The following is a 46,979-nucleotide window of genomic DNA, read 5'->3' on the forward strand; positions in this document are numbered from 1 at the left end:
GGCCGCCGCCGCCTGCGCGGATTGCGTTCGCGCCGGGCAGCGCCGACCTGCCCGCCGGCGCCGGCGCGGCGCTCAAACCCTTTTGCGCCACCCAGAGGGAACTCTTCGTCATCACCCGCGCCCCCGCCGATCCCGGCGACCCCTCCGCCGCCATGCGCCTCGCCATGGCGCGGGCCTTCGCCATCCGCGACGCGCTGACCGCCTGCGGGGTGAAGCCGCAATATATCCTGCCCCGCGCCGCCGGACCCAAGCCGGGCGCCGATAACAACACGGCCTTGATCGGAACGGAGGCGAAGCCATGACCCGCCCCACCCTCTACCTCATCCGCATGATCCTGTTCTGCGTGGTGGTCTATGGCGGCGCCATCCTGCTCGCCCCCACCCTGGCGCGCTTCTACATGGCCAACCCGGTGATCAACTCGGTGATCTTCGTCGTCGAGATCTTCGGCGTGGTGTGGAATTTCCGCCAGGTGCAGCGCCTCTACCCGGAGGCCGCCTGGGTGGAGACGTTCCGCCGCAACCGCCAGAGGCTGGTGGAGGCCCCGGCCCCCGCCCTGCTCGGCCCCATGGCGCGCATGCTGCACGGCCGCGCCGATGGCGAGCGGCGCATCACCCTCTCCGGCCAGGCCATGCGCACCATCCTCGACGGCGTGGCGACGCGGCTCGACGAATCCCGCGAGCTTTCCCGCTACACCACCGGCGTGATGATCTTTCTCGGCCTGCTCGGCACCTTCTGGGGGCTGCTGCATACCGTCTCCTCCGTCGCGGAGGTCATCAATGGCATGAGCCTCGCCAGCGGCGGCGATGTCAACGCGATGTTCGCCCAGCTCAAGGCCGGGCTCGCCAAGCCCCTGGCGGGCATGGGCACGGCGTTCTCCTCCTCGATGTTCGGCCTCTCCGGCGCGCTGATCCTCGGCTTTCTCGACCTCACCGCCGGGCAGGCGATGAACCGGTTCTTCAACGAGCTGGAGGAATGGCTGGCCTCCCTCACCCGGCTGGGCACCGGCGCGCTGGCCGGGGATGGCGAGGCGGGGCTGCCCGCCTATGTCCAGGCCCTGCTGGAGCAGACCGCGGAGAATATGGAGCAATTGCAGCGGGCGCTGGCGCGCGGCGAGGAGAACCGCACCCAGAGCCATAACGCCCTGCGCGCCCTGGCCGAGCGCATGGCGGATCTGGGCGACACGCTGCGCCTGCAACAGCAATCGATGGACAAGATCGCCACGATCCAGCAAAGCCTGGCGCCGGTTCTGGAGCGCTTGGCGGAGGCGCGGGCCGGGGGCGATGAAATCTCCCGCGCGCATCTGCGCAATATCGAGCTTCTGCTCAACCGCTTCCTCACCGAATCCGAGCAGAACCGCGCCCAGGCGCTCGCCGAGTTGCGCGGCGACCTTAAAATCCTCACCCGGGCGATCACCGCCCGGCTCGGCGAGCCGCGCCCATGAGCCCGCGCCGGCGCGGCGGGGGCAATAACGGGCTGGAGGCCTGGCCCGGCTATGTGGATGCGCTCTCCACCTTGCTCATGGTCACCATCTTCGTGCTGCTGGTCTTCGTGCTGGCGGAGGCGTTTCTCTCCTCCGCTCTGCAGGGCTCGGACAACACGATCAGCCGGCTGAAGGCGCAGATCGCCGAACTGACCGAGAGCCTGTCGATGGAGACCTCCAAAACCGCGACCCTGAGCGAGGAGCTGAGCGCGCTCAACGCGCAGCTCGCCGCCGCCCAGGCCGCCAACGCCGCGCTCACCCAGCAGGTGGCAAGCGGCAACGCCACCATCACCAGCCTGCAAAACGCGCAGAAATCCCTACAGGCCCAGCTTTCCGACGCCCAGGCCCAGGCGGCCTCCGCCAATGGCCGCATCGCCGCCTTGCAGGCGCAGATGCAGGCGGTGGGCGGCGGCGCGGCGCTGGAGGAAAAACTAAGCGCGGCGCAGAAGCAGAACCAGGAGGACGCGGCGCAGATCGCCCTGCTCAACCAGCAGCTGGCGGCGCTGCGCGCCCAGCTCGCCGCCTTGCAGGTGGCGCTCGACGCCGCGCAGAGCGCCGACGCCAAGGACAAGGTGCAGATCGCCGATCTCGGCCAGAAACTCAACGAGGCGCTGGCCCGCAAGGTTTCCGAGTTGCAGCAATATCAGAGCGTGTTCTTCCGCACGCTGAGCCAGGCTCTGCAAGGCGAGAAAAACATCCGGGTGGTGGGGGACCGCTTCGTCTTCGAGAGCGACGTGCTCTTTCCGGTGGACCAGGCGAGCATCACCCCGGCGGGCAAGGCGGAGATCGCCCAGGTGGCGAAGGCGGTGAAGGAGATCGCCCGGAAAATTCCGCCCAATGTCAACTGGGTGCTGTCCGTGGATGGTTACGCGGATTCGCAGCCGATCAAGGGCGGGCCGTATAAATCCAATTTCGACCTCTCCACCGCCCGGGCCCTGGCGGTGCTTGACCTGCTGATCGCCGACGGGGTGCCGCCGGAGCGGCTGGTGGTGGCGGGCATGGGCTCGAACAACCCCATCGCGCCCGGCAACACCCCAGCGGATTACGCCCAGAACCGGCGCATCGAATTCCGCCTGACGGCGCCATGAGCGCGGCGGACCCGGCGGCGGCCAAGACGGCGCTGCGCGGGCGGATGCGCGCCCTGCGCGCCGGGCTGGACGCGGCGCGGGGGCGCGACCTGGCCCGGCACGTTCTGGCGAGCGGCCTCATTCCGGCGGGCGCGGTGGTGGCTGGGTTTCTGCCCATGCGCGGCGAGATCGACATTCTGCCGCTGCTGGAGGCGCTGCGCGCGCGCGGCCACCGCCTCGCTTTGCCGGAAACCCCGCCGCCCGGCGCGCCGTTGACTTTTCATGCCTGGACGCCGGGCGCGCCGCTGCGCCCGGGCCGCTACGGCACCCGCCACCCGGAAGGCGAGGCGCTGACCCCGGAGGTGCTGCTGGTGCCGCTGCTCGCCTTCGACGCGCGGGGCCACCGGCTCGGCTATGGCGGCGGCTATTACGACCGCAGCCTGGCCGCACTGCCCCGCGCCTTGGCAATCGGCTGCGCCTATGCGGCGCAAGAGGTGGCGGAACTGCCCGCCGAACCCACCGATATGCCTCTGGACGCGGTCGCCACCGAAACCGGGATCAAGCGGTTCCACCGCCAGGGCTGAGACGCCTCATTGCCCCGGCACCGCCACCCAGCGCGGACCGGCATTGCCGCCGCCCGCCGGGCCGGAGACGAGAAAGACCGGGGGAGCGCCCTGGAGGGTTTTGATCTGGCGGCCGACATCGGCGGCGTTGGCGACGCTGACGCCGTTGACCTGCTCGATCACCTCTCCCGCCGCCAGCCCCGCCTTGGCCGCCGGGCCGCTGGCCGCGACGATGAGCGCGCCGTTCGCTCCCGGCTTGGCCGCCAGTTTCAGCCCGTAGGCGGGCAGCGACACGGTGGTGTCCATATTGCCGCCGGGAGCGATGGTCTCGTTGAGCGGCGGCGGCGGCGCGGTGATGGTGAGGTTCGCCTGCCGGGCCGCGCCATCGCGCATATAGCTGAGGGAGACGGTCTGGCCGGTCTGATATTCGGCGGTGCCGATATAAAGCGCGCGGGGGTCCTCCACCGGCACGCCACCCAGCGCGGTGATGACATCACCGGGGCGCAGCCTGCCCGCGGCGGGCGAATCGGGCGCGACGGCGCCGACCAGGGCGCCATCCGTGCCGCGGAGCTTCAGCACGGTTTGGATGGCGGGGGTCACCTCCTCCGTGGCGACGCCGAGCCAGCCCCGGCTCATCTTGCCGGAATGGGCGAGCGCCTCCGCCACCGGCGCGGCCATGGAGGAGGGTATGGCGAAGCCGATGCCATCGGACGCGCCCGAGGGGGAATAGATGGCGGCGTTCACGCCGATGACCTGGCCTTGCAGATTGAACAGCGGACCGCCGGAATTGCCTTTGTTGATCGCCGCGTCGGTCTGGATGAAATCGTCGAATTTGGTGTCGCCGATCTGGCGGTGCAGGGCGCTGACGATGCCCGCCGTGTTCGAGCCCGGCATGCCGAACGGGTTGCCGATGGCCAGCACCCAATCCGCCACACGCAGCTTGGAGGAATCCCCGAAGCTCACGGCGGGGACGGGATGGCCCGCATTGATCTTCAGCACCGCCAGATCAGCATCGTCATCATGCCCGGCGAGAATGGCGGGAAAGACCGAGCCATCCGCGAAGGTGACGGTGATGTTGCTGGCCCCCGCCACCACGTGATTATTGGTGAGGATATAGCCGGCGGAGTCAAAGACGAAGCCGGTGCCGAGCGATTCGATGGTCTTGGGGGGCGGCACCACCGAGCCGGAGGTGTTGTCCGCCCCGTCGCTGGCGGGCTGGCTGGCATTGCCCTGATCGCCGCCGCCGTCACCCCCTCCGCTATCGTCATTGCCGTCATCCTGGGATGAATTGGCGTTGACCGGCGCCATGGAGGCGATGCTGACCACGGCGGGATTGACCCTGGCGGCGAGATCCGCGAGCGGGGGCGGCAGATCCGCGGCGCGGGCGGCGGAGGCGGCGAGCAGAAACAGCAAGGGGAGTGGACGTCTTATAATCCTCATATGGCGAGAGTGGCGGGGCGGCGCGCTCTTCGCAAGGGGGTGGGCTTGGCCTATGTCTCCAACCATGACCGAAGCTGATATCCGCGCCGCCCTCGCCGCGTTCAATCTGGGAGACAGGGTGGAAGGCGTGCACGCCCGGGACGGGCTGGCGCAGGTGAGCCTGCGCGCCAGCCGCGAGGAAGCCGCCGGGCTGGAGCCGCTGCGCCGGGAGATCGAGGCCCGGCTGAGAACCCTCCCCGGCGTGACCGCCGCCACGGTGGTGCTCACCGCCCCGGCCCAGGCCGCGCCCGCCGCGGCGGAGGCGCCGCTGCTGCCAGGGGTGAAGCATGTGCTGGCCGTGGCCTCCGGCAAGGGCGGGGTGGGCAAGTCCACCGTCTCGGTCAATCTGGCGGTGGCGCTGGCCGGGCTGGGGTTGAAGACCGGCCTGCTGGACGCCGATATTTACGGACCCTCCTTGCCGACCATGCTCGGCATCGCGGAGCGGCCCGTCATCACCGGCAACCGTATCCAGACGCTCGACGCCTTTGGCGTGAAATCCATGTCGATGGGCTATCTGGTGCCCGAGAGCAGGGCGCTGATCTGGCGCGGGCCGATGGTGATGGGCGCGCTCACCCAGATGCTGGGCCAGGTGGAGTGGGGGGAGCTCGACATCATGGTGGTGGATCTGCCCCCCGGCACCGGCGACGCGCAGCTGACCCTGGTGCAGAAGGCCAGGCCCGCCGGGGCGGTGATCGTCTCGACGCCCCAGGATCTGGCGCTGGCGGATGCGCGGCGGGCCATCCAGATGTTCGGGCAGGCGGGGGTGAGGCTGGTCGGGCTGATCGAGAACATGTCCTGGTTCTGCTGCCCGGCCTGCGGCCACCGCGCCGAGATTTTCGGCCATGGCGGGGCGCGGGCCGAGGCGGAGAAGCTGGGCGTGCCATTTCTGGGCGAAATTCCCCTGGATATGGCGGTGCGGGCGGCGGGCGATGCGGGCCGCCCGGTGGCCGCCCTGCCGGAATCAGGGCCGGTGGCGGCGGGGTTTCACGCCGTGGCGGCGGAGGTGGCGCGCGCGCTCGGCCTGGCATGAGCGAGATCGGCTTCTACCACCTCACCCGCACGGGGCTGGACAAGGCGCTGCCCGCCTTGCTGGGCCGCACGCTGGCGGCGGGCGAGAAGGCGCTGGTCGTCTGCCCGGACGCGGCGCTGCTGGCCTGGCTGGACGAGGCGCTTTGGACCTGTCCCAGCCCCGACTGGCTGCCGCACGGCACCGCCCGCACGCCGCACCCGGAATGGCAGCCGATCTATTTGACCATCGGCGCGGAAAATCCCGCCGGGGCGCGGTTTCTCTTCCGCGCCGCCGGCGCGGCGATGGCCCCGGAGGGGTTCGCCCGCGTGTTCGACCTCTTCGACGGCAATGACGAGGCGGCGGTGGCCGCCGCCCGGCAGCGCTGGCGCGAGGCCAAGGCCGCCGGACATGCCCTCACCTACTGGAAGCAGGCGGAGACGGGCTGGGTAAAGGCGGGTTGACCGGCTGCTCGTCCGGATAAATGCCTAAACCGGATCCCAGGAGAACACCTCCCCGCTGCGCTCGAGCGGCGCCATGGCCGGGCGCAAGGCCGGAAGGGCATGCTCGGCGATGAGTTCCGGCGTCCAGCCCTCGCCGCGGTGAATGGAGCGCACCGGGCGGATCGTTCCCATCAGGAAAATCTCGTTGAGGCGGGTGCCAAAGACCTGGCCGGTGACGTCCTTGGCCGCGTCGGAGGCGAGGAACACCGCCATCGGCGCGTTTTTATCCGGCGTCATCTGCTGGATCTTTTTCACCCGCGCCTGCTGCTCCGGCGTGTTGGTGGGGATGGAATCGGTCATCCGGCTCCAGGCGAAGGGGGCGATGCAGTTAGAGCGCACGTTATAGCGCTTCATGTCGAGCGCGATGGATTTCGAGAGGGCGACGATGCCGAGCTTGGCGGCGGAATAATTCGCCTGGCCAAAATTGCCGATCAGCCCGGAGGTGCTGGTCATGTGCACATAGGCGCCGGATTCCTGGCGGCGGAAATGCTCGGCGGCGGCGCGGCTGACGAAGAAGCTGCCGTTGAGGTGGACGCCGATGACCGCGAGCCAATCCTCCGGAGACATTTTATGAAAGATGACGTCGCGCAGGATGCCCGCGTTATTGACGACGACATCGATGCGCCCGAAGGAATCCAGCGCCGCCTGAACGATCTTCTGGGCGGAGCTCCACTCGCTCACGCTCTCGGCGCAAACGGCGGCGCGGCCCCCGAGTTTTTCGATCATCTGCTTGGTTTCCTCCGCCGGGGTGGCGGATTTGCCCTCGCCGGTTACCGAGGCGCCGATATCGGCGACGAGCACGGCGGCCCCCGCCTTGGCCATCGCCAAGGAGATCGCCCGGCCGATGCCGCCACCCGCGCCAGTGACAACGGCAACCTTCCCTTCCAACATTGGCTTTGACATATGCTGTTCTCCTTATGAGTGAAGATGGAGCGGCCGCCGCCTCAGCCGCGCAAGCTTTCCTTGGTGGCGGCGAGGGGCCGCGCGGCGGCGAAGATTTCCGCCGCCTGGTTCAGCCGCTCGAAGCCAAGGGTCATGGCGGCGAGTTTCTCCGCCCGTTCCGGGCCGATGACGGCGGCGGCCAGGCTGTCGAATTTGGCGCGCAGCTCCTCATCGGTGAGGAAATTGCCCGGCCCGCCCTTGGGGACGAGCAGCTTTTTCACATAGGTCTGGCCCCTCGCCACCACGGTGAGCTTGCCCGCCATATTGGTGGGGAATTCCGCCTCGATCTCCGGGTCGTTCTCGCAGCGGACCCGCTGCATGAGCGCGCGGATCTGAGGGTCCGCCAGGCCCTGATAGCTGTCCCAATCCATCGCGCCGGTGGCGAGGGCGGTGGCGATGACGAAGGGCGCGCTGAACTGGGCGTCGACGATGTTGGCGGGGTTGCGCTTCTTCTCCTCCGGCTCGCCGATCAGCAGCATCCCCGCGCGGCAGAGGCCGAGGGTGACGGATTCGATCTCCTCCGGCTTCCAGCCATATTCGGCGCGCAGGCTGAGCGCGGCGTCGATGCCGGCATGGCCCCAGCGGCAGGAGGGGTAGGGTTTCACGCCGGTGAGCATCAGCTCCCAGACCTCGCCCAGCCCCTGCACCACGCGCTGCGGGTCCGGCGCCGGGGCATAGGCGCGGAGAAAGCCGAGCCGCCCTTCCAGCGGCGCGGCGGCGCCCTTGAAGCCTTCCCGCCCCAGCGTGGCGGCGATGAACCCCGCCATGCTCGCCCAACCCACCTGGAAGCGCTTGGTCCAGGCGCCATTGGCGAGGAATTGGAGGCTGCCCGAGGCTTGGCTCAGCACGATGCCGAAGGTGGAGGCGGTGGCCTCCGCATCGAGGCCGAGCACCCGCGCCGCCGCCGCCGCCGCGCCGAAGGCGCCGCAAGTGGCGGAGGGGTGAAAACCGCGCTCATAATGCGCGCCGGGCGGCAGGGCGAGGGCGATGCGCAGGCAGGCCTCGTACCCGGCGATGATGCCCACCAGCGTCTCCGCGCCGGAGGCGCCGACCAGCCCCGCCGCGCCGAGAGCGGCCGGCACGATGGGCGCCGCGGCATGGACGATGGCCGCGGCGTGGGTGTCGTCGAAATCCAGGGAATGGGCGAGCATGCCGCCCAGCAGCACCGCCCCCGCCGGAGCGTAATGGGCGCTGTCGCCGAACAAGGCGGCATGGCCATGATCCAGCCCGGCGGCCCGCACCATCGCCAGCATGGCGGGGGTGCTCTCCGAATCGTGCCGGGCGCGGATGATATTGGCGATGCAATCCAGCATCAGGCGGCAGGCGCGGGCCCGCACCTCGGCGGGGATGGCCGCCTTGTCCAGCCCGGCCACGAAATGGGCGAGCTGCTCCGTCACTTCATCCATCATCTCAGTCTCCTTCCTCACCATTGGGCCGTGGCCTCCATCGTGCGCGCGGCGCCGGTTTCCACCCGCAGCGCCAGCCCCTCCGCCGCGTCCTCGGCGCAGAGCCGGAAGGGCATGAAGTCGAAAAGCGGGTTGAGGCCGCGAAAGCTGAAGGCGCGCGGCGGCGCGCCGCGGCAGGCGGCGGCGAATTCCAGCAGTAGCGTGGCTTGCAGCGGGCCATGCACGATGAGCCCCGGATAGCCCTCCACCCCGGTAACATAAGGCCAGTCGTAATGGATGCGATGGCCGTTGAAGGTGAGCGCCGAATAGCGGAACAATAGCGGCGGCGTGGCCTGCCGCTCCCGATGGGCGATGACGCCCGGCGCGACCGGCGGCAGGGGCACCGGCCGGGCGGCGGGGGGCGGGCCGGGCGGCGGCGCGGGGCGGTAGACGATATCCTGCCGCTCGGTGATGGCGAGCCCGCGCGGGGTATGGATTTCATGCTCGACGGTAACGAAACAGAGCAGGCCGCTGCGCCCCTCCTTGGCGGTGACGTCGGCGATGCGCGAGCGGCGCTCCACCTCGTTGCCCACGCGCAGCCGGTCCATGAACCGCAGCGCGCTGCCCGCCCACATGCGCCGGGGCAGCGGCACCGGCGGCAGAAACCCGCCCCGGCGCGGGTGGCCGTCTTCCCCCAGCGCCGCGCTGGGCGCCGCCGGCGGGGCGAGGCACCAATGGATGGCCAGCGGTGCCGGCTCGCCCGGGGCGGGGGGCGCGCCCTCATGGTCGAGCGTGGCGTGCGCCTCCCGCGCCAGGCGCGGGGTGACGAGGTCGGTCACGGCCTCCGTGCGGCCGATCCATTGCCGCAATGCCGCCATATCGAGCGCGGTCTCATTCATGGGCATTCTCCGCGAGGCTCATCGCGGCCGGGCCGCCTCTCACGGCACATCCGCGAGAAACGCCTTGACCGTTTCCAGCACCGCCTCCGTCCGCTCCCGGTGCGGGACATGGCCGCAATCCTCGATGATGACCATCCGGGCCGGGCCGGCCGTGCCGGTGGAGATACGGCGCGCATGCTCGGTGGCGCCGTACTCGTCATGATCGCCATGCAGGGCGAGGACCGGGATTTCGATCTTCGCCAACTCCCCGGCCAGGGTCCAATTCTCGAAGGGGGGCGAAAGCCAGGTATCGATCCATGAACTCAGCACCCAACCCGCCTTCTCACCATGATAGCGCTTGAGCCGGGCGAATTGCTCGGGATCGCGAAACAATTCGCGCGCCCGGTGGAGGCCGCCGAAAATTTCCTTATCAGTAAAGGACTGGGCCGCCTCGGTGATCAGCGCCGCGCAATCCTCCTTATAGCGGGCGGCCATCATGATCGCCATGCCGCCGCCAACGCTGTGGCCGAAAGGGATGAAGCGGCCAAAGCCCATCTGCTCTTGCAGAAGGGGAAGGTTGATCTCCGCCTCGTCGCCAATGAAGCTGAACGGGATCGTGCCGGGATAAGGGGTGGAGCGGCCAAATCCCAGCCGGTCATAGGCGAGCACGCGCCGGCCTGTTCCGCGCGCCAATTGCTCGGGAAATTCCCGCCATAATTCGACCGAGCCGAGCGAATCGTGGAGAAGAAGAATCGGGACCCTGGACCCCGCCTTTGCCTCCTCCGGCCGCCAGGACCGGGCAAAGAGCGTTCCCTGGGGAATGGCGACGTTGTAATCCCGAATGTCCATATTGCTCATTTCACTCCAACACGGCTCCGCCCCGCCCGGCGGCTGGCCCGATGCGGGTCAGCTATTTCGCGTATTTGCGGAATTCCGGCTTGCGCTTCTCCTTCAGCGCGGTGACACCCTCGCGCGATTCCTCGGTATCATAATATAATTTCAGCGCCAGCAGGCCCATGCCGGCGATTCCGCCCTGATGGGCCGTGTCCATGTTGAAGCTGCGCTTGGCGATGGCGAGCGCGGTGGGCGAGCGCTCGCAGAGTTCCTCACCCCATTTCTGCACCTCGGCGTCGAGCTGCTCATGCGGCACGCAGAGATTGGCGAGGCCCATGGCCTCGGCCTCCTTGCCGGAATAGCGCCGGCACATATACCAGATCTCCCGCGCCTTTTTCTCTCCCACCACGCGGGCGAGAAAGGCGGTGCCATAGCCCGGATCGACCGAGCCCATCTTGGGCCCCACCTGGCCGAAAATCGCCTTCTCCGAGCAGATCGTCAGGTCGCAGATCGTCGCCAGCACGTTGCCGCCGCCGATCGCATAGCCCTGCACCCGGGCGATGACCGGCTTCGGCGCGTCGCGGATGGCGGCGTGCAGCTCCTCCACCGGCAGGCCGACGATCCCCCGCCCGTCATAATTGCCATCATGGGCGGATTGATCCCCGCCGGTGCAGAAGGCCTTGTCGCCAGCGCCGGCCAGCACGATCGCGCCGACGGATTTATCATATGCCGCCTTGTTGAGCGCCTGGATCAGATCCTCGCAGGTCCGCCCGCGAAACGCGTTCATCTTGTCGGGGCGGTTGATGATGATCCACGCCACGCCATTCCGAACCTCGTAAATAACGTCCTCGAATTGCATTGTTTCCTCCTCCGCCCGTTCCCGGTCCTGTAAATATATTGTCGGGTGGGATAGCCCCTCCCCTGGCGGGGCGCAAGCGCTCAGCGGCGCGCCCTCCCGGCGATTAGGAAATATCTTGACATGGATGTTTCGTCTGAATAAAAACAGCCAGTCCAAAATAAAAGGGTGGAACGTGAAAGAGGCAATTTTAAACAGGGTAGCTAAAATCCGGCGCTGATCCACAGCCCCAGCTAGCGCAAAACATAAGGAGCCAATTGCGGCAACACGCCAGCAGGAAGGCTTTGGTTTCGTTCAAAATACTAAACTCATCCAAAAAGCTAGTAGGATCGTTCAATATATGTTCGATCCGGAACAAAAAATGGGAGAAAAAATGCTCAAGAATGTGAAGCCGACCGTCTGGGGCTTGGCCGCGATCGCCGCCAGCGCTCTTGTTTCTGTTCCAGCCGCCCAGGCCGCGGAGCTTTGGGTGCCTGAACTGCCGAGCATCCAGGTTGGCCTGCCGGCTGGCGCGTTGCCCCCGCCGGGCGTGTATGGCCAGCTCGATAACTACTTCGCCCAATTCGTGGATTATTCCGGCCACGGCAACAAGCTCCCGGATGCGGCGATCGATGCCCTGGTCGAGATACCCACCATCTTATGGGTGCCCGGCATCACGGTTCTGGGTGCGAATTACGCGGCTGCCATCGCGATTCCCTTCGTCTATGACAGCTACCAGGCCCTTCAGCACGTTACCCCCGGCCCCGGTAATTTAGGCCTGTTCAATACCGCGCTGGTTCCCGCGATATTGTCCTGGATGCTGCCGCAACATTTCTTCGTCCGCGCCAGCACCGTCTTCTTTTTGAACGACGCCACCAATACGATGGCCGATCTCGTAAAGGGCAATTTGAAAAATGGCGGCGCGCCGACTGGCAACGGCTATTCGACCTTTCTGCCTGATATAGGCATCAGCTGGCTGAATAATGGCTGGGACCTCAGCGCCGATCTTCGTTTCTCCGTTCCTCTCGGCTCGACCACCGCGCCCGGCTATAATTACCGCACGGGCAATATTTTCTTGGGGGATTATACGGTGGAAAAAACCGTGGGGGCTTGGACCCTTGGCTTCGGCGCCTCGCAGATCACCCAGATCCAGAAGGATACGTTCAACGGCAATACGGTTCCAGCCTCGCTTTATCGCAACTGGTCGATCGGCCCGGTCGTGGGATATCAATTCAAAGGCGGTATGGAAGTCACCGCATTATGGGCGCATAGCGTGATGACGACAGGCGGCGTGGGTGGTGACGCGTTCGATCTACGGTTGACAACCGCGTTCTAGAAAAAATATGGTTCGGTTTCGCACAGGAGTCCCTCCTGTGCGCTTTGCTTCGGATAATACGCGTAAAAAAAGAGTTAACAGGAGAGAGCATATATATGAATTGGAAGATTTGGCTAGGCGGTCTCGCCTTGGCGGCAATGGGCGCTGCGATTTCAACGCCCACGGCCCGCGCTGGAGAATTATGGGATCCGGAGCTTCCCGGTATTCTGGAAGGCTTGCCCGCCGGCGCGCTGCCGCCACCCGGCGTGTATGGCCAGCTGGACAATTATTTTGCCCAATTTGTGCAGTATGATGGATGGGGCAATAAAATTCAAAACTCCTCGATAGACGCGCTGATCGAGGTTCCCACCGTTCTCTGGGTTCCCGGCATCACGATTCTGGGCGCGAATTATGCCGCCGCGATAGCGGTGCCTTTTGATTATAATAGTTTTCAGCCGTTTCAGGATGAATATGGCGGACCCGGCAATCTGGGCCTCTTCAACACCGCCCTGGTCCCCGCCATGCTGTCCTGGACGCTGCCGAATCACTTCTTCGTGCGCACCAGCGTGACGTTCTTCATCAATGACGGCACGAACACGATGGCCGATGTGATCAAAGGCAATCTGAAAAACGGCGGCGCGCCGAGCTCCAATGATTATTCCACCTTCATGCCGGGTATTGGCGTGAGCTGGCTAAACAATGGCTGGAATCTCAGCGCCGATTTCCGCTTTGCCGCGCCGCTCGGCTCCACCACCGCGCCAAACTATCATTACCGCACCGGCGATGTCGTCATGGTCGATTATACAATCGCCAAAACGGTCAAACGCTGGACCTTCGGTTTCGGCGCCTCCCAGCTCGTGCAACTCCAGAAGGATACCTTCAACGGCATGCATCCGGCTGGATCGATCTGGCGTAATTACTCCATAGGACCCATGGCCGGATACCAATTCCCTGGCGGTATCGAGGCGATGGTCGTCTGGACCCATAGCGTTTATACGACTGCCCAGGTGGGTGGCGATACTGTTGATCTGCGCTTGTCGACGCGCTTCTAACTAAAGCCTGCGTAGTGGCGCCGCCTGGGCTCTTCATTTTCCTTCTTGGAAGGAAGATGCGGCCCCGGCGGCGCCTTTTTTGTGGTGACCTTCCAACATTGCCGCGGAAACGGTGCGCCTTTTGAATTGCGGCCTTGGATCCAGAGATACCGCCGATGAACCGGTTTAAAGTGGCAAACAGCTTTTTTTTCCGCCTCTATCAATGCACCAATATGATGCATAAGACCGGCACCCGCGCGGTCCAGGAGGAAGGGCTGACAACCCAGCAATGGGCGGTGATGGGCGCGCTCTCACGCCCCGGCGCGAAGGGCGGCATGGGGGTCACGGAACTCGCCCGGTATCTCCTCGTCAGCCGCCAGAATCTTTCCGGCGTGCTCAAGCGCATGGAGGCCGCCGGTTATCTCCAGATTCGCGCCGCCGTGCAGGATAGGCGCTCGCGCATCGTCAAAATCACCAGCCATGGCCGCGATCTTTGGACCAACCAAATCCGCCGCAAGATCGAGCTTTATTACGATGAGGTTCTGGAGGGATTGTCCGGCGCGGAGATCACCGAGGCTTTGCGATTCATGCAAAAACTTCTTGAAAATATGAAACGAATCGACCAGCCGGAAGAGCTGGAGGAGAAAGCCTAGCCTGGGAGTGTCCTTGCGATGGCTCGGGCGATGCGGCGCGAATGGCAGCCCAGCGCGCAAGACGTTTATGAAATCATTAATCTGGGGCGGGAGAATCACCCCCGGCGCAGTAGAAACAGTCCCTGCTCGCCGAACAGATTGGCAAGCCGGCGGGAGCGCCGCCAGGGCGTGCGCAAGCCCTCCTCATCCGCCGCCAGCCAATCCTCGACCACATAGCCATCCATGGCGCAGAGGGCGAAAAAATCGCTGATGGTGCAGGGGTGGATGTTCGGCGTCTCGTACCACATCCGGTTCCAGCCCGCCGTCATCGGCATGCGCCCGCGCGCGAGCAGTTGCAGCCGCAGGCTCCAATGGCCGAAATTGGGGAAGGAGACGATGGCGCGGGTGGAGATGCGCAGCATCTGGCGCAGCACCTCGCGCGGCTTTTCCACCGCCTGCAAGGTGCGGGAAAGGATGACATAGTCGAACGCGTCGTCAGGATAGGTGACGAGTTCGGTATCGGCGTCGCCCTGCATCACCGGCAGGCCGTGGGCGATGGCGCGCTGCACCTCGCGCATGTCGATCTCGATGCCGCGCGCGTCGCATCGCTTGTCGCGGGTGAGATGCTCGATCAGCTGCCCCTCGGCGCAGCCAATATCGAGCACGCGCGCGCCGGGCTTCACCATGCCCGCGATCAAAGCGAGATCGACGCGGATTTTCTTGACAGCGCTCATGCCAGCCGGGCCTGCTCCGCGCAGCCGGTGAGAAACCCGTGCAACGTGGCGTGGAAATCCGGCTCGTCGAGCAGGAAGGCGTCATGCCCCTTATCAGACTGGACCTCGACGAAGGAGACGTTCGCCGCCGCGTGGTTGAGGGCGCGGGCGATGGCGCGGCTCTGCGCGGTGGGAAAGAGCCAGTCCGAGGAGAAGGAGACGAGAAGAAAACGCGCCCGCGCGCCCCTGAACGCCGCCGCCAGATCGCCCTCATGCTCGCCCGCGAGGTCGAACAGATCCATCGCCCGGGTGATGGTGAGATAGGAATTGGCGTCGAAGCGCTGGACGAAGCTCGACCCCTGATATTGTAAATAGCTCTCCACCGCGAATTGTTCGCCAAGCGCCGAGAGTCCCTCGGCGTTTTGCAGCTTGCGGCCGAATTTGCGGGTGAGCGCCTCCTCCGAGACATAGGTGATATGCGCGGTCATCCGCGCTACGGCCAGCCCGCGCTCGGGCCGCACGCCCTGCGCCCAATAATGGCCGCCGCGGAAATGGGGGTCGGCGGCGATGGCCTGCCGCCCGATCTCATGAAAGGCGATGTTCTGGGCGGAATGATAGGCGGCGGCGGCGATGGGCACGGCGGCGAAGAGCATCTCCGGAAATTGCACCGCCCAGGAGAGCGCCTGCATGCCGCCCATGGAGCCGCCGATGACGGCGAACAGGCGGGAGATGCCGAGATGCTCGACCAGCCGCTTCTGGGCGCGCACCATGTCGTGAATGGTAATGACCGGAAACTCCACCCCCCAGAGCGCGCCCGGCCGCCGCGGATGGGGCGAGCGCGGCCCGGTGGAGCCCATGCAGCCGCCCAGCACATTGGCGCAGATGACGAAATAGCGGCCCGTATCCACCGCCGCGCCCGGCCCCACCACCCGTTCCCACCAGCCGGGCCGCCCGGTCTCCGGGTTGGGCTCGGCCACGTACTGGTCGCCGGTGAGGGCATGGCAGACGAGAATGGCGTTGCTCTTTTCCGCGTTGAGAACGCCATAGGTCCGGTAGGCGATGGTGATGCCGGGCAGCGCCAGCCCGCAATCCAGCGGCAGCGGTTCCGGAAAGGTCACGCTCTGATGCGGAAATTCCGTGGGGAGCTGGTCCATGCCGGGTTCGCATAGCCCCGGCGGCGGGCCGGGCGCAATCCCTTTCGCCCGCATGGACGCAACGCCGCCGATACGGCTTGGCGGCGGCGGCGCGCTTGCGGTATCTACGCGGAGTAATGAACGAACTCGCTCCCCCCGCCACGCGCCTGGCCGAATTGCGCGCAGAACTCGATGCGCTCGATGATCAGCTGCATGATCTGCTGATGGAGCGCGCCAAGGTGGTGGAGCGGGTGGCGGCGGAAGGCGGCAAAACCGGCACCAAGATCCGCCCGGGACGCGAGGCCATCATTCTGCGCCGCCTGCTGGCGCGGCATCGCGGCGCCTGGCCCGCCCAGTCCATCGTCCGCATCTGGCGGGAGATCTTCGGCGCGGCGCTCATCATCGAGGGCGGCCAGACGATGGCGGTGTGCGATGGGGAGGGCGGCGAGACCCGCCTCGCCCTGGCCCGCGAGCATTTCGGTCCCTTGACCCCGGTGCGCCGCCACCACAACCCGGCCCAGACCCTCGCCGACCTCACCCGCGAGGGCGGCGCCCAGCTCGCCATTCTCCCCCCGCTGGGCGAGGGAGATGACACGAGCGGCGGCTGGTGGCCGATGCTGGCGGCCGGCATGCCCGCCCGCCTCCAGATCATCGCCCGCATCCCCTTCTGGACCCGCCGGGCCGAGGGCCTTCCCCAGGGTGAGGCCTATGTGGTCGCCGCCATCGCCCCGGATGCGAGCGGCGCGGATCGCGGCTTCATTCTGCTCAGCTTCTCCGGCGAAACCTCCCGCGCCCGCATGATCGAGCTTACCACCGCCGCCGGTTTCACGCCGGGGCCGTTATGGGTAAAGCGCCTGCCGGGGGATTCCCGCCTGCTGGCGCTGGTGGAGGTGGAGGGGCTGGTGGCGGATGACGATCCGCGCCTCGCCGCCATCGCCGGGCTGGACGCGCCGCCCCTGGCGGTCGGCGGCTATGCCGTGCCGCTCAGCGAGACGCTTTGAGATGAAGGCGCTGAGAGGGGAGGAGGCGGACGGCCCCGCCGCGCGCCCGGAGGTTTTCTCCGTCGCGCCCTATGTCGGCGGGGAATCGGCGCTGCCCGGCTTCGCCCGCCCCATCAAGCTCTCCTCCAACGAGGGCGCGTTTGGCCCGCCGCCTGGCGCGGTCCAGGCCGCCGCCCAGGCCGCCGCCGCCATGCACCGCTACCCGGATGGCGGCGCGCGGCGGCTGCGCGACGCCATCGGCGCCAGCTTCGGGCTGGACCCGGCGCGCATCGTCTGCGGCAATGGCTCGGATGAGATACTCTCCTTACTCATCCAATCCTATGGCGGGCCGGGCACCGAGCTGATCATGAGCGAGCACGGCTTCTCCATTTACGAAATCGCGGGGCGGCTGGCGGGCTGCGCCGTGCGCAAGGCCCCGGAGACCAACCTCACCACCGATGTGGACGCCATGCTGGCCCTCGTCACCCCGCGCACGCGCATGGTCTTCATCGCCAACCCCAACAACCCCACCGGCACCCTCCTCCCCCAAAGCGAGGTGGAGCGGCTGCGCGCGGCGCTGCCCGCCGGGGTGCTGCTGGTGCTGGACGCCGCCTATGCGGAATATGTCGGGCGGGCGGATTACGATCCCGGCGCAAGGCTGGTGGAGGCGGGCGGCAACACGGTGATGACCCGCACCTTTTCCAAGATCTTCGGCCTGGGCGGGGCGCGCCTCGGCTGGGGTTACGCGCCCGCCGCCATCGCGGATGTGCTCAACCGCGTCCGCCCGCCCTTCAATGTCAGCCATCTCGCGGCGGCGGCGGGCATCGCCGCGCTGGCCGAGCCGGGCTGGCTGGAAAAGAGCCGCGCCCATAACCACGCCGAGCGCGCCCGCCTCGCCGCGCGCCTCACCCAATCCGGGCTGCGGGTCATTCCGTCCGAGGCGAATTTCCTGCTCGCGGATTTCACCACCCCCGCCCGCGCCGGAGCGGCGGATGCCTTTCTGCGCCAGCGGGGCATCATCGTCCGGCAGGTCAGATCCTATGGCCTGCCGCATTGCCTGCGCATCACCATCGGCACCACGGAGGAATGCAACCTGGTCGCCACGGCGCTGGCCGAGTTCTGTCATGGCTGAGCCGCTTTTCCACCGGCTGGCGCTGATCGGCATCGGCCATATCGGCGCCTCGATCGCCTTGGCGCTGCGGCAGCGCCCCGGCCTGGCCGGGCGCATCGTCGTCTGCGACGCCAACCCCGCCCATCTCGAGCGGGCGCGGGAGCTGGGGCTGGGCGATGAATACATCGCCGATCCCGCCCGGGCGGTGGAGGGCGCGGATGGCGTGATCCTCTGCACCCCGGTCGGCAGCTTCGCCAGCCTGGCGCAAGCCATCGGCCCGCATCTGGCGCCGAGTTGCGTGCTCTCCGATGTCGGCTCGACCAAGCGCTCCGTCATCCGCGACGTCTCCCCCTTCGTGCCGGAGGGCGTGGCCTTCGTGCCCGCGCACCCCATGGCGGGCACGGAGTTTTCCGGCCCCGATGCGGGGCTGGCGCATCTCTTCGAGGGGCGCTGGTGCCTGCTCACCCCGCCGGAAGGCACGGATGAGGCGGCGATGCGCAAGATCGAGGCGTTCTGGCAGGGGCTGGGGGCGCGCACCGTGCGCATGGACCCCGCCCATCACGACCGCGTGCTCGCCATCGTCTCGCACCTGCCCCATCTCATCGCCTTCATCATTTGCGGCACGGCGGATGACCTCGCGGATGAGACCCGCGAGGAGGTGCTGCAATTCGCCGCTTCGGGCTTCCGGGATTTCACGCGCATCGCCGCCTCGGACCCGGTGATGTGGCGCGACGTCTTTCTCAACAACAAGGACGCGCTCCTGGAAATGTTCTCCCGCTTCTCGGAGGACGCGCAGGCCATGGCCCGCGCCGTGCGCTGGGGCGACACCGAGTATATCGAGGACAAGATCAAGCGCGGCAGAAAGATCCGCCAGCGCCTCATCGACATCAAACAAGCCTGAGGACATTGGACATGATCGTGGATATCCGCACCTACACCTTCCAGGCCGGCAAGATGCAGCCCTGGCTCAAGGTCTATGAGGAATTCGCCTGGCCATTGCAGCAGAAATATCTCGGCGATTGCCTGGGCTTCTACACCACCATCGACGGCACGCTGAACCGGGTCGTGCATATCTGGCGCTATGAAAGCCAGGCCGACCGCGAAGCCCGGCGCGGCGCGATGATGCAGGACCCCGGCTGGGCGGTCTTTCAGGAGCAGGTGGCGCGGCTGGAGGGCATTCTCTCGCAAACCAACGTCATCGCCCGCGCCGCGCCCTTTTATACGGCCCGCTGACCCATGCAGAGCACCGCCGTCATCCTCGCCGCCGGCCTGGGCACGCGGATGAAATCCGCCCTGCCCAAGGCCGCGCATAAAATCGCGGGGCGGGAGATGCTGGTGCATCTCATCCGGGCGGCGGAACCGCTCTTCGACCGGATCGTGGTGGTGGTGGGGCCGGAGATGGCGGCGCTGGAGCGGCTGGCCGCGCCGCACGAGGTGGCGGTGCAGCGGGAGCGGCTTGGCACCGCCCATGCCGCCCGCCAGGCGGAGCCCTTTTTTGGCGAGGGGCCGGTGGCGGTCTTTTACGCCGATAATCCGCTGGTCTCGCCGGAGACCATGCGCGCCCTGCTGGCCCGGCTGCGCCAGGGCGATGCCGGGCTGGTGCTGCTCGGCATGCGCCCGCCGGAGCCGGGCCGCTATGGCCGGCTCGTCGTGGAGGATGGCTACGTCACCCGCATCGTCGAATACGCGGACGCGACGGAGGCGGAGCGCGCCATCGGCTTTTGCAATGCCGGGGGCATGGCCGCACTCGGCCCGGACATGCGGGACTGGCTAAGCGAGGTCGGCAACGCCAACGCCAAGGGCGAGTTCTACCTCACCGACATCGTCGCCATCGCCCGCGGGGCGGGGGTCAACGTGGCGGCGCTGGAGGCGCCCTACGAGGAATGCCTGGGCGTCAACTCCCGCGCCGAGCTGGCGGCGGCGGAGGCCGCCTTTCAAACCCGCGCCCGCGCCCGGCTGATGGCGGAGGGGGTGACGCTGCAAGCGCCGGAGACGGTGTTTCTCGCCGCCGATACCGAAATCGGCGCCGATACCGAGATCGGCCCGCATGTGGTGTTCGGCCCCGGCGCGCGCATCGGGGCCGGGGTCGAGATCAAATCCTTCTCGCATCTGGAGGGCTGCGTGGTGCGGGCGGGCGCCGTCATCGGCCCCTATGCGCGGCTGCGCCCGGGCGCCGAGGTCGGCGAGGCCGCCCATGTCGGCAATTTCGTCGAGCTGAAGGCGGCGAGGCTGGGCAGCGGCGCCAAGGCCAACCATCTCGCCTATCTTGGCGATGCCGAGATCGGTGCCGGCGCCAATATCGGCGCGGGCACCATCACCTGCAATTACGATGGCCGCGCCAAGCACAAAACCCGGATCGGCGCGCGGGCCTTCATCGGCTCCAACACGGCTCTCGTCGCCCCGGTGACGGTGGGGGATGGCGCTCTGGTCGCCGCCGGCTCGGTCATCACCGCGGACGTGCCAGCGGAGACGCTGGCGCTGGGCCGCGCCCGCCAGGTCCTCAAACCGCGCAAGCGCTGATCAGCCGAGGCCCAGGGCCCGGAACACCCTGCCGCTCGCGGGGATCAGCCTCATCACCGCCTGCCGCTCCAGCACGAGGAGGCCGAGCGCGAGCAGCACCGCCAGCAGCACCAGCCAGAAAGCCGGGACGGGCCGGGCGGGCGGGCGGGAGGTCTCCTGCGCCAGCCTCATCGTCTTGTCAGGGCCGGATGGCGCCTCCGCGGCCGCGGGCGCATAGGCCCAGCCATGCCCGCACGCGCCGCAGCGCAGGCGGCGGGGGCGGCTAAGCTCCGTTGCCGGAACCTCATAGAGCGCGTGGCAATTCGGGCAGGTGATCCGCATCGCCGCCAGCCATGGCAGTTTTGCCCTCCGCGCGCAACGCGGGCGAAAATAAATTCCCGCCGTCTTGCGAAGCCCCGCCTTATCGCGGCAGTACTGCCGCATGAGGAGCCACGCCTGATGGTCCGCTTCGACGATGTCTGGCTGCGCTACCGCCACGCCGCCCCGGGCGAGGCGGCGGAGGCGCTGCGCGGCGTCAGTTTCGAGATCGAGGATGGCGGCTTCCGCTGGCTCACCGGCCCCTCCGGCGCGGGCAAGACGAGCCTGCTCAAGCTCATCTATCTGGCCGAGCATCCGGCGCGGGGGCGCATCGAGATTCTCGGCACGCGGGCGGCGCGGCTCACCCGGCGGGAGGCGGCGATGCTGCGCCGGCGCATCGGCGTCGTGTATCAGGATTTCCGGCTGCTGCCGCAGCTGGACGCCTATGACAACGTCGCCTTGCCGATGCGCCTCGCCCGCCGCGGCGAGGCGCAGATCGAGGCGGATGTCACCGAGATCCTGCGCTGGGTCGGGCTGGCCCATCGCATGGACGCCCACCCGGACGAGCTTTCCGGGGGCGAGCAGCAGCGCATCGCCATCGCCCGCGCCGTGGTCGGGCGGCCCCGCCTGCTGGTGGCGGACGAGCCGACCGGCAATCTCGACGACGAGCAGGCGGAACGGCTGATGGTGCTGATCACGGCGCTGAACAGCCTCGGCACCACTGTCATCGTCGCGACGCATAACAACGCGCTGGTCGAGCGCCACCCATTTCCCCGGCTGGGGCTGGAGCGGGGGCGGCTGGTGCGGGATGGCTAGGCGGCGGGGGGATCTGCTCGGCGTGCGCGCCGCCCTCTCCCGCCGGCTGCTGCCGGTGCTGGTGGGGGCGATGAGTTTTCTCGCTGCCCTCGCCCTCGCCGGGGCGCTGGCCTGCGCCGGGCTGGCGGCGAGCTGGCGGGGAGAGGCCGCCTCGGCCCTGATGATCCAGGTGCCGCAGCCGGACGATCCGGACGCGGCGCATGACGCCACCCGGCTGGCGGCGGTGCAGCGCGCCCTCGCCGGCGATCCGGCGGTGCGCGGCCCGGCGGTGATGAGCGCGGCGGAGGTCAACCGGCTCGTCGCCCCCTGGCTGGGCGGGGACGCGGCGGCGCTGGGCCTCACTTTGCCCGCCGTCATCAATGCGGAATGGGCGGGGCCGGGCACGCCGGACGCGCTGGCGGCGCGGCTGCAAACGCTCAGCCCCGGCACGCTGGTGAAAACCGGGGCGCTCTGGGCGCAGCGCGTCGCGGCCCTCACCGCCAGCCTGCAGGGCTGCGCCCTGGCGGTGCTCGCCATCGTCGCCCTGGTGGCGGCGGCGGTGGTGGCGGTGGCCACCCGCGCCGGGCTGGCGCAGCTGCGCGAGACCATCGAGACGGTGCACGGCCTGGGCGCTCTGGACGCGGACATCGCCGGGCGCTTCGCCGCCCGCGCCACCTGGCTGGCCCTGGTGGGCTCGGTGGGCGGCATGGCGCTGGCCCTGCCTGTGCTGGCCTGGCTCGTCTGGCTGGCCAGCCCCTTCACCGGCCCGGCGCGGCCCGGCGCGTTCGTCCACCTGCCTCCCGCCCTGCTCGCCTTGGCGCCGCTGCTGCCTGGCGGCGCCGCCTTCATCGGCTGGGGCACCGCGCAGCTCACCGTGCGCGGCTGGCTGCGGCGCCTGCCCTGATGGCCCGCCGCCCGCGCCGCCGCCGCTTTTCTCCCGCCCGGCTCCTCCTCCGTCTGGCTCTGACGGCGGGCGGCTTGTGGGCGGCGGGGTTTCTCGTCTACCTCGCCGACGTGTTCACCGCCGCGCCCCCCAACCCCGTGCCGCCCGCGGATGGCATCGTCGTCCTCACCGGCGGGGATGACCGGATCGGCGCCGCGCTCTCCCTTCTCGCCGCGCATGAGGCGCCGCTATTGCTGATCTCCGGCGCCGGCCGCGGCACCTATCTCGGGGATTTCACCCGCGACGGCAGCGCCGCCGCCACCGAATACGCCAACGCCATCACCCTCGGCCACCGCGCGGCCACCACCCACGCCAATGGCGCCGAGACCGCCGCCTGGGCCAGGGCGCACCATATGCGCTCGCTCATCATCGTCACCGCCGATTACCACATGCCGCGCGCCCTGGTGGAGATCCACCGCGCCCTGCCCGAGGTCCGGCTCATCGCCTATCCGGTGCGCCCGCCGGCGATGCGCGCGGGGCCGAGTGGGCCGACCCTGCGGCTCCTCGCCGGGGAGTACAGCAAATATCTGGTCGTGCGCGCCGGGCTCGGCCGGCTGTTCAGCGCCAGCGAGAACGGGGATTATTAAGGCCATGCGCTGGCCGCGCGCCCTCGCCTTTAACGCCGTGCTCTGGGGGGCGGGGGCGGCGCTCAGCCTCTGGTGCCTGGTCGGGGGGCGGTTCCTGCCGGATGGCATCTTGCGCGCCGCCCGGCTCTGGGCCCGGCTCAGCCTCGGCGCGCTGCGGCTGTTCTGCGGCATCACCGTCGAGGCCAGGGGGCTGGAACGGCTGCCGCGCGGCGGCTGCGTCATCGCCGCCCAGCATCAATCCGCCATGGACATTCTCATCTGGATCGCCCTGCTGCCCCGCCCCTCCTTCATCTTCAAGAGGGAGTTGAAGCGCATTCCCCTTTTCGGGGCGCTGCTGGAACCGGCGGGGATGATCCCGGTGGATCGCGGCGGCGGACGGCGGGCGCTGCGGGAGATGCTGACGCGCGCCGGGGCGGCGGTGGCGGCGGGGCGGCAGGTCGTCATCTTTCCGGAGGGCACGCGCCGCCTCCCCGGCATACGCGGCGAATTGCGCCAGGGCATCGCCGCCCTGGCTCAGGAGATCGAGGCGCCCGTTCTGCCCGCCACCACCGATACCGGGCTGCGCTGGGGGCGGCGGGCCTTCGGCCAGCAGCCGGGGGTAGCCCATGTCGCCCTCCACGCCCCGCTGCCCGCCGGGCTGGGGCGGGAGCCGCTGATCGCCCGGCTCGCCGGGCTTTATTACGGCGAGTCAGGCGACCCGGCGGGCCGCGAAAAAAGTGAGGGCGAGTAGACCCGCGTCCACCAGAAACGCGCCGCCCAGGCCGAACCGCCCGGCGACCAGGCCGTTCATCACCGGGCCGGTGAGGAAGCCGGCATAGCCGATCCCCACCACCACCGGCATGGAGTGGTGGGTCCGCATTCCCGGCACGCGGGCGGCGGCGCTGAAGATCAGCGGGGCGAGATTGCCGGTGCCGAACCCGACCAGCCCGAAGCCGAGAATCCCCGCGAGGCCGGAGGGGAGGCAGACCACCATGAGAAACCCCGCCACGGCGAGCGCGACGCCCAGGCGCATCAGCGCCGGCTGGCCGAGCCGCATCGCCAGCCTGTCCCCGGTCAGCCGCGCCAGGGACATCGCCACCGCGAAGGCGGCGTAGCCCAGCGTCGCGGTCTGAAGGTCGAGATGGCGGGAGAAGCGCAGATAGATGGTGCTCCAATCCGTGCCCGCCCCCTCGGTCATGAAGGCGGCGAAGCAGCACAGCCCTAGGATCAGCGCGTGCCGGTTGGGCCAGGTGAACTGGCGGCTGGCGGCGGGCGGCGCCTCGCCGCTGCGGGGGACCAGCCGGAAGCTCTGGGAGGCGCAAAGCAGCACGGCGGCCGCATCGGCCACGCAAACCAGAAACAGCGGCGCGCCGAGCTTGATGAGCAAACTATCCGCGAGGGCGACCGCCAGTGTGCCGATGCTGTAGCAGGCATGGAAGCCGGACATCTGCAACCGGCCCGACATCTCCTCCACCCGCGCCCCCTGGGCGTTCATGGCGATGTCGAGCAGGCCGAAATTCACGCCATACAGAAATAAAAGCAGGGTGAACCCCGTCGCGGAGGGCACGACCGCCAGCGCGGGCAGCAGCAATGCCATCACCACCCCGCTGGCGGCGATGCAGGCGCGGCTGCCCAAGCGCCCCACCGCCAGCCCGGCCAGGGGCATCACGCTCACCCCGCCCAGCCCGCCCGCGAGGAGAATGAGGCCAAGGGTCGGGTCGTCGAGATGAAAACGTATCTTGGTGAAGGGAATGACGATCGCCCAGACCGCGATGCCAATGCCGGCCATGCCGAACACCAGCCGCATGGTCCATAATCTTCCGCGCATTTCAGTCACTTATAGCTCCATCACCGGGGCGGCAAGGCGAAGCGCGCAAGAAAAAAGGGGCTTTCGCCCCTTTTATCCGCCCGGAGGCTGGCGTTACATCACCCGCCGTCCGGCGATGGCGTGGTAGATGACCAGAACCACCACGGCTCCGACCACCGCGACAAAAAGCGACCATAGGTTGAAGCCCGTCACCGGTACCGCCCCCAGCGCCGAGAAAATCCAGCCGCCCACCAGCGCGCCGACAATGCCGAGAATCATGTCGAGCAATGGCCCCTTGCCCCCATTATCGACGATCTGGCTGGCGATCCAGCCGGCGATCAGGCCGAGCACGATCCACCCGATGATTGACATAGTTCTGCCTCCGTAAATGTTTCCTGAAATGGACATGGGGGAGGCTGTCCGGCCCGGCAAGCCGTCTCACCGGAAGTTCATCCAGCGTTCATGTTCAATTTCAACTGCCGCGCCTCCAAACCCTGCCAGGCGATCAGCACCGGCACGGCGATGACGAAATCGCGCGCCCGGCGCAGGAGGGAGAGGGAGAGGGAGATATCGGGAGGAATGCCGAACAGCCCGCCCAGCAGCGTATAGGCGGCCTCCTGCACGCCCACCCGGCCGGGAATGAAGAAGGCGAGCGCCATGATCGCGTGGAGCATGGCCTCCACGCAAACCGCGTCGATCCAGGAAATCCGCACGCCGAGGGCCTGGAAGCCGATATAGGAGGCGGTGCCGGTGCCGAACCAGCAGAGCAGATGGACGAAGGCCGCCCAGGCGAGACGGTGATGCTGCGTATAGAGATCGTCGAGCGATTTTTGCAGCCGCCGCACATGCTCGACCGCGCCGCCCTTTGCCGCCCGCCTGGCGATGCGCATGGCCAGGCGGCGGAACAGCCGCGCCCCCGCGCCGCGCTGCGCCACCACCAGCCCCACCGCCAGCGCCACCGCCACGGCCAGGCCGATCGTCACCGGTTTCAGCAGGTCGGAGCCCGGCACCGCGCGGGAGAGGATGGCCAGCCCGGCGCCGATGAACACCAGCTGGGCGAGAAATTCCGTGGTCAGATCCGCCAGGGTGGAGGCGGTGGCGTCCGCCGGCGCCACGCCGCCCAGCGTCATCACCCTCGCCCCCAGCACATAGCCTCCCACCTGCGAGAAGGGGAGAAACTCGCCCGTCGCGTCGCGCACCGCCCGGCCCCAGACGCACAGCCAGAACGAGCCTTTCTGCCGCGAGCGCAGCAGAATCCGCCACGCCGCGCCCAGCCCCAGGAGAATGACGAACTGGGCGGCGAGATATTCCGCCGCGCCCCAGGCGTTGACCGCCGCGAGGGCGCGAAGCACGTCCCCCGCGCCCAGATAGATGACGAGCCCGGTGATGACCGCCAGCCCGGCCAAGGTGAGAATGGCGGAAATGAGCTTGCTTCTCGACAATGAAATCTATCGCCCCAGGAGACGGGTTTTCAACCGCAGCACGGCGAGGCCGATACGCCCCAAAAACGGCATGGTCGTCGGGCGCCGCAACCGTTCGTCATAGCCGGCCATGCGTCTTTTATCCTCTTCCAGGCAAATCTCCAAAAGCAGGGGGAGATTCATCTCCTGGCTGATCGCCGCCGAGCCGGTCATGGTGAAATTGGCGTCCGCGCCCTCCAGCCCGTCCACCTCCTTGGCGATGCCAAGCCGCTCCCACAGCAGAAACCCCCAGACGCGCCAGACCTTCAGCTCGAAGCCGAGGCGCCGCCACCAGCCGAGATTCGCCCGCCGCCACGCCAGCCAGTTGGCAAAAAACAAAATATGCCGCGCCTCCTCCTGCACCACGGGCTCGAAGGTCTCCACCAGCTTGGCGGGAAAATAGCCGGAGCGCTTGGCCATCTCGAACAGCCCATAGGCGAAGAAGCTGTCGATGCATTCGGAAAATCCGGTGACGAGCCAGGCCCATTCGGCGTCATTGGGCAGGGCGTAATAGGGTTCGGGCTTCATCGGGATGCCATAGGCCGCCACCAGCCGGGAGAGCACCTCCTTATGCCGCGCCTCCTCCCCCGCCATATGCAGAAGCGCCTCCCGCAGCTCCTGCTCCGGCACGGTCTGGGCATAGAAGGTGAGGCGCGCCGCGGCCTTGATCTCGGTCTGCACCGCGATATCCCAGATCGGCAGTGAGACGATCCGCCGCAGCGCCTCCGGGGAAAGCGGCGGCCAGTCCAGCACGGCCGGCTTATAGGGGTTGTAGGTGGCGGCGAGGAGGGAGGTGAACATGCGGTAATGTCCGGCGGAGCCGATTTCCACCGGGCCGGGTTCCGGGAATGTCCAATGCCGGGCCTGGTAATCCGCGGAAGCGATCTCGGCTTCGCTGCTCGCGGTCTCGGTGGGAACGGCGCGAATCTCGCTCATCTTCATCCTCGCTGTTGCGCCCAAAGCGGCAATGGGTTCTACAGCCTAGGACAAGGCGGGTACATGCCCGGCGGCGAATGGCGGCTAGAAACGGGACGGCGATAATTGGCGCAGGACGATCTCATCTTGATTACCGGGGCGACCGGTTTTGTCGGCGCGGCGGTGGCGCGCGCGGCCCAGGCGGCGGGCTGGCGCCTGCGCCTCACCGCCCGGCCCGGCTCCAACCGCGCCAATCTCGCCGGGCTCGGCGCGGAGGTCGTGTATCTCGACCTCAACGATCCCGGCGGTTTTCCCGCCGCGCTGTCCGGCTGCCGCTATCTGCTCCATGTCGCGGCGGATTACCGGCTCTGGGTGCCGGATGTGGCGGCGATGCGCCGGGTCAATATCGACGGCACGCTCGCCTTGCTGCGCGCCGCGCGGCAGGCCGGGGTGGAGCGCTCGGTCTATACCAGCTCGGTCGCCGCGCTCGGCCTCACCGGGGATGGCAGCCCGGCGGACGAGACGACGCCGATCAGGCCCGAGCATCATGTCGGCGCCTATAAGCAGAGCAAATACGACGCGGAGCAGGCGGTGCGCGCCCTGGCGGCGGAGCAGGACATCGTCATCGTCAACCCCGCCGCCCCGGTCGGCCCCGGCGACATCAAGCCCACCCCCACCGGCCAGATGATCCTCGACGCCGCCCGCGGCCGCATGCCCGCCTATGTGGATACCGGGCTGAACGTGGTGCATGTGGACGATGTCGCCGCCGGGCATTTCCTGGCGCTGGCCAAGGGCCGGCGGGGCGAGAGCTACATTCTCGGCAGCGAGAATCTCATGCTGCGCGACCTGCTCGCTTTGGTGGCGGCGCAGAGCGGGCGCCGGCCGCCCCGGCTCCGCCTGCCAGTGGCGGGGCTGATGCCCATCGCCTGGGCGATGGAGCGCATCGCCGAGCGCACCGGCAAGCCGCCCTTGATGACCCCCGACGTGCTCAACATGGCGCGCAAGAAAATGTTCTATTCCTCCGCCAAGGCGGAGGCGGAGCTGGGCTACGCCCCCCGCCCCGCCTTGGCCGCGGTGGCGGACGCGCTCACCTGGTTCCGCAAGGAGGGGAGGCTGGCATGATCCTCGCCCTGGCCTTCGCCATCTGGCTGTATCTCGCCTTTTTCCACGGGCGGTTCTGGGACTCCGCGCCGGAGCTCGCCCCCGCCGCGCCGCTGCTCGCGCCGGAGGTGGATATCATCGTGCCGGCGCGCGACGAGGCGCAGACCATCGGCCCGGTCATCGCCTCGCTGGTCTCCCAGGCCTATCCGGGGCCGTTCCGCGTCATCCTGGTGGACGACAATTCGACAGACGGCACGGCGGCGGCGGCGGGCGCGCATGAGCGGCTCACCATCCTCACCGGCCAGCCCAAACCGGCGGGCTGGTCCGGCAAGCTATGGGCGCTGGCCCAGGGCGTGGCCGCCAGCACCGCGCCGGTGCTGCTCTTCACGGATGCCGACATCACCCACGATCCCCGCCATCTCGCCACCCTCGCCGCCCGGCTGGAGGAGGGGCGGCTGCAAATGGTCTCCGAGATGGTGCGGCTCAACTGCGTCTCGACGCCGGAAAAATTCCTCATCCCCGCCTTCGTCTATTTCTTTCAGATGCTCTACCCCTTCGCGCGGGTGAACGACCCGCGCTCGCGCGTGGCGGCGGCGGCGGGCGGCACGGTGCTCATCCGCCGCGCGGCGCTGGAGAGCATCGGCGGGCTGGAACGGATCAAGGGCGAGCTGATCGACGATGTCTCCCTGGCGCGGCAGATCAAGCGGACCGGGCCGGTCTATCTCGGCCATTCCGGCCTCGCCACCTCCATCCGCCCCTATCCGCGCGCGCGCGACATCTGGGACATGATCGCCCGCACCGCCTTCACCCAGCTGCGCCATTCGGCGCTCATCCTCACCGCCACCATCATCGGCATGGCCCTGGTCTGGCTGGTCTTTCCCTGGGCGGCGCTGGGCACGGGTCCAAGCTGGCGGGCCGCGCTGGGGGTGGCCATCTGGGCCATCGCCGCCCTCACCTATTTTCCCACGCTGGACCGCTATCGCGTCCACCGCGCCCACGCCATCGCCCTGCCCGCCATCGCCCTGTTCTATATGGCGGCCACCATCGGCTCGGCGGTCAATCACTGGCGCGGCGCCGGGGCGCGGTGGAAGAATCGCGCCTATGCCGGGGAGGGATCATGATCGCCAACGACAACGCCGCCCGCCCCCGCCCCGCCGCCGCGCGGCCGGGCAGCGTCGAATCCTGGTCCGGCAAGGATAAGGGGGATGAGAATTTCCCCGTCGCCTCGCTGCTCATCGCCAAGCCGTTGCGGGCACAGATCCATGCCTATTACGCCTTCGCCCGCAACGCGGACGACATCGCGGACAGCCCCGCCTTGCCCCCCGCCGAGAAGCTGGCCCGGCTCGACGCGATGGAGGCGGTGCTGACCGGCGCGCGGCGCGAGGGCAGCCCCAGCGCCGCCCGCCTGCGCGCCGTGCTCGCGGCATCCGGCGTCAGCGACGTCCATGCCCGCGAGCTGCTGGTGGCCTTCCGCCAGGACGCGACCAAGACCCGCTACGCGAGCTGGGCGGAGCTGATGGAATATTGCCGCTACTCCGCCGCGCCGGTGGGACGCTACGTGCTGGATGTGCATGGCGAATCCCGCGCCGCCTGGCCCGCCTCCGACGCTCTCTGCGCCGCCTTGCAGGTGCTCAACCATTTGCAGGATTGCGCGAAGGATCTGCGCGATCTCGACCGCTGCTACATCCCGCAGGACTGGCTGGCCGAGCAGGGCCTGACCACCGACGACCTCGCCCGCCCGGAGACCGTGCCCGCCCTGCGCGCGGTGTTCGACCGCATGCTGGACGCGACCGCCGCCCTCAACGCCCAGGCGGCCGCCCTGCCGGCGGCGGTCAAATCCCGGCGGTTGCGGGCGGAAACCGCCATCATCGGCGCCCTGGCCCGGCGGCTCGCCACCCGGCTGCGCCATGGCGACCCGCTGGCGGCGCGGGTCAAGCTCTCCCGGCTGGACATGGCGCTGGCCACGCTCAAAGGGCTGAGATACGCGGCATGACCCCGCAAGACGCCGCCTATGTCACCGCCCTGGTCAAGGCCTCCGGCACCTCCTTCTATCACGGCATGAAGATCCTGCCCCCCGCGCGGCGGAACGCGATGTACGCCGTCTATGCCTTCTGCCGGGTGGTGGACGACATCGCCGACGAGGAAGGCCGGGATTTCGCCGCCAAGCAGGCGGGGCTGGAGGCGTGGCGCCGGCGCATCGCCGCGCTTTACGCGGGCGGCGGCGCGGCGGAGCCCATCACCCGCGCCCTGGCCGCCGCCATCCGCGACTATCATTTGCGGCGCGAGGATTTTCTCGCCGTCATCGACGGCATGGAGATGGATGCGGGCGCGCCCGTCATCGCCCCCTCCCTGGCGGAGCTCGATTTATATTGCGACCGTGTCGCCGCCGCCGTCGGCCGGCTCTCGGTGCGGATCTTCGGCGACGCCTCGCCCGCGGCGGATGAGGTGGCCCACGCGCTCGGGCGCGGGTTGCAGCTCACCAACATATTGCGCGACGTGCCGGAGGACGCCCAGCGCGGACGCATCTACCTCCCCGCCGAATATCTGGCCGAGGCCAAGGTGGCGCCGGACCCCGCCACCCTCCTCGCCGCGCCCGGCCTGGCCCGGGCGGGGGCGCGCCTCGCCGATCTCGCCGAAGCCTATTTCGACCAGGCCAACGCGGCGATGGACCGTTGCGAGCCCGGCGCCATGCGTCCGGCCCGGCTGATGGAGGCGAGCTACCGCCCCCTGCTCGCCATTCTCCGCCGCCGCCGGTTCGATTACGCCGGGGCGCGGGTCGCGCTGCCCAAATGGCGCAAATTCGTACTGGCCGCGCGGCTGCTGGCGGGCTGAGCCGGCATGGAGGTGCATGTCATCGGCGCCGGGCTGGCCGGGCTGGCCGCCGCCTGCCGCCTGGCCGAGCTGGGCCACGCCGTCATTCTCTCGGAGGCCGCGCCCCAGGCGGGCGGGCGGGCGCGCTCCTATCTCGACCGCAGGCTCGGCTGCCGGATCGATAACGGCAACCATCTCCTGCTCTCCGGCAACCGCGCGGCGCTCGGCTTTCTGCGCCGGGTGGGCGCGGAGTCCAGCCTCACCGGCCCGGCCGCCCCGGTCTTTCCCTTCCGCGATCTCGCTTCCGGCGCGGCCTGGAGCCTGCGCCTCAATTCCGGCCGCCTGCCCTGGTGGATATTCTCGCCCCGCCGCCGCGTGCCCGGCACCCGGCCCCGGGATTATCTCGCTTTGGCGCGGCTGCGCCGGGCGGGGGTGGATGACCGGGTCGCGGCCCTGATCGGCGATGCCGGCCCGCTCTACGCCCGGCTGCTGGAGCCGCTGGCCATCGCCGCGCTCAACACCCTCCCGGCGGAGGCCTCGGCGCAACCCCTGGGCGCAGTGGTGCGCGAGACGCTGGAGAAAGGCGGCCACGCCGCCCTGCCGCGCTGGGCGGCCCTGGGCCTCTCCGAGAGTTTCGTGGACCCGGCCCTCGCCTGGCTGCGCGCCCGGGGCGCGGAAATCCGCCTGGGCGAGCGGGTGACGGAGCTGCGCCCCGGCCAGCCCGCCATTCTCGCGGTGCCGCCCTGGGCGGCAAAGGAGCTGATGCCAGAACTCACCGTGCCGGACGCGTTCGAATCCATCTGCAACCTGCATTTCAAGGCCCGGCTCGATCCCGGCGAGGCCGGGTTTTATGGCCTGCTCGGCGGCATGGCGGAATGGGTGTTTCCGCGCGGGGAGGTGGTCTCGGTCACCATCTCGGCGGCCAACCGCTATCTGGCGCTCAGCCCCGAGGAGATCGCGGCGCGGGTCTGGGCGGAGCTGGTGCGCGGCTTCGGTCTGGATGCGGCGCTCCCACCCGCGCGGGTATTGTGGGAGAAGCGCGCCACCTTCGCCTGCACCCCGGCGCAGCTGCGCCGGCGGCCGGGGCCGCGCAGCCCCCGCCCTGGCATCGCCCTCGCCGGGGATTGGACGGATACCGGCCTGCCCGCCACCATCGAGGGCGCCATCCGCTCGGGCGAGGCGGCGGTGATGGCCCTGCTCGGCGGCGGCCCGGCTCTGGCGAAATGACCCAAACTCTGCCAAATCCCGCAAGATGAACGCGATTCTGGACCATTCCCTCCTCCGCGCCCGCGCCTCGCTGCGCGCCGAGCAGCGCGCCGACGGGCATTTCTGCTACGAGCTGGAGGCCGACGCCACCATTCCGGCGGAATATGTGCTGCTGGAGCATTATCTCGACCGCATCGATGACGGGCTGGAGCGCAAGATCGGCGTGTATCTGCGCCGCATCCAGGGCGATTACGAGAGCTGCCCCGGCGGCTGGCCGCTCTTCCACGGCGGCAAGATGGATCTCTCCTGCTCGGTGAAGGCCTATTTCGCCCTCAAGGCCATCGGCGATTCGCCGGCGGCGCCGCATATGCGCCGCGCCCGGGAGGCGATTCTCGCCATGGGCGGGGCGGAGCGGAGCAATGTCTTCACCCGCTTCCAGATGGCGCTGTTCGGCGCCGTGCCCTGGCGGGCCTGCCCGGTCATCCCCATCGAGGCGGTGCTGATGCCGGATTGGTTCCCCTTCACCATGCGCAAGGTCTCCTACTGGTCGCGCACGGTGATGGTGCCGCTGATGTATCTCGCCGCCGTCAAACCCCGGGCGCGCAACCCGCGCGGGGTGGGAATCGACGAATTATTCCTCACTCCGCCCGGGCAGGTGACCGACTGGATCAGGGGCCCGTATAAATCCGCCTGGGGGCCGGTATTCAAACTGCTGGACGACGCGCTGCGCCTGGCCGAGCCCCATTTCCCGCGCGGCAGCCGCGCCCGCGCCCAGCAAAAGGCGCGGGATTGGGTGCTGGCGCGGCTCAATGGGGAGGATGGGCTGGGCGCCATCTACCCCGCCATGGCCAACGCGACGATGATGTTCGACCATCTCGGCGAGAGAGAGGCTTTCGAGACGGCCTGGGGCTCGGTGCGCAAGCTCCTGGTCGTGCGGGAGGATGAAGCCTATTGCCAGCCCTGCCTTTCCCCGGTGTGGGACACCGCCCTGGCCGGGCACGCCCTGGCGGAGGCGGGCGAGGCCGAGGCGGCGCGGGCGGCCTGCGACTGGCTGATCCCCCGCCAGGTGCTGGACGTGGCCGGGGACTGGGCGGACAACACCCCGGATACCCGCCCCGGCGGCTGGGCCTTCCAGTACAATAACGCCCATTACCCGGATGTGGACGACACCGCCGTGGCGGGGATGCTGCTGCACCGGCTGGGCGGCGCGGACTACGCGGAGGCGATCTCCCGCGCGCGGGAATGGGTCATCGGCATGCAATCCGATAACGGGGCCTGGGGCGCGTTCGACATCAACAACGACCGCCAATATCTCAATCACATCCCCTTCGCCGATCACGGCGCGCTGCTCGACCCGCCCACCGAGGACGTCTCCGCCCGCTGCATCTCCTTCCTCGCCCAGCTCGGGCATGAGGAAGACAAGCCCGCCATCGCCCGCGGCATCGAGTATCTCCGCCGCACCCAGAAGCCGGACGGGTCCTGGTTCGGGCGCTGGGGCACCAATTTCATCTATGGCACCTGGTCGGTGCTCTGCGCCCTCAACGCGGCGGGGCTTACCCGGGACGACCCGATGATGGCGCGCGCCGCCGCCTGGCTGATCTCCAAGCAGCGGGAGGATGGCGGCTGGGGCGAGGATTGCGAGACCTATGCGAACGCGCCCCCCGGCGAGTTCCACGGCCAGGCGGCGCAAAGCCTGCCGAGCCAGACCGCCTGGGCGCTGCTGGGGCTGATGGCGGCGGGGCTGGCCGACCACCCGGCGGTGCGGCGCGGGGTCGCGTATCTGCAAGCCGCCCAGGGCGCGGATGGCGGCTGGAGGGAGGCGCCCTACAACGCGGTGGGCTTTCCCCGCGTCTTCTATCTCAAATATCACGGCTATCCGCGCTTCTTCCCGCTGCTGGCGCTCAGCCGCTACCAGCATTTGCTCGCCAGCAACGACCGGCTGGTGAAATACGGGTTCTAGCCGGTGCGGGGCGCGCTCGTCACCGGCGGCGGCCGCAGGCTGGGGGCGGTCATCGCCCGCCATCTCGGCGGCAAGGGCTGGCATGTCTTCGTGCATCATCACCAATCCGCGGCGGGCGCGCGCGAGGTGGCGGCGCAGATCATCGCGGCGGGCGGGCGGGCCACCCCCGTCCAGGCCGACCTCGCCGACGCCCAGGCGGTGGAGCGTCTTTTCGCGGCTTGCGAGGCCGCCTGCCCGCTCGGCCTGCTGGTCAACAACGCCTCGGGCTTCAGCTACGACACGGCCGCCAGCGTCTCGGCGGAGAGGCTGGAGGCGCATATGCGCGTCAATCTCTTCGCCCCGGCGCTGCTCACCCGCAACCTCCACGCCGCGCTCACCGCGCGCGGGGAGCGGGGCGTGGCGATCAGCCTCGTCGATAACAAGGTGTTCGGCCTCAATCCGGATTATTTCTCCTACACCCTCTCCAAGGTGGCCTTGCAGGGCATGATCCAGATGCAGGCGATGGCGCTGGCGCCGACGCTGCGGCTGGCGGGCATCGCCCCCGGCATCACGCTGATCAGCGGCCTGCAGACGCCGGAGGAATTCGAGCGCAGCCGCCGCAACAACCCGATGGGCATGGGCTGCACCCCGGAGCAGATCCTCAACGCCATCGATTTCATCCTCGCCAGCCCCGCCTATCATGGCCAGACGCTGGTGATCGATGGCGGGCAGGTGCTGCAGCGGCGCCCGCGCGATGTGGTATTTCTGGAAAATCCCGCCGCCGCCAAGGGCTGAGGCGGCGTTGCCGGGCCGGTGTTTCGCGGCTAATCAGGCCGGACAATCAAGTCAAAAGGGGTTCAGCTTGCAGAACCGTTCCCGGCGTCTCGCCGCCCTCGCCACCCTGGCCCTGCTCGCCGGGTGCGGCGCCGCCCATACGGTCGGGCACCAGCTTTTCGGCCTGGATAATGGCGCCAGCGCCTCGGGCGCGGTTTCCTCCGTCTTTGGCTACGCGGTGGCGGATGAACCGCAAGCGGCCCTGGTGGGGCGGGATAGTCTCAACCGGGGCGGCAACGCGGCGGATGCGGCGGCGGCGGAAGGCTTCGCCCTGGCCGTCACCCTGCCCTCCCGCGCCGGGCTGGGCGGCGGCGGCGCCTGCGTCATCAAGCTGGCCGATGCCAGCGGCAAAAAACAGTCGCCGGTGGTGCTGAGCTTCCCCGCCGCCGCGCCCGCCGCCACTGGCGGGGACCGCCCCGCCGCCGTGCCGATGCTGGCGCGCGGCTTGCTCGCCATGCAGGCCCGCTATGGGCGGCTGCCTCCTTCCGCCGTCATCGTGCCGGCCGAGCGTCTGGCGGGCGGCGCCCAGCTCTCTCAGGCCCTGGCGGCGGATCTCCAGGTGGTCGGCCCCGCCTTGCTGGCCGATCCCGGCGCGGCCGCGGTCTTCGCCCCCGGCGGGCGGGCGCTCGCGGTGGGGGCCAGCTTCCAGCAGCCCGACCTCGCCGCCACGCTGGAAACGCTGCGGGTGAATGGCGTCAACGGCCTCTACGCGGGCAGCGGCGCGGCGCAATTCGTCCAGGCCGCCGACGCGGCGGGCGGGGGCCTCACCGTGCAAGACCTCGCCAGCGCCACGCCCCGCTACCAGCCCCCCGTTTTCAGCCGGCAGGCCGGTTACGCCGTGGCCAGCCTGCCGCCCGCGCCCCCGCAGCCGGGCCGGGCGCTGCCCGCCTCCGCCGCCTTCATGGCGCTGGACAAGGATGGCGGGTCGGTGGTGTGCGTCACCTCGATGAACAATCTCTTCGGCACCGGGCGCATCGCCCCCGGCACCGGCGTGCTGCTCGCCGCCTCGCCGCGCGCCTATCCGCTGCCGGAGTTCGCCGCCGCCATCGCCTACGCGCCGGAGAGCCTCGCCTTCCGCGCCGCCGTGGCCGGCACCGGCCAGAACGAGGCGCAGGCAGCGGCCAGCATCGCGCTCACCAGCGCCCTCATCGGCCAGACCGCCCCCATCCCGCCGCCGGGCCGCGCCGATGTCATCTCCTGCCCCGGCAAGGTGCCGGGGGGCGAGGCCAGTTGCACGGCGCGCGCCGGCTCCCCCAGCGGCCTCGCCATCGGGGGGCGCTGAGCATGGCGCTCAAAACCGGCGCGGGCGGCAAGGTGCCGCCCTTCCGGGTGATGGATGTGATCCAGGCGGCCAATGCCCGCGCCGCCGCCCTGCCGCCGGGCGCGCCCAAAATCCTGCGCATGGAGGTGGGGCAGCCCGGCACCGGCCTGCCGCGCGGCGCGCGGGAGGCGGTGGAGGCGGCGCTGCGCAGCGGCGACCCGCTGGGCTATACCGAGGCGCTGGGCCGCCCCAGCCTGCGCGCGCGCCTCGCCCGGCATATGGCGGATTGGTACGGCGCCGACATCCCGCCCGCCCGCATCGCCGTCACGCTGGGCGCCTCGGGCGCCTTCCCTCTCGCCTTTCTCGCCGGGTTCGGCCCGGGCGATACCATCGCCCTCGCCGCGCCCTATTACCCGCCCTACTTCAACATCATCACCGCGCTCGGCCTGCGCCCCCTGGTGCTGCCCTGCGGGATCGAGACCGGTTTCCAGCCCAGCATCGCCATGCTGCGCGCCCTGCCGGAACCGCCGGACGGGCTGATCATCGCCAGCCCCGCCAACCCCACCGGCTCCATGCTCGCCCCCGCCGAGCTGGAGGCGCTCTGCCGCTTCTGCCACGAAAACGGCATCCGCCTGATCTCGGACGAGATCTATCACGGCCTCACCTATGGCAAGCCCCAGGCGAGCGCGGCGCAATTCTCGGAGAGCGCCATCGTCGTCAACTCCTTCTCCAAATATTTCTCGATGACCGGCTGGCGTATCGGCTGGATGGTGCTCCCGGCCGATCTGCAACGCGTGACCGAGACGCTGGCCCAGAATTTCTTCATCTCCGCCGCCTATGTCTCGCAGGTGGCGGCGGAGGCGGCGCTGGATTGCGGGCAGGAGCTGGAAGCCTACCGCGCCAATTACGTCCAGGCGCGCGAGATATTAATGGCGGGGCTGCGCGCGGCGGGCTTCCCCCATTTCTCGCCGCCGGACGGTGCCTTCTACATCTATGCCGATATCGGGGACCGCGCCGCGGACAGCACCGCCTTCTGCGCCCGGCTGCTGGCGGAGCTGGGCATCGCCGCCACGCCGGGCGTGGATTTCGACGCGGCGCGCGGCGGGCGCTACTTCCGGCTCAGCTACTGCGCCAGCCTCGCCGATATCGAGGAGGCCGTGACGCGGCTGAAACGGCTGGGCTGAGCTTTGTTTACTCGTGAGTAAATTGGGGCTTTCCAGGGCGGGAGACATACAATATCAAGGCCCCACTCCCATTCCGGGACACTGGAGAGGTGTATAAGAAATGAAAGTGCTGGTCGCTGTGAAGCGGGTGGTCGATTACAACGTCAAGGTCCGGGTGAAATCGGACAAGACGGGGGTTGAGACCGCCGGCGTGAAAATGTCCATGAACCCGTTCGACGAGATCGCCGTCGAGGAAGCCGTGCGGCTAAAGGAAAAAGGCGCGGTGGAGGAGGTCATCGCCGTCTCCATCGGCGTCGCCCAGGCACAGGAGACCATCCGCACCGCCCTCGCCATGGGGGCCGATCGCGGCATATTGGTCGAGGCGGATGGAACCGTGGAGCCGCTAGCCGTGGCGAAGATCCTCAAGGAACTCGCCAAGAAAGAGGGCGTGGAGCTGGTGCTGCTCGGCAAGCAGGCCATCGATGACGACATGAACGCCACCGGCCAGATGCTGGCCGCCCTGCTCGGCTGGCCCCAGGGCACCTTCGCCTCCAAGATCGAGATCGCCGACGGCAGCGCCACCGTGACCCGCGAGGTGGATGGCGGGCTGCAAACGGTGAAGCTGAAGCTGCCCGCCGTCGTCACCGCCGATCTGCGCCTCAACGAGCCGCGCTACGCCTCGCTGCCCAATATCATGAAGGCGCGCAAGAAGCCGATCGAGACGGTGAAGCCGGCCGATCTCAACGTGGATGTCACGCCGCGTTTGACCGTGATCAATGTCAGCGAGCCGCCAACGCGCAAGGCTGGCGTCAAGGTGCCGGATGTGGCGACTCTCGTCGAGAAACTCCGCAACGAAGCGAAGGTGATCTGATATGACTGTTCTGGTTATTCTCGATTTCGACGCCGAGGGCGTCAAGCAGCCTTCGCGCTCCGCCATCGCCGCCGCCACCAAGCTGGGGGACGCGCACGCGCTGGTGGCCGGCTCCGGCGTGGACGCCGTGGCCGAAAAAGCCGCCAAGATTCCCGGCATCTCCAAGGTGCTGGTGGCGGATGACCCCGCCTACGCGCACGCTTTGGCCGAGCCGCTGGCGGCGCTGATCGCCAAGCTCGCGGGCGATTACACCCATGTTCTCCAGGCGGCCACCGCCGTGGGCAAGAACGTGATGCCGCGTGTCGCCGCCCTGCTCGATGTCCAGGTAATCTCCGATGTTTCCGACATCGTGGACGCGGATACCTTCGTGCGGCCGATCTATGCCGGCAACGCGCTCGCCACCGTGAAATCCGCCGACGCCAAGAAGGTGCTGACGGTGCGCGCCTCCGCCTTCGACCCGGTGCCGGAGGAAGGCGGCTCCGCCACGATCGACAAACTCAGCGTCTCGCCCGAGGCGGCCGACCAATCCAGCTATGTCGGCTCGGAACTCTCCAAATCGGAGCGGCCGGAGCTGACGGCGGCGCGGGTGATCATCTCCGGCGGGCGCGGCATGCAGAACGGCGAGAATTTCACCAAGCTGATCGAGCCGATCGCCGACAAGCTGGGGGCCGCCGTCGGCGCCTCCCGCGCGGCGGTGGATGCCGGGTTCGTCCCCAGCGATTATCAGGTCGGCCAGACCGGCAAGATCGTCGCGCCGGAGCTCTATATCGCGGTCGGCATTTCCGGCGCGATCCAGCATCTGGCGGGCATGAAGGATTCCAAGGTGATCGTCGCCATCAACAAGGATGAGGACGCGCCGATCTTCCAGGTCGCGGATTACGGCCTGGTCGGCGATCTCTTCACCGTGCTTCCTGAACTGGAGAAGGCGCTCTAACCATGAATATCGGCAAAATCGGAGTCATCGGCGGCGGTTTGATGGGGAATGGCATCGCTCATGCGGCGGTGGCTTCCGGTTTTGAGGTAACATTGGTCGACGCCTTCGAGGCAGCGCTCAAGAAAGCCCTGGCCACCATCGACAAGAACATGGAGCGTCAGGTCATCAAGGGCGCGATGACCGAGGACGAGAAGGCGGCGACGCTCAAACGCCTCTCCTCCTCGACCGATTACCGGCAATTGCGCGGCGCCGATATCATCATCGAGGCGGTGCCCGAAAACCTGGACATCAAGAAATCCATCTACAAGGAATTGCAGGAGGTGATGGGGCCGGAGACGATCCTCGCCTCCAACACCTCCTCCATCTCCATCACCGAGCTCGGGGCGTGTTCGGGCCGCCCGGATAAATTCATCGGCATGCATTTCTTCAATCCGGTGCCGGTGATGAAACTGGTCGAGGTCATCAGGGGCCTCGCGACCTCGGACACGACCTATCAGACCATCTGCGCCCTGGCGGAGAAGCTGGGCAAGACCACCGCCACCGCCCAGGATTCCCCCGGCTTCATCGTCAACCGCATCCTCTGCCCGATGATCAACGAGGCGATCTTCGCCCTCTCGGAAGGGGTGGGCGATGTCCTTTCCATCGACACGGGGATGAAGCTGGGCGCCAGCCACCCGATGGGGCCGCTCACCCTCGCCGATTTCGTCGGGCTGGACACGCTGCTTTCGGTCATGCGGGTGATGCATGCCGATCTCGGCGAGGATAAATACCGCCCGGCGCCGCTCTTGATCAAACTCGTCAATGCCGGCTGGCTCGGACATAAATCCGGCCGGGGCTTTTACGATTACAGCACCACCCCGCCCAAGCCCACGCTCTGAGCCGGGCGGGCGGCGGCGTCATTCCATGGCCGAGGCCGCGCCGCCATGCTCCGAGGGGGCGGCGCTCAGCACCGGCCGGCGCATCAGAAACACGCAGAACGCCGCCGGGATGACGCACATCAGCATGAAGCGGTAATCGTCGATATAGGCGATGATGCGCGCCTGGGTGGTCACCAGCGAATCCAGCATGGCCGCGCCGGTGGGGCTGCCCGGATTCCAATAATGGCTCACCGCGCCACCCGCCTGCAGGGGCCGGGAGAAGGGCGTGATGTACTCCATCAGATTGGCATGCTCATAGATCGTCATATGGTCGAGCAGGGCCGAGGTGACGGAGATGCCGACCGCGCTGCCGACATTGCGGAACAAGGCGAGCAGGGCGGCGGCCTGGGTACGCAGCGCCGGCTCCAGCGTGTAATAAGCCACCACCTGGAGGGGCACGAAGACGAAGCCGAGCCCGGTGCCCTGCAGCGTGATCGTCGCCATCATGTAGCTCTGGCTGACCGAGGGGGTCCACCCTTCCTGCATGTGCAGCGAATAGCCGAGCAGGATATAGCCCAGCAGCATCAGCTTGCGGGGATCGACCCGGTTGGTCAGCCGCCCCGCCACCAGCATCGAGCACATGGTGCCAAAGCCGCGCGGCGCCATCACCAGCCCCGCCGTGGCCACGGGGTAATTGCCGAGATTTTCCAGAAACGGCGCCAGCAGCGCGGATGAGGCGAGCAGCACCATCCCCACCAGCAGCATGGTCAGCAGCGCGGCGGTGAAATTGCGGTCGGCGAAAATCCGGCGCGGGATGAAGGGCTGCCGCGCCGTCGCCATATGGACGAGAAACAGATACATCCCCAGCCCGGCGACGATGAACGAGCCGATGATGAAATTGGAGTTCAGCCAGTCCAGCTCCTGGCCGCGGTCGAGGGCGATTTGCAGTGCCGACAGGCCGAGCGAGAGCACGCCGAATCCCAGCCAGTCGAACCCGCCGATGGGTTGCGGCTTGCGCCCCGGCATCAGCACCATCAGCCCCAGCACGGCGATGATGCCAAAGGGCAGATTGACGAAGAACACGTAGCGCCAATTCCAGGTATCGGTGAGATAGCCGCCCAGGGTCGGTCCCAGGATCGGCCCCAGCATCACCCCCATGCCCCAGATGGACATGGCGACGCCGCGCTGCTCGATGGGGTAGATATCCATCATCGTCGCCTGGGAGAGCGGCACCAGCGCCGCGCCGAAGGCGCCTTGCAGCAGCCGGTCCACCACCATCTCGCTCAGCCCCTGGGCGATGCCGCACATCATCGAGGTCACGGTGAAGCCGACCAGGCAGACGATGAAGAGATTCTTGCGCCCGAACCGCGCCGCCAGCCAGCCCACCGGCGCGGTCATGATCGCCGCCATCACCACATAGGAGGTGAGCACCCAGGTGATCTCGTCATAAGAGGCCGAGAGCGAGCCCTGCATATAGGGCAGGGCGACATTGGCGATGGTCGAATCGAGCGCCTGCATCAGCGTCGCGATCATCAGGCAGACGGTGATGAGGCCGCGATTCTTAACCGCCAGCGTCGCGGACATCAGAACAGATCCGAGAGGTGGCGGCGGTGATGCGTGTCGACCGAGATTTCCGTGCTCATCCCCGCCCGCAAGGGCAGGTCCGGCCCGGACACGAACTCGATGCGCAACGGAATGCGCTGCACCACCTTGACCCAGTTGCCGGAGGAATTCTGCGCCGGCAGCACCGAGAATTGCGAGCCGGTCACCGGGGCGATGCTCTCCACCACCCCCTTCCAGTGCTCGCCGGGATAGGTGTCGATGGTGATGTCCACGCTCTGCCCCGGCCGCACCCAGGTGAGCTGGTCCTCCTTGGGCTGGGCGGTGATATAAATATCAGAGGCCGAAACCAGCCCGAAGGCGGCGGTGCCGGCGGGCAGCATCATGCCGGGTTGCAATTGCTCGACATTGGTGACAGTGCCGCCAAAGGGCGCCCTCACCACGCTATGGCGCTGGTTGACCAGCGCCTGGTTGAGATTGGCGAGCGCGCTTTGATATTGCGGGGTCTTGGTGGGGTCGATATTGGGGTCGTTGCTCAACCGCGCCAATTGCTGGCCCGCATTCGCCTCCATCTGGGCGAGACGCGCCGTGTCCCCGGCCAGGGTGAAGCGGGCATCGTCATATTGGGCGCGGGTGGCGCCGCCCGAATTCACGACCGCGGCGTAACGGTTGAAATTCGCCTGGTCCTTGGCCACCAGGGCCCGCTGCTCCTCGATCTGCGCTTCCGCCATCCGGTAGCCATGCTTGGCGGCGTTGATATCCTCGACCGTCTGGGCCAGCTGCGCCTCTGCCGCCGCCACCGCGATGGCGAAAGTGCTCTGGCGCAGCTCGAACAGAATCTGCCCCTGCTCGACGGCCTCATTGTCTTTCACCCGAATCTCGCCGACCAGGCCGGAGACATCGGTGGAGAGCGAAACCTTCGCCGCGTCGATATAGCTGTCATCGGTGGAGACATAGCGCCCGCCGGACAGCCAGAAGAGCAGACAGCCCAGCGCCACGAGCAGCACGCCGCCCCCCATCAGCACCGGCCGCAAAATCGCCCGGTGGCGGGCCTTTTTCACCGCCGCCGTGCCGGGGGGGCGCGGCTCCGCTCCTTCGAGTGGCGCGGCCTGGGGGTGGGACGACATCAAGCGTTCTCCTCTAGAGTTTTTTGGCCGCCCGGCGCCGTCGCGTCCGGCCCCCGCGCCAGATTGGTTTTCATTGCCCGCAGCCCCCGCAGCACCGCCTCGCGGTCCGCCCCGGTGAGGCCCTCGGTGATCAAAGCGGTGATCTGCCCCCGCTGGCGGTCGATCTCCGCCAGCTGCGCCACCGCCGCCGGGCGCAGATGCAGCCGCCAGACGCGGCGGTCATGCGCGTCCCCCCGCCGGGCGATCAGCCCCAGCGCCTCCAGCCGGTCCACCAGCCGGGCCGCCGTGATCGGCTCGACCTCCAGCAGATCGGCGAGCTCCTTCTGGGTCAGGCCGGGGTGATGATGGATATGCTTGAGGCAGCTCCATTGCGCCCGGGTCATGCCGTGCTCGCGCGCGCGCCGCTCGGCTTCCGTGCGGGCCAGCCGCGCGACACCCATCAGCAGGATCAGGAGATCATCCTCGGAACTCATAACTCCTGATATTATAACGTGGCTTACGAGTTTGCGCCCCCGCGCGGCGCGCTTACCGGCCCAGCGCCTCGTGCAGGACGGGCACCACCCCGTTGAGGGCGATCTGCACGCCGATGCCGAGCAGCAGGAACGCCACCATGCGCGACACCACCGCCTGCCCGGAATGGCCGAGCGCCCCCACCATGCGGTCCGAAGCGCTGTAGCAGACCAGGATGATCGCCGCGTTGGCCAGCACGGCCAGCGTCTCCCCGGCATAAAACACCCAGGCGCCGGGGAAGGCATCGGGCCGGGCGGTGGCGAGCGAGATGGCGACGGCGATGGTGCCCGGCCCGGCGGTGAAGGGCATGGTGAGCGGAAAGAAGGCGTAGCCCGCCAGATCCTGCTCCGGCGCGGCGTTCACCGGCGCGGCGGCGCGCTGTTTGCGCTGGGTCGAGCTATCCGGCGCGTTCAGCATCTCATAAGCGCGCACCGCCACCACCAGCCCGCCCGCGATGCGCAGCGCGTTCATCGAGATGCCGAAGAAATTGAGGATATAGGTGCCCGCCACCAGGGCGAAAAACATGACGAGAAAGGAGAACAGCGCGACCCGCCGGGCGAGGCTCGCCTTCTGCTCCGGGCTTTGGCCGCTGGTGATCTCGTTGAAAATGATCGCCCCGCCGAGCGGGTTGATGATCGAGAACAGGGCGGGAAAGGCCAGCAGAAAGGCGGAGAGAGCCTGCGCGATCATTCCATCCCTCCCAGACCCGCCAGCTCGCGGAACTCCGCCTCGGTGAGAATTTTCACCCCCAGCTCCGCCGCCTTGCGCGCCTTGGAGCCGGGCTCCGCCCCCACCACCACGTAATCGGTCTTTTTCGAGACGGATTCGGTCACCTTGGCCCCCAGCGCCTCAGCGCGGGATTTGGCCTCCGGCCGCGCCATGGTCAGCGTGCCGGTAAAGACGATCACCTTGCCGGAGAGGGGGGAATGGCGGGCGGCGGCGGGTTCGTCGCGCACCCGCACCTCCCGCTCCAGCCGCGCCAGCGTCTGCAAATTATGCGCCTCGGCGAAGAAGGCGAGCAGATCCTGGGCGATGGCGGGGCCGATGCCGGAAATATCACCCAGCTCCTGCCTCGCCTCGGAGCCAATGGTCCGCGCCGCCAGCATCGCCTCCCGCCAGTGGCGGTAGGAGCCGTAATGCCGGGCGAGCAGCCGGGCATTGGTCTCGCCGATGCGGCGGATGCCGAGCGCGTAGATGAAGCGCGCCAGGCTGATCTCCCGCCGCGCCTCGATGGCGGCGGTGAGCCGGGCGGCGGAAACCGGCCCCCAGCCCTCGCGGGCGGCGATCTCCGCCTCGTGCCGGGGCAGGGCGAACACATCCGGCGCGCTTTTCAGCAGCCCGGCCTCGTGGAATTCCCGCACCGTCTTCTCCCCCATGCCCTCGATGTCGAAGGCGCCGCGCGAGCAGAAATGGATCAGCCGCTCCACCACCTGGGCCGGGCAGGAGAGCCCGCCGGTGCAGCGGCGCACCACATCGTCATCCACCCGCAATGCCAGGGCGCCGCAAACCGGGCAATGATCCGGAAACGCGAAGGGGCGGCTGCCGGGCGCGTGGCGGAGCACGCGCAGAATTTGCGGAATCACGTCCCCCGCCCGCTGCAACTCCACCGTATCGCCGATGCGGATATCCTTGCGGACGATCTCATCCTCGTTATGCAGCGTCGCATAGGTCACGAGCACCCCGCCAATATTCACCGGCTTGAGCCGGGCGCGCGGCGTCAGCGCGCCGGTGCGCCCCACCTGGATCTCGATATCCTCCAGCGTCGTGCTCGCCCGCTCCGCCGGAAATTTCCAGGCCACCGCCCAGCGCGGGGCGCGGCCGACGAAGCCCAGCCGGCTTTGCAAGGCGAGATCATCGACCTTGTACACCACGCCGTCGATGTCATAGGGCAGATCGGCGCGGCTGGCCGCCATCTCCGCCTGGAAGGCGGCGGCCTCGCCCTCTTTCACCGGCCGCGAGAGCGGATTGACCGGAAACCCCCAGCGCTTGAGCGTTTGCAGATATTGCCAATGGGTTTTCGCCACCGGCGCCGAGCTTTCGCCCTGGGCGTAGGCGAATAGCGAGAGCCGCCGCCGGGCGGTCACCGCCGGGTCCAGCTGGCGCAGGCTGCCCGCCGCCGCGTTGCGCGGATTGGCGAATTTGCGCTCCTGCGCCTCGTTGAGGGCGAGAAAATCCGCCTTGGTCATATAGACCTCGCCGCGAATCTCGATGAAATCCGGCGCGTCCCCTGGCAATTCGCGCGGCAATTCCCGCAGGGTGAGCATGTTGGCGGTCACGTCCTCGCCCTCGATGCCGTCGCCGCGCGTCGCCCCGGTGACGAAGCGGCGGCCCTCATAGGTGAGGGAGATGGAAAGACCGTCGATCTTCGGCTCGGCGACGAAATCCAGCGCCTCGTCCTTGAGGCCGAGAAAGCGCCGGATGCGGGCCAGGAACTCCGCGAACTCCTCCGGGCTCAGCACATTGTCCAGCGAGAGCATCGGCGTGCGGTGGATGATCTTGCGAAAGCCGGAGGCGGGCCTGCCGCCCACCCTGGCGAGGGGGGCGCCCGCCTCCCGCCATTCCGGGTGGCGGGCCAGAATCGCCTCCGCCTCGCGGCGCAGCGCGTCATATTCGGCGTCGGTGATCTCCGGAGCGTCGCGCTCGTAATAGGCGGCGTTGGCGGCGGCGATCCGCGCCAGCAATTCCTCCAGCCGGGATTTTTCGCCGCTCATCGCGCCAGCAGGCTTCCCGCCGCCTGGCGCGCCGCCTCGGTCACGCTCTCGCCCGAGAGCATGCGGGCGATCTCCTCGCGCCGCGCCGCCTCGTCCAGATCCTCCACCACCGTCACCGCCCGGCCCCGCGCCTCGCGCTTGCTCACCCGCAATTGCGCCCCCGCCCGCGCCGCCACTTGCGGGCTGTGGGTGACGACCAGCACCTGCACCCCCGCCGCCACCCGCGCCAGGCGCTCGCCCACCGCCGCCGCCGTGGCGCCGCCAATGCCGGAATCCACCTCGTCGAAAATCAGCGTCCCCACCTCGCCCCCCGCCGAAAGCACCACCTTCATCGCCAGCATCAGCCGCGACAACTCGCCCCCGGAGGCGATTTTTTCCAGCGCCCCCGGCGTCTCGCCCGGATTGGTGGCGATGAGAAACCGCACCGCATCCGCCCCGCGCGGTCCCCATTGCGCCTCCGGCAGCATGGCGCGCGCCACCATGAAGCGGGCGCGGTCCAGCTTGAGCGGCGGCAACTCGGCGGCGATCGCGCGTTCCAGCTTGCGGGCGGCGGCGTCACGCGCGGCGGAGAGGGCGGCGGCCCGCTCGACATAATCCGCCCGCAGCCGCCCCGTCTCGGCGGTGAGGGCGGCGATATCGGCCACACCGCTTTCCAGCGCCGCCAGCTGGGCGCGCAGCCGGGCGTGGAAGCCCGGCAACTCCGCCACCGGCACGCCATGCTTGCGCGCGGCGGCGCGCAGGGCGAAGAGCCGCTCCTCCACCGCCTCCAGCGCGCGCGGGTCGTCCTCCGCCGCCGCGGCGAGCCGCTCCAGCGCCTCCTCGGCCTCGGCCAGGGCGATCTCGGCGCGGTCGATGGCGGCCATGGCGGCTGCGGCGGGGTTCTCCTGCCCGGCGGGCGGGGCGC

48 protein-coding genes and 1 pseudogene are annotated in these 46,979 nt (G+C 68.6%); 30 read left to right on the forward strand and 19 right to left on the reverse strand.

The window, feature by feature from the left end:
- From M7H45_RS00745 to M7H45_RS00760, 4 genes are all read left to right on the forward strand, one after another.
- Positions 1-302 (forward strand): OmpA family protein (locus M7H45_RS00745; RefSeq protein ID WP_298213704.1); only part of this gene is annotated, 302 nt, incomplete at its 5' end.
- Positions 299-1,441 (forward strand): flagellar motor protein MotA, encoded by a 1,143-nt coding sequence (locus tag M7H45_RS00750; RefSeq protein ID WP_298213706.1) that lies wholly within the window; start codon positions 299-301, stop codon positions 1,439-1,441. The genes M7H45_RS00745 and M7H45_RS00750, both read left to right, overlap by 4 nt.
- Positions 1,438-2,568 carry a peptidoglycan -binding protein gene (locus tag M7H45_RS00755; protein WP_298213708.1) on the forward strand — a complete coding sequence of 377 codons (1,131 nt, stop codon included), beginning with the start codon at positions 1,438-1,440 and terminating at the stop codon, positions 2,566-2,568. The genes M7H45_RS00750 and M7H45_RS00755 overlap by 4 nt, the downstream gene beginning before the upstream one ends.
- Complete coding sequence (locus M7H45_RS00760) at positions 2,565-3,131, forward strand: 5-formyltetrahydrofolate cyclo-ligase (protein WP_298213709.1); 567 nt, start codon at positions 2,565-2,567, stop codon at positions 3,129-3,131. Before M7H45_RS00755 ends, M7H45_RS00760 begins: the two co-directional genes overlap by 4 nt.
- 6 nt (positions 3,132-3,137) lie before the next feature.
- Here M7H45_RS00760 and M7H45_RS00765 read toward each other — a convergent pair whose 3' ends face one another.
- On the reverse strand, positions 3,138-4,523 hold the full coding sequence (locus tag M7H45_RS00765) for a trypsin-like peptidase domain-containing protein (protein ID WP_298213711.1): 1,386 nt from the start codon (positions 4,521-4,523) through the stop codon (positions 3,138-3,140).
- Positions 4,524-4,614: 91 nt separating this feature from the next.
- On the opposite strand from M7H45_RS00765, the gene M7H45_RS00770 reads away from it, so the two are divergent.
- On the forward strand, positions 4,615-5,619 hold the full coding sequence (locus M7H45_RS00770) for an Mrp/NBP35 family ATP-binding protein (RefSeq protein WP_298213712.1): 1,005 nt from the start codon (positions 4,615-4,617) through the stop codon (positions 5,617-5,619).
- Entirely contained in the window at positions 5,616-6,059 is a 444-nt protein-coding gene (locus M7H45_RS00775; RefSeq protein WP_298213714.1) for a DNA polymerase III subunit chi, read from the forward strand. The genes M7H45_RS00770 and M7H45_RS00775 overlap by 4 nt, the downstream gene beginning before the upstream one ends.
- A 24-nt stretch (positions 6,060-6,083) precedes the next feature.
- Here the strand turns inward: M7H45_RS00775 and M7H45_RS00780 are convergent, their stop codons facing one another.
- From M7H45_RS00780 to badI, 5 genes are read right to left on the reverse strand one after another with little or no spacing between them, the layout of a single operon-like run.
- Complete coding sequence (locus M7H45_RS00780; RefSeq protein WP_298213715.1) at positions 6,084-7,001, reverse strand: SDR family NAD(P)-dependent oxidoreductase; 918 nt, start codon at positions 6,999-7,001, stop codon at positions 6,084-6,086.
- 41 nt (positions 7,002-7,042) lie between these two features.
- Positions 7,043-8,449, reverse strand: a complete 1,407-nt coding sequence (locus M7H45_RS00785) for an MmgE/PrpD family protein (RefSeq protein ID WP_298213716.1) — start codon at positions 8,447-8,449, stop codon at positions 7,043-7,045.
- Between the two features lie 14 nt (positions 8,450-8,463).
- Complete coding sequence (locus M7H45_RS00790) at positions 8,464-9,324, reverse strand: MaoC family dehydratase N-terminal domain-containing protein (protein ID WP_298213718.1); 861 nt, start codon at positions 9,322-9,324, stop codon at positions 8,464-8,466.
- A gap of 39 nt (positions 9,325-9,363) precedes the next feature.
- Positions 9,364-10,161 carry an alpha/beta fold hydrolase gene (locus tag M7H45_RS00795; protein WP_298213720.1) on the reverse strand — a complete coding sequence of 266 codons (798 nt, stop codon included), beginning with the start codon at positions 10,159-10,161 and terminating at the stop codon, positions 9,364-9,366.
- Between the two features lie 52 nt (positions 10,162-10,213).
- Positions 10,214-10,996, reverse strand: coding sequence for a 2-ketocyclohexanecarboxyl-CoA hydrolase (gene badI, locus M7H45_RS00800; RefSeq protein WP_298213722.1), 783 nt, complete (start codon positions 10,994-10,996; stop codon positions 10,214-10,216).
- A 337-nt stretch (positions 10,997-11,333) separates the two neighbouring features.
- On the opposite strand from badI, the gene M7H45_RS00805 reads away from it, so the two are divergent.
- The 3 genes from M7H45_RS00805 to M7H45_RS00815 all read left to right on the forward strand — a co-directional run bounded on the left by M7H45_RS00805 (position 11,334) and on the right by M7H45_RS00815 (position 13,971).
- Positions 11,334-12,308 carry a transporter gene (locus tag M7H45_RS00805; protein WP_298213724.1) on the forward strand — a complete coding sequence of 325 codons (975 nt, stop codon included), beginning with the start codon at positions 11,334-11,336 and terminating at the stop codon, positions 12,306-12,308.
- Positions 12,309-12,403: 95 nt separating this feature from the next.
- Positions 12,404-13,339, forward strand: a complete 936-nt coding sequence (locus tag M7H45_RS00810; protein WP_298213726.1) for a transporter — start codon at positions 12,404-12,406, stop codon at positions 13,337-13,339.
- 155 nt (positions 13,340-13,494) lie between these two features.
- Positions 13,495-13,971: a MarR family winged helix-turn-helix transcriptional regulator gene (locus M7H45_RS00815; protein WP_298213728.1), complete on the forward strand. Its 477-nt coding sequence runs from the start codon at positions 13,495-13,497 to the stop codon at positions 13,969-13,971.
- A 95-nt stretch (positions 13,972-14,066) separates the two neighbouring features.
- Here M7H45_RS00815 and metW read toward each other — a convergent pair whose 3' ends face one another.
- Both metW and M7H45_RS00825 read right to left on the reverse strand, forming a co-directional pair.
- Positions 14,067-14,666, reverse strand: a complete 600-nt coding sequence (gene metW / locus M7H45_RS00820; protein WP_298213805.1) for a methionine biosynthesis protein MetW — start codon at positions 14,664-14,666, stop codon at positions 14,067-14,069.
- 14 nt (positions 14,667-14,680) lie between these two features.
- Entirely contained in the window at positions 14,681-15,817 is a 1,137-nt protein-coding gene (locus M7H45_RS00825; RefSeq protein ID WP_298213730.1) for a homoserine O-acetyltransferase, read from the reverse strand.
- Positions 15,818-15,933: 116 nt separating this feature from the next.
- On the opposite strand from M7H45_RS00825, the gene M7H45_RS00830 reads away from it, so the two are divergent.
- From M7H45_RS00830 to glmU, 5 genes are read left to right on the forward strand one after another with little or no spacing between them, the layout of a single operon-like run.
- Positions 15,934-16,797: a chorismate mutase gene (locus M7H45_RS00830; RefSeq protein WP_298213732.1), complete on the forward strand. Its 864-nt coding sequence runs from the start codon at positions 15,934-15,936 to the stop codon at positions 16,795-16,797.
- Position 16,798: 1 nt separating this feature from the next.
- On the forward strand, positions 16,799-17,908 hold the full coding sequence (gene hisC, locus M7H45_RS00835) for a histidinol-phosphate transaminase (protein WP_298213734.1): 1,110 nt from the start codon (positions 16,799-16,801) through the stop codon (positions 17,906-17,908).
- Positions 17,901-18,788: a prephenate/arogenate dehydrogenase family protein gene (locus M7H45_RS00840; RefSeq protein ID WP_298213736.1), complete on the forward strand. Its 888-nt coding sequence runs from the start codon at positions 17,901-17,903 to the stop codon at positions 18,786-18,788. The genes hisC and M7H45_RS00840 overlap by 8 nt, the downstream gene beginning before the upstream one ends.
- Positions 18,789-18,799: 11 nt before the next feature.
- Entirely contained in the window at positions 18,800-19,120 is a 321-nt protein-coding gene (locus M7H45_RS00845) for an NIPSNAP family protein (protein WP_298213738.1), read from the forward strand.
- 3 nt (positions 19,121-19,123) lie between these two features.
- On the forward strand, positions 19,124-20,407 hold the full coding sequence (gene glmU, locus M7H45_RS00850) for a bifunctional UDP-N-acetylglucosamine diphosphorylase/glucosamine-1-phosphate N-acetyltransferase GlmU (RefSeq protein ID WP_298213740.1): 1,284 nt from the start codon (positions 19,124-19,126) through the stop codon (positions 20,405-20,407).
- On the opposite strand, the gene M7H45_RS00855 is transcribed toward glmU, so the two are convergent.
- Positions 20,408-20,830: a zinc-ribbon domain-containing protein gene (locus tag M7H45_RS00855; protein ID WP_298213743.1), complete on the reverse strand. Its 423-nt coding sequence runs from the start codon at positions 20,828-20,830 to the stop codon at positions 20,408-20,410.
- Between the two features lie 15 nt (positions 20,831-20,845).
- Here M7H45_RS00855 and ftsE point away from each other — a divergent pair, with 15 nt between their 5' ends.
- From ftsE to M7H45_RS00875, 4 genes are read left to right on the forward strand one after another with little or no spacing between them, the layout of a single operon-like run.
- On the forward strand, positions 20,846-21,520 hold the full coding sequence (gene ftsE / locus M7H45_RS00860; protein ID WP_298213745.1) for a cell division ATP-binding protein FtsE: 675 nt from the start codon (positions 20,846-20,848) through the stop codon (positions 21,518-21,520).
- Positions 21,513-22,403: an ABC transporter permease gene (locus tag M7H45_RS00865; protein WP_298213747.1), complete on the forward strand. Its 891-nt coding sequence runs from the start codon at positions 21,513-21,515 to the stop codon at positions 22,401-22,403. Before ftsE ends, M7H45_RS00865 begins: the two co-directional genes overlap by 8 nt.
- Positions 22,403-23,029, forward strand: coding sequence for a YdcF family protein (locus M7H45_RS00870; protein WP_298213749.1), 627 nt, complete (start codon positions 22,403-22,405; stop codon positions 23,027-23,029). Before M7H45_RS00865 ends, M7H45_RS00870 begins: the two co-directional genes overlap by 1 nt.
- Positions 23,030-23,033: 4 nt before the next feature.
- Positions 23,034-23,759, forward strand: a complete 726-nt coding sequence (locus M7H45_RS00875; protein WP_298213751.1) for a 1-acyl-sn-glycerol-3-phosphate acyltransferase — start codon at positions 23,034-23,036, stop codon at positions 23,757-23,759.
- On the opposite strand, the gene M7H45_RS00880 is transcribed toward M7H45_RS00875, so the two are convergent.
- From M7H45_RS00880 to M7H45_RS00895, 4 genes are all read right to left on the reverse strand, one after another.
- Positions 23,718-24,836, reverse strand: a complete 1,119-nt coding sequence (locus tag M7H45_RS00880) for an MFS transporter (RefSeq protein WP_298213807.1) — start codon at positions 24,834-24,836, stop codon at positions 23,718-23,720. The two genes, M7H45_RS00875 and M7H45_RS00880, sit on opposite strands and share 42 nt — an antisense overlap.
- A gap of 93 nt (positions 24,837-24,929) precedes the next feature.
- A complete protein-coding gene (locus M7H45_RS00885) occupies positions 24,930-25,187 on the reverse strand; it encodes a GlsB/YeaQ/YmgE family stress response membrane protein (protein ID WP_298213753.1) in 258 nt (85 codons plus the stop codon).
- 77 nt (positions 25,188-25,264) lie between these two features.
- Positions 25,265-26,257 (reverse strand): lysylphosphatidylglycerol synthase domain-containing protein, encoded by a 993-nt coding sequence (locus M7H45_RS00890; protein WP_298213755.1) that lies wholly within the window; start codon positions 26,255-26,257, stop codon positions 25,265-25,267.
- Positions 26,258-26,263: 6 nt separating this feature from the next.
- Complete coding sequence (locus M7H45_RS00895) at positions 26,264-27,211, reverse strand: ferritin-like domain-containing protein (RefSeq protein WP_298213757.1); 948 nt, start codon at positions 27,209-27,211, stop codon at positions 26,264-26,266.
- Positions 27,212-27,316: 105 nt separating this feature from the next.
- Between M7H45_RS00895 and hpnA the strand changes: the two genes are divergently transcribed.
- The 12 genes from hpnA (at position 27,317) to M7H45_RS00955 (ending at position 40,188) form a co-directional block, all read left to right on the forward strand.
- Complete coding sequence (gene hpnA, locus M7H45_RS00900; RefSeq protein ID WP_298213759.1) at positions 27,317-28,312, forward strand: hopanoid-associated sugar epimerase; 996 nt, start codon at positions 27,317-27,319, stop codon at positions 28,310-28,312.
- Positions 28,309-29,412: a glycosyltransferase gene (locus tag M7H45_RS00905; protein WP_298213761.1), complete on the forward strand. Its 1,104-nt coding sequence runs from the start codon at positions 28,309-28,311 to the stop codon at positions 29,410-29,412. The genes hpnA and M7H45_RS00905 overlap by 4 nt, the downstream gene beginning before the upstream one ends.
- Entirely contained in the window at positions 29,409-30,284 is an 876-nt protein-coding gene (gene hpnC, locus M7H45_RS00910) for a squalene synthase HpnC (RefSeq protein ID WP_298213763.1), read from the forward strand. Before M7H45_RS00905 ends, hpnC begins: the two co-directional genes overlap by 4 nt.
- Positions 30,281-31,123 (forward strand): presqualene diphosphate synthase HpnD, encoded by an 843-nt coding sequence (hpnD, locus tag M7H45_RS00915; RefSeq protein WP_298213765.1) that lies wholly within the window; start codon positions 30,281-30,283, stop codon positions 31,121-31,123. The genes hpnC and hpnD overlap by 4 nt, the downstream gene beginning before the upstream one ends.
- A 6-nt stretch (positions 31,124-31,129) precedes the next feature.
- Entirely contained in the window at positions 31,130-32,329 is a 1,200-nt protein-coding gene (gene hpnE, locus M7H45_RS00920) for a hydroxysqualene dehydroxylase HpnE (protein ID WP_298213767.1), read from the forward strand.
- Positions 32,330-32,354: 25 nt separating this feature from the next.
- On the forward strand, positions 32,355-34,268 hold the full coding sequence (gene shc / locus M7H45_RS00925; RefSeq protein WP_298213769.1) for a squalene--hopene cyclase: 1,914 nt from the start codon (positions 32,355-32,357) through the stop codon (positions 34,266-34,268).
- Positions 34,269-34,271: 3 nt separating this feature from the next.
- Positions 34,272-35,042 (forward strand): SDR family NAD(P)-dependent oxidoreductase, encoded by a 771-nt coding sequence (locus tag M7H45_RS00930; RefSeq protein ID WP_298213771.1) that lies wholly within the window; start codon positions 34,272-34,274, stop codon positions 35,040-35,042.
- A gap of 67 nt (positions 35,043-35,109) precedes the next feature.
- Positions 35,110-36,363 (forward strand): gamma-glutamyltransferase, encoded by a 1,254-nt coding sequence (locus tag M7H45_RS00935; RefSeq protein WP_298213773.1) that lies wholly within the window; start codon positions 35,110-35,112, stop codon positions 36,361-36,363.
- A 2-nt stretch (positions 36,364-36,365) separates the two neighbouring features.
- Entirely contained in the window at positions 36,366-37,526 is a 1,161-nt protein-coding gene (locus M7H45_RS00940) for a pyridoxal phosphate-dependent aminotransferase (protein WP_298213775.1), read from the forward strand.
- A gap of 100 nt (positions 37,527-37,626) precedes the next feature.
- Positions 37,627-38,376, forward strand: coding sequence for an electron transfer flavoprotein subunit beta/FixA family protein (locus M7H45_RS00945; RefSeq protein ID WP_298213777.1), 750 nt, complete (start codon positions 37,627-37,629; stop codon positions 38,374-38,376).
- A gap of 1 nt (position 38,377) precedes the next feature.
- Complete coding sequence (locus M7H45_RS00950; RefSeq protein ID WP_298213778.1) at positions 38,378-39,310, forward strand: electron transfer flavoprotein subunit alpha/FixB family protein; 933 nt, start codon at positions 38,378-38,380, stop codon at positions 39,308-39,310.
- A gap of 2 nt (positions 39,311-39,312) precedes the next feature.
- Entirely contained in the window at positions 39,313-40,188 is an 876-nt protein-coding gene (locus tag M7H45_RS00955; RefSeq protein ID WP_298213780.1) for a 3-hydroxybutyryl-CoA dehydrogenase, read from the forward strand.
- 18 nt (positions 40,189-40,206) lie between these two features.
- Here the strand turns inward: M7H45_RS00955 and M7H45_RS00960 are convergent, their stop codons facing one another.
- The 6 genes and pseudogenes from M7H45_RS00960 to M7H45_RS00985 all read right to left on the reverse strand — a co-directional run.
- Positions 40,207-41,751, reverse strand: a complete 1,545-nt coding sequence (locus M7H45_RS00960) for a DHA2 family efflux MFS transporter permease subunit (protein ID WP_298213782.1) — start codon at positions 41,749-41,751, stop codon at positions 40,207-40,209.
- Positions 41,751-42,854: an HlyD family secretion protein gene (locus M7H45_RS00965; RefSeq protein WP_298213784.1), complete on the reverse strand. Its 1,104-nt coding sequence runs from the start codon at positions 42,852-42,854 to the stop codon at positions 41,751-41,753. Before M7H45_RS00965 ends, M7H45_RS00960 begins: the two co-directional genes overlap by 1 nt.
- Positions 42,854-43,327, reverse strand: coding sequence for a MarR family winged helix-turn-helix transcriptional regulator (locus tag M7H45_RS00970; protein WP_298213799.1), 474 nt, complete (start codon positions 43,325-43,327; stop codon positions 42,854-42,856). Before M7H45_RS00970 ends, M7H45_RS00965 begins: the two co-directional genes overlap by 1 nt.
- Positions 43,328-43,379: 52 nt before the next feature.
- Complete coding sequence (locus tag M7H45_RS00975) at positions 43,380-44,054, reverse strand: MarC family protein (protein ID WP_298213801.1); 675 nt, start codon at positions 44,052-44,054, stop codon at positions 43,380-43,382.
- Positions 44,051-46,075: an NAD-dependent DNA ligase LigA gene (gene ligA, locus M7H45_RS00980; protein ID WP_298213803.1), complete on the reverse strand. Its 2,025-nt coding sequence runs from the start codon at positions 46,073-46,075 to the stop codon at positions 44,051-44,053. The genes M7H45_RS00975 and ligA overlap by 4 nt, the downstream gene beginning before the upstream one ends.
- A pseudogene (locus M7H45_RS00985) lies at positions 46,072-46,979 on the reverse strand (DNA repair protein RecN); the annotation flags it as partial. The pseudogene M7H45_RS00985 and the gene ligA, both read right to left, overlap by 4 nt.

It is taken from the genome of Acidocella sp. (genome assembly GCF_027352905.1).
GTDB lineage: Bacteria > Pseudomonadota > Alphaproteobacteria > Acetobacterales > Acetobacteraceae > Acidocella.

Coding starts and splice junctions, on each gene's coding strand:
- M7H45_RS00825 (WP_298213730.1), bottom strand. CDS start 15,817: ATGGACCAGCTCCCCACGGAATTTCCGCATCAGAGCGTGACCTTTCCG.
- M7H45_RS00785 (WP_298213716.1), bottom strand. CDS start 8,449: ATGATGGATGAAGTGACGGAGCAGCTCGCCCATTTCGTGGCCGGGCTG.
- M7H45_RS00795 (WP_298213720.1), bottom strand. CDS start 10,161: ATGAGCAATATGGACATTCGGGATTACAACGTCGCCATTCCCCAGGGA.
- M7H45_RS00975 (WP_298213801.1), bottom strand. CDS start 44,054: ATGATCGCGCAGGCTCTCTCCGCCTTTCTGCTGGCCTTTCCCGCCCTG.
- badI (WP_298213722.1), bottom strand. CDS start 10,996: ATGCAATTCGAGGACGTTATTTACGAGGTTCGGAATGGCGTGGCGTGG.
- M7H45_RS00840 (WP_298213736.1), top strand. CDS start 17,901: ATGGCTGAGCCGCTTTTCCACCGGCTGGCGCTGATCGGCATCGGCCAT.
- M7H45_RS00790 (WP_298213718.1), bottom strand. CDS start 9,324: ATGAATGAGACCGCGCTCGATATGGCGGCATTGCGGCAATGGATCGGC.
- M7H45_RS00810 (WP_298213726.1), top strand. CDS start 12,404: ATGAATTGGAAGATTTGGCTAGGCGGTCTCGCCTTGGCGGCAATGGGC.
- M7H45_RS00880 (WP_298213807.1), bottom strand. CDS start 24,836: ATGCGCGGAAGATTATGGACCATGCGGCTGGTGTTCGGCATGGCCGGC.
- M7H45_RS00755 (WP_298213708.1), top strand. CDS start 1,438: ATGAGCCCGCGCCGGCGCGGCGGGGGCAATAACGGGCTGGAGGCCTGG.
- shc (WP_298213769.1), top strand. CDS start 32,355: ATGAACGCGATTCTGGACCATTCCCTCCTCCGCGCCCGCGCCTCGCTG.
- M7H45_RS00945 (WP_298213777.1), top strand. CDS start 37,627: ATGAAAGTGCTGGTCGCTGTGAAGCGGGTGGTCGATTACAACGTCAAG.
- M7H45_RS00845 (WP_298213738.1), top strand. CDS start 18,800: ATGATCGTGGATATCCGCACCTACACCTTCCAGGCCGGCAAGATGCAG.
- M7H45_RS00965 (WP_298213784.1), bottom strand. CDS start 42,854: ATGTCGTCCCACCCCCAGGCCGCGCCACTCGAAGGAGCGGAGCCGCGC.
- M7H45_RS00870 (WP_298213749.1), top strand. CDS start 22,403: ATGGCCCGCCGCCCGCGCCGCCGCCGCTTTTCTCCCGCCCGGCTCCTC.
- M7H45_RS00970 (WP_298213799.1), bottom strand. CDS start 43,327: ATGAGTTCCGAGGATGATCTCCTGATCCTGCTGATGGGTGTCGCGCGG.
- M7H45_RS00950 (WP_298213778.1), top strand. CDS start 38,378: ATGACTGTTCTGGTTATTCTCGATTTCGACGCCGAGGGCGTCAAGCAG.
- hpnC (WP_298213763.1), top strand. CDS start 29,409: ATGATCGCCAACGACAACGCCGCCCGCCCCCGCCCCGCCGCCGCGCGG.
- hisC (WP_298213734.1), top strand. CDS start 16,799: ATGAAGGCGCTGAGAGGGGAGGAGGCGGACGGCCCCGCCGCGCGCCCG.
- M7H45_RS00885 (WP_298213753.1), bottom strand. CDS start 25,187: ATGTCAATCATCGGGTGGATCGTGCTCGGCCTGATCGCCGGCTGGATC.
- glmU (WP_298213740.1), top strand. CDS start 19,124: ATGCAGAGCACCGCCGTCATCCTCGCCGCCGGCCTGGGCACGCGGATG.
- M7H45_RS00940 (WP_298213775.1), top strand. CDS start 36,366: ATGGCGCTCAAAACCGGCGCGGGCGGCAAGGTGCCGCCCTTCCGGGTG.
- M7H45_RS00815 (WP_298213728.1), top strand. CDS start 13,495: ATGAACCGGTTTAAAGTGGCAAACAGCTTTTTTTTCCGCCTCTATCAA.
- M7H45_RS00770 (WP_298213712.1), top strand. CDS start 4,615: ATGACCGAAGCTGATATCCGCGCCGCCCTCGCCGCGTTCAATCTGGGA.
- M7H45_RS00865 (WP_298213747.1), top strand. CDS start 21,513: ATGGCTAGGCGGCGGGGGGATCTGCTCGGCGTGCGCGCCGCCCTCTCC.
- M7H45_RS00830 (WP_298213732.1), top strand. CDS start 15,934: ATGAACGAACTCGCTCCCCCCGCCACGCGCCTGGCCGAATTGCGCGCA.
- hpnE (WP_298213767.1), top strand. CDS start 31,130: ATGGAGGTGCATGTCATCGGCGCCGGGCTGGCCGGGCTGGCCGCCGCC.
- M7H45_RS00960 (WP_298213782.1), bottom strand. CDS start 41,751: ATGTCCGCGACGCTGGCGGTTAAGAATCGCGGCCTCATCACCGTCTGC.
- M7H45_RS00760 (WP_298213709.1), top strand. CDS start 2,565: ATGAGCGCGGCGGACCCGGCGGCGGCCAAGACGGCGCTGCGCGGGCGG.
- M7H45_RS00875 (WP_298213751.1), top strand. CDS start 23,034: ATGCGCTGGCCGCGCGCCCTCGCCTTTAACGCCGTGCTCTGGGGGGCG.
- ligA (WP_298213803.1), bottom strand. CDS start 46,075: ATGAGCGGCGAAAAATCCCGGCTGGAGGAATTGCTGGCGCGGATCGCC.
- M7H45_RS00905 (WP_298213761.1), top strand. CDS start 28,309: ATGATCCTCGCCCTGGCCTTCGCCATCTGGCTGTATCTCGCCTTTTTC.
- hpnD (WP_298213765.1), top strand. CDS start 30,281: ATGACCCCGCAAGACGCCGCCTATGTCACCGCCCTGGTCAAGGCCTCC.
- M7H45_RS00775 (WP_298213714.1), top strand. CDS start 5,616: ATGAGCGAGATCGGCTTCTACCACCTCACCCGCACGGGGCTGGACAAG.
- M7H45_RS00780 (WP_298213715.1), bottom strand. CDS start 7,001: ATGTCAAAGCCAATGTTGGAAGGGAAGGTTGCCGTTGTCACTGGCGCG.
- M7H45_RS00855 (WP_298213743.1), bottom strand. CDS start 20,830: ATGCGGCAGTACTGCCGCGATAAGGCGGGGCTTCGCAAGACGGCGGGA.
- ftsE (WP_298213745.1), top strand. CDS start 20,846: ATGGTCCGCTTCGACGATGTCTGGCTGCGCTACCGCCACGCCGCCCCG.
- M7H45_RS00805 (WP_298213724.1), top strand. CDS start 11,334: ATGTTCGATCCGGAACAAAAAATGGGAGAAAAAATGCTCAAGAATGTG.
- M7H45_RS00895 (WP_298213757.1), bottom strand. CDS start 27,211: ATGAGCGAGATTCGCGCCGTTCCCACCGAGACCGCGAGCAGCGAAGCC.
- M7H45_RS00750 (WP_298213706.1), top strand. CDS start 299: ATGACCCGCCCCACCCTCTACCTCATCCGCATGATCCTGTTCTGCGTG.
- M7H45_RS00955 (WP_298213780.1), top strand. CDS start 39,313: ATGAATATCGGCAAAATCGGAGTCATCGGCGGCGGTTTGATGGGGAAT.